Consider the following 56,642-nt stretch of genomic DNA (forward strand, 5'->3'; position numbering starts at 1 on the left):
CACCCGTGGCTTCGGCCCGCCGCCCAGGCAGTGAGCATAGAGCGGCTTGAGGTTGGCGCCCTTGGCCATGACCATGTGCAAGGGGCGTGTTTGCATGGCGGGTTGACCCAAGCCCAAGGCATGCAGCAAATCCTCGGTGCCAGCACCTGCGCTCAGCACAACGCGCTGGGCGCGAATTTCGCGCTCGTCGACGCGCAGACCAACCAGTTCGTCGCCTTCGCGCAGCGGCTCGATGCGCTGGCCGGCCAGCAGGCTGTCACCTGCCAGTTCGGCCAGGTTGGCCAGCAGGCTGGGCACGTCGATGACCAGTTCGGCCAGGCGATATACCTTGCCCTTGAAGGCTCGATCCTGCAGCGCAGGCGGCAGTTGCTCCCCTTTGACTTGTTCGACCCGGGTACGCACGGCCTTGCTGGCGAAGAAACTGGTGATATTGCCGGCCAGTGTGCCCGGCGACCACAGGTAGTGGGCGTCGGAAAGCAGACGGGTGTGGCCAAGGTCCAGCTCGCCGCTGCCGCCAATGGCTTCGCGCCAGCGGCGCGGCATGTCGGCGATGGCCTCTGAGGCGCCGGTCAGGGCGCCGTGCAAGGCGTACTTGGTACCACCATGGATGATGCCCTGGGACTTGATGGTCTGCTCACCGCCGAGGCTGGCGCGTTCCACCAGCACGGTGGAGTAGCCCAGGCGACGCAGCCGGGCATTGAGCCAGAGGCCTGCGACCCCGGCGCCGACGATCAACACGTCAGTGGAAATGGCGGATGGCATGGCGGTACCTCGAAGACTGGGACAGCAGGCAAGTATACAGGCTATCTCTGCGACGGCCCTATCGCCGGCACAGCGCTGACCCCCTGTGGGAGCCGGCTTGCCGGCGATTGGACCTCCCAGGCAAACATCAATGCCCGGCAGTTTTCGAGAACAGCTGAATCACCACCACCCCACCCACGATCATCGCCATGCCCAGCATCGCCGGCACATCCAGTTTCTGCCCATAGATCACCAGGGCCGCCACGCTGATCAGCACAATCCCCAACCCCGACCAGATCGCATAGGCGATGCCCACCGGAATGCTGCGCACCACCAGGGTCAGCATCCAGAACGCGATCCCGTAGCCAACGACCATCAGCAGCAACGGCAGCGGCGTGCTTAGCCCCTTGACCGCTTTCATGGAAGCGGTGGCGATGACTTCGGCGCAGATGGCGATGGCGAGGTAGGTATAGGCGTTCATGGGTGATTCTCCGGTTACTGGTCGAGCATTCTAGACGTCCCTCGGATGGGGTAAAGTCATTACCTATCAGTATGGGAGATAGGTTGATGGCAGAGCGTTGGGATCTCGAACAACTGCGCCTGTTCGCGCGGGTTGCCGAATTGCGCTCGTTCTCGGCGGTTGCCCGTGAGCAGCGTCGGGCGCAATCGGCGATCAGTAACGCGATTGCCTTGCTGGAAGCTGACCTCGGCGTCACCCTGTTCGAACGCAGCAGCGGTCGGCAGCCCCGGCTGACCGAAAATGGCACGGCCTTGCTGGAGGATGCCCGCGAGCTGTTGCGTCAGTGCGAACGCCTGGATGGCCGCGCGTTGGCGCTGATGCGGGGTCAGGAAGCCATGTTGCGGGTTGCCCAGGACGAGGCCATGCCCTATCAGCCCGTCATCGACAGCCTCGACGAACTGGCTAGTCGCTACCCCTTTCTGGAGGTGCAACTGGCCAGTGGTGCCCAGGGCGATGTGGCGCGCAAGCTGGCGGAGCGGCGCGCTGACCTGGGGTTGTTCTTTCATCACGAAAGCATTCCCGCATCGCTGGAGCGGCGTGCCTTGGGCAGCGTGGAGATGGTCACGGTGTGCGCGGTCGATCACCCGCTGGCGCGTGAAGCGCGGGTCACCCGCCAGCAACTGGCGCTTCATCGCCAATTGCTCATCACCCCCCAGCAAAGTGGCTACCCCGGCGGCGAGGCGATCAGCCCGCAGGTCTGGCGTGCCGACAGCTTCTACGCCATGGCCGAGCTGCTGATGCGTGGCCTGGGCTGGGCCTGGTTGCCGCGACACGTGGTGCAGTACCCGACCTATCAGGCGCAAATGGTCGAGCTGGACAGCGAATGGCGGCCCCCGGCCTTGGTGGTGGAGCTCGCCTGGCGCCGGGATGAGCCGCTGGGGCCGGCCGCACAATGGTTGGCCGAGCGCTTTGCGGTGCACCTGCGCGCGATCGGTTAAACTTCGCCGCCATGAACAGAACCCTCTATACCCTGCTGTTTCACCTGGGCCTGCCGCTGGTCGCGCTGCGCCTGTACCTGCGTGCCCGCAAGGCGCCTGCCTATGGCCAGCGCATTGGCGAACGCTTTGCCCGCAACCTGCCGGCCATGCGTCAGGGCGGCATCTGGGTGCATGCGGTATCGGTCGGTGAAAGCATCGCCGCTGCGCCGATGGTGCGCGCGCTGCTCAAGGCTTACCCGCAGTTGCCGATCACCCTCACCTGCATGACCCCGACCGGCTCCGAGCGCATTCGTGCAATGTTCGCCGATGAACCGCGCATCCAGCATTGCTACCTGCCCTACGACTTGCCGTGGGCGGCGGGGCGCTTTCTCGATCATGTGCGCCCGTGCCTGGGCGTGATCATGGAAACCGAGCTGTGGCCCAACCACATCCACCAGTGTGCCAAGCGGGGTATTCCCGTGGCCCTGGCCAATGCACGGTTGTCCGAGCGCTCGGCGCGTGGTTATGCGCGGTTTGCCAAGCTGACCCGGCCAATGCTGGCCGAGATGAGCCTGATTGCGGTGCAGACCGAAACCGAGGCGCAGCGTTTTCGCGACCTGGGCGCGCGGCCCGCGTGTGTGCAGGTGACCGGTTCGATCAAGTTCGACCTAAGAGTCGACGAGCAATTGCTGCCCCGGGCCAAGGCACTGCGCGATCAGTGGGGGGCAAGCCAGCGCCCAGTGTGGATCGCTGCCAGTACCCATGAGGGCGAGGACGCGCTGATCCTGCAGGCCCATCAGAAGTTGCTGCAGGTGCACGGTGATGCGCTGCTCATCCTGGTGCCCCGTCACCCCGAGCGGTTCAATGCGGTGCATGCCTTATGTAGCGAGCAGTTCGTCACGGTGCGCCGCTCTGCCGGTGCGGCGGTCGACGGCCAGACTCGCGTGCTGCTCGGCGATACCATGGGCGAGTTGCTGTTCCTCTATGCGCTGGCCGACATCGCATTCGTCGGCGGCAGCCTGGTCGCAACCGGTGGCCACAACCCACTTGAACCGGCTGCGCTGGCGCTGCCGGTGATCATGGGGCCGCACGTGTTCAACTTCCTTGAAATCAGCGCAATGCTGCGCGAGGCAGGGGCCCTGCAGCAGGTGGATGATGCCGATGGGTTGGCAGAGGCGGTGCGGCGGCTGATCGAGCTGCCGCAAGATGCCCGGCGGATGGGCGCCGCCGGGCAGGAGGTGATGCAGCGTAATCAGGGGGCACTTCAACGATTGCTGGAAGGCCTGGGGCGCTTGATCACTGGCTGAGTGGGTGAATCGCAACAAAGCCCTGGAAGTCATTGCTCTCTTCCATCCGGACCCCACCACCGACTATCAGACGGGGTGGGTCCTCCGTCACCAGCATGCTGTTTGCCAGTGTGGCCTTTTTGCCTATTTCTACGCCCGTTGAGAACTCGTCCTTCACCAGGCCATGTTTATCGAAAGCGGCTGCGATATAACCTGTGTTGGAAAAGTCGAGGATTCCGCCAACAGCGTAGATACGCTCTTCCTGGTCTTGATTCAGCCGAGTTGCTATCTGCCAGAACGATGTCTCGTGGTCATTGAGCTCAAGGTAGAACGGAAGGCCCTTGTTGAAACCCGTGTCGACATTGCCATCAAACGCATTGAGGCGCGCCAGAAACGCCCTTCGCTTGCCCTCCACGCGTGTCATGCCAACGACGTTCACCGCGTTTTGATCGGGCGAGAGCGACAGGTTCAAGAGATGCACCCTGTCGTTATGTTCGATCGTTACCACGCCGGTCTCGCCGAACCCATTGATCGGCTTACCGTCCATATTGTAGGTGGCCAGAACACCCTTTAGGCCGGCATCCCCCAGTACCAGAATCACTTTATCGCTGCGCAGCGTCACATTGGTGAGTTCGAAATCTTCGGCGCCTTCGGGTACTGGCTTGAGCTTGCCACCATCGCCAAAAGTGGTGTCGAGTTCACCGTTGTCCTTGAGGCGAAACAAGTAACCGGTCTCAGCAGAAGCGACCAGGTAGCCACCACCGGGCAGGGTAATCTGGGTTGTGGAAGTGGGGGGGGCGGAGCTTGCCATCACCTGGGCAGCATCGGCTTTGGTTTGGGGCCCCTGATTCGATGCCAGGTCACGGAAAACCTTGGTGCCGGCATCGCCAAACGAAGTGTCCAGTGGCCCGGTCGCTTTCAACCTTGCAAATGCTGGATAGAGGTCGTCCCCCCACAGCGCGCCAGCGAGAAACAGTGTGTCGTACTGGCCTAGCTGCGCCGATAGCCCGAAGAACAGTTCACCGTCATCTTTGAAGGCGTGTCGGCCCAGCAGTGTTTCGTTTTTATCGCTATCCAGGCTGGACAAGGTGAAGGACGAATCGTCCGATGGCGAGTTGCCTGTCAGTAGAAGTGAGCGCTTGGATACAGGGGAGAGGCTGATGGTGCCGACTTCCCCGGTCTTGTCCAGATAGATGAATTCCGGGTTCTGTTTGTGTTGTGTACAGCTCATGTTGATTCCGTCCTCTTAACCGATGTGGGTCGACGCTTTCGGCGAATTTAAGAGGAAGTGGAAAGCTGCGTAACTCGTAGAAATGGCAGGTAGGTCCTGGAGATACTCTCTCCAGGACGGGCTCAAAAACTACGGCCTGCGTTCGAAGTTCTTCGCTGCAGCAGCGGCCAAGTCCGGCGGCAGGAAGTCCTTGTCCGGGTTGTAGTCCGCCTTCAGGTAGCGTTTCAGGTCGATCAGGTCCTGCGGGCTCAAGGTGCCGGCCGCCTGCTTCAGGCTCAGGTTGTCGAGAATGTAGTCGTAGCGGCTGTTGTTGTAGTCACGCACCGACGTATACAGCTGGCGCTGTGCATCGAGCACGTCGACGATATTGCGGGTACCGACCTGGTAGCCGATCTCGGTGGCTTCCAGCGCGCTCTGGTTGGAAATGATCGACTGTTTGCGCGCCTGAACTTGTTCCACATCGGTGTTCACCGCGCGGTGAAGGTTGCGGGTGTTTTCCACCACCTGGCGGCGCAGGCTCTCGCGCTGCTGCTCGCTCTGGCTCAGGCGTTGGTACGCCTCGCGCACCTGCGAGCTGGTCAGCCCGCCGCTGTAGATCGGTATGTTCAGCTGCAGCCCTATGGTGGTCTGTTCCACATCACCGCTGTAGCGCTGGCCGGGGAAGGGCGAGGGGTTGGAGAAACCGAGGTTGTCGTTGTCGCCCTTGTCGTAGCGCGCCACAGCGTCCAGGGTCGGGGCATGGCCGGCCTTGCGCTGGCGCAAGGTTTCTTCTGCGGCGTCGACCGCGTGGTTGGTGGCCAGCAGGTTGAGGTTCTGGCGTCCGGCGGTTTCTACCCAAGCCTTTGCATCGTTGGGCGTCGGCACCTGGATGGGCAAGGTGTGGACCACACCCTGGATCGCGCTGTACTCGCGGTTGGTCAGAGTAACCAATGCCTCGAAGGCGTCCTGCACCTGGCGCTCGGCAATGATCCGGTTGGCCCGGGCGGTGTCGTAGCTGGCCTGGGACTGCAGCACGTCGGTCTTGTCGGAGAGGCCGACGTCGAAACGTTCATTGGACTGGTCCAGCTGGCGCTTGAACGCCGCTTCCTCGGCCTTGGTCGCGGCCAGGTTGTCCTGCGCGCGCAGCACGGCGAAGTAATTCTGCGCGGTCTCCAGGATCAGGTTCTGCTCGGTGGCCGACAGTTCTAGCGCGGCCTGTTCGTTGACGGCCTCGGCTGCCTGCAGCTGGAACCAGCGGTCGGCGCGGAAGATCGGCTGCGAGAGGGTTGCATTCCACGAATTGCCACTGCGGTTGGTGGTGGCCGATGGCTCATCGAACTTGGTGCGGGTGCTTTGCATCTCGCCACCGGCCGACAGGTTCGGCAGCAGGCCGGCGCGGGCCTGGGGCACGATTTCGCGACGCGCGCCGTAATCGGCACGTGCGGCCGCGAGATCGGCGTTGTTGTCTACAGCTTCCTGGTAAACGCTGACCAGATCGGTCTTCACCGTCGTGGGCACCTGCGCTGCCCCGGCCACTGCGTTGAACGCACAAGACACGGCTATCGCCAGTGAGAGTTTGCGCAGCATAGAGGCAATCCTTGTACGAAATTGTAATTTCTGAACCATTGAGTATCGAATGACGGAGCAGTTTAGTGCCGAGTGCCTTTGGCAACAATCGTCGAGTTCGCCTTTCATCATCGCCTTGTTTGATCCGCTTGGCTTTAGCGACCACTCCAGTCTAGACTGCGCATGTTCTTGTCGGGGTGCCTTGAATCAAAGGCTGAGATCGGATAGTTCCGGATCCCGTTGAACCTGATCAGGTTAGCGCCTGCGTAGGGAACAAGATTGCTCGCCTTCCCGGGGAGCCTCTTGTGCCAGGTCCGGGAATGTCGCAGCTGCATGCAGCTCAAGGCACCCCTCCATCCGGCACTGCACACCCGTCAAGGGGTGCGTTCGCGTCTTTCAGGTTCACCCCGACATTCCGTCCGCAAGGAAGACGTCTGGAGAGCCTGTGATGAGCAAACAAGAAAAAACGATCAACCTCAGCGAATCGGCACAAGTCGACCAGCAGTCCGTGCAACCTTTCCCGCGCTCGCGCAAGGTGTATGTCGAAGGCTCGCGCCCGGACATCCGCGTGCCCATGCGCGAAATCAGCCTGCACGACACCCCCACCGACTTCGGTGGCGAAAGCAACGCGCCGGTGCTGGTCTACGACACCTCCGGCCCGTACACCGATCCTGAGGTCATCATCGACGTGCGCAAAGGCCTGGCCGATGTGCGTTCGACCTGGATCGACGCCCGCGGCGACACCGAGCGCCTGGCCGGCCTGAGCTCCAACTTCGGCCAGCAACGCCTGAACGACACGGAACTTGCCAAGCTGCGTTTCGCCCACGTGAACAACCCGCGCCGGGCCAAAGCCGGGGCCAACGTCACGCAGATGCACTACGCCCGCCAGGGCATCATCACCGCCGAGATGGAATACGTCGCCATCCGCGAAAACATGAAGCTGCAGGAGGCCCGCGCCGCCGGCCTGCTCAGCCAGCAGCACGCCGGCCACAGCTTTGGCGCGAGCATCCCGAAAGAGATCACCGCCGAGTTCGTGCGCGAGGAAATCGCCCGTGGCCGCGCGATCATTCCGGCCAACATCAACCACCCGGAACTGGAGCCGATGATCATCGGCCGCAACTTCCTGGTGAAGATCAACGGCAACATCGGCAACAGCGCCCTGGGCTCCTCGATCGAGGAAGAAGTGGCCAAGCTGACCTGGGGTATCCGCTGGGGTTCGGACACGGTCATGGACCTGTCCACCGGCAAGCACATCCACGAAACCCGCGAGTGGATCATCCGCAACTCGCCGGTGCCGATCGGCACCGTGCCGATCTACCAGGCCTTGGAAAAGGTCGGTGGCGTCGCCGAAGACCTGACCTGGGAGCTGTTCCGCGACACCCTGATCGAACAGGCCGAGCAGGGCGTGGACTACTTCACCATCCACGCTGGCGTGCTGCTGCGCTACGTGCCGATGACCGCCAAGCGGGTCACCGGCATCGTCAGCCGTGGCGGTTCGATCATGGCCAAGTGGTGCCTGGCGCATCACCAGGAGAACTTCCTGTACACGCATTTCGACGAGATCTGCGAAATCATGAAGGCCTACGATGTCAGCTTCTCGCTGGGTGACGGCCTGCGCCCGGGCTCGATTGCCGACGCCAACGACGCGGCCCAGTTCGGTGAACTGGAAACCCTCGGCGAGCTGACCAAGATCGCCTGGAAGCACGACGTGCAGTGCATGATCGAAGGCCCCGGCCATGTGCCGATGCAGCTGATCAAAGAGAACATGGACAAGCAGCTGGCGTGCTGTGACGAGGCGCCGTTCTACACCCTCGGCCCGCTGACCACCGACATCGCACCGGGCTATGACCACATCACCTCGGGTATCGGTGCGGCGATGATCGGCTGGTTCGGTTGCGCGATGCTGTGCTACGTCACGCCGAAAGAGCACCTGGGACTGCCGAACAAGGACGACGTCAAGACCGGTATCATCACCTACAAGATCGCCGCGCACGCTGCCGACCTTGCGAAAGGCCACCCGGGCGCGCAGATTCGTGACAACGCGCTGTCCAAGGCACGTTTCGAATTCCGCTGGGAAGACCAGTTCAACCTGGGCCTGGACCCGGACACCGCGCGGGCCTACCACGACGAGACGCTGCCGAAGGAATCGGCCAAGGTCGCGCACTTCTGCTCGATGTGCGGGCCGAAGTTCTGCTCGATGAAGATCACCCAGGAAGTACGTGAATACGCCGCCAACCAACGCATCGATGCGGTGGATGTCGCGGTCGAGGATGGCATGCGCGAGCAGGCCGAGCGGTTCCGCCAGGAAGGCAGCCAGCTGTACAAGAAAGTGTAACAACGCCACTCCCCTTGTGGGAGCGGGCTTGCCCCGCGAAAGCGTCAGCTGGGCCAGCGCGGTTGGCAGGCCTGGCTCTTTCGCGGGGCAAGCCCGCTCCCACAAAGGTGGCAGTAGCCCATCAATTCTTCCGGCGAACATAACAATGACCACCCCCAGCCATTTCTCCCCCGACCACCCGGTCCCCTCCAGCCAGCGCCCGTTTGGCGGCCGTGACCTGTTCTCGCTGTGGTTCTCCCTCGGCATCGGCCTGATGGTCCTGCAGGTGGGCGCCATGCTCGCCCCCGGCCTGGGCCTGGCAGGCGCCGTTCTGGCCATCGCCCTTGGCACCGGCGTGGGCGTGCTGCTGCTGGGCGCAGCCGGCGTCATCGGCAGCGACACCGGCCTGTCGGCCATGGCCACCCTGCGCCTGAGCCTGGGCCGCCACGGCGCACGCTTGCCGGCGCTGCTCAACCTCCTGCAACTGGTGGGCTGGGGCGCGTTCGAGATCATCGTCATGCGTGATGCGGCCAGCTTGCTCGGCGCACGTACCTTCGGCGAAGACAGCCTGTGGAACAGCCCGATGCTCTGGACCCTCTGCTTCGGCGGTCTGGCCACCCTGCTAGCGGTCAGCGGGCCGTTGGCCTTCGTGCGCAAGATCTTGCGCAAATGGGGTATCTGGGTACTGATGGGGGCTTGCCTGTGGCTGACCTGGAACCTGTTCGCCAAGGCCGACCTGGTCGAGCTGTGGAAGCGCAGTGGTGACGGTTCGATGTCGCTGGCCGTGGGCTTTGACATCGTCATTGCCATGCCGCTGTCGTGGCTGCCGCTGATCGCCGACTACTCGCGTTTCGCCAGCAACGGCAAGCGTGTCTTCGGCGGGACTGTGCTGGGCTACTTCATTGGCAACACCTGGCTGATGAGCCTGGGTGTGGCCTACACCTTGGCATTCGCCCCGAGCGGCGAGGCCAATGCCCTGCTGCTGGCCCTGGCGGGTGCTGGCATGGGCCTTCCGTTGCTGTTGATTCTGCTGGATGAGTCGGAAAAAGCCTTTGCCGACATCCACTCGGCTGCGGTTTCCAGTGGCTTGCTGGTGCCTGTGAAAGTCGAACACCTGGCCTTGGCCATCGGCGTGCTGTGCACCCTGATCGCCCTGCTGGCGCCGTTGGCCCAGTACGAAAACTTCCTGCTGCTGATCGGTTCGGTGTTCGCACCGCTGTTCGGCGTGGTGCTGATGGACCACTACGTGATCCGCCGCCGCCGCGCGCCAGCACAGGTCGACGGGTTGCACTGGCAGGCGCTGCTGGCCTGGGTTGTGGGTGTCGCGGCCTACCATTTGATCGCCGCGCAAGCGCCAGCGCTGGGGGCGACCCTGCCAGCACTGATGCTGGCAGGTGGGCTGCATGCGCTACTGAGCCTCAGCCGCGGCCGGGAAACAGTTCAGGCTTGATGACGCCATTCAGGCGCGGGTAGGGGAGCTTGAGTTCCACGTGGCCCATGGAATAGGGCGCGATGGTATAGACCTCATACTTGACCACTACCGCGCCGTAGGTCAGGGCGATGTGCGGGGACTTCTGGAACGGCCAGGTCTTCACGAACTGGGCGTCCTTGTCCATGCCCACGCTGATCAGCCAGGCGCGGTGCGATTCCTCGACGGTCTTCCAGAAGGTGTCTTCCTGGCCCGGCACCAGCATGTCCTGGAGGGTCAATTCCTTGTCCAGCTTGCGCGAATAGTTGATGAAGCCACGCCCGGGCATGCCGTGGGCACCGCCGCTGTCGAGGTAGCTGGACAGCTCGATGATCACCAGTCCGTCATGCTGTTCACGTACCTTGGCCTGCAGGTAGCTGCTGTTGCGCTTGTCGGCGCTGGCCAGGTATTGCTGTTCATAGGCCTGCAAGGTGCTTGGCGCAGTGCCGCGCTGGTTGTCCTCGGTCAGCTGCAGCAGGCGTTTCTCGACGATGGCGTCGAGTTTCGGCAGGTCCGGGAAGTGGATGGTGTCGATGTTGACCAGCGGGCAGTCACTGGCGCTGCAGCCGGGTTTGACGTGCTCCCAGGCATCGCGCTTGACCTCTAGCGGGGCCCGGTAATTGGGCGTGAACAGGCTCTGGCAGGCACCCAGGGCCAAGGCCAGCACAGCCACGGAAGTCAGTTTGACAAGTGTCATGATGATCCTTGCAGAACGGAGAAAAGTCGGCCTTTGACCGTCTGCGCGGCCTTCAGTTCGCCACTAAGCTAACAGAGAGAAGACGCGCTGTCCCGACTGCACGAACGGTTGCCGGAAAGGGATGAAACCGGCAAGCGTGCAGAGTAGGATGGCGCGATGCGGTATTCGAGGTAATGAGGATTTCCATGTCAGACGCGTTGAATTCAGTGCCCAAAGGCTTCCAGATCATCGAGCGGGCCAATTGCTTCCAGGGCTTTTACAAGCTCGACAAGCTGCGCCTGCGCCATGAACTGTTCGCGGGGGGCATGGGCCGTGAAATCAGCCGTGAGCTGTTCGTGCGGCACGATGCCGTATGCGTGTTGCCCTACGATCCACAGCGCGATGAAGTGGTGCTGATCGAGCAGTTTCGGGTCGGCGCGTTGGACAAGGTTGCCAACCCTTGGCTGATCGAGATGGTCGCCGGGCTGATCGACAAGGACGAACAGCCGGAAGAGGTGGCCCACCGCGAAGCCGAAGAGGAAGCCGGCCTGACCTTCAGCGCCCTGTGGCCGATGACCCGCTATTTCCCGTCGCCGGGTGGCAGCGATGAATTCGTCCACTTGTTCCTCGGCCGCTGCAGCAGCGAAGGCGCCGGTGGCCTGCATGGCCTGGAAGAAGAAGGCGAAGATATCCGGGTACGCGTCTGGTCGTTCGAGGATGCCTTGCAGGCCGTGCGCGACGGGCGCATCTGCAACGCGGCGACCATCATCGGCCTGCAATGGCTGGCACTGAACCGTGACGAAGTTCGAGGTATGTGGAAGTGAACCTGCTGCGTGAGCGTTATCGGGTCGACCTGGCCGGGCTGCAAGCAGCCTGCGAGGCCAACTATGCCCGGCTCATGCGCCTTCTACCCGACATGCGCACCAGCCAGAGTTCGCGGCGCATCGGCATGACCCAGGGCGATCAGATGCTCGGCGTGCTGGTGCTGGACGTGGTGCTGGCCTGCCCATACACCACCACCTTGCGCGTACGTCAGGAGCACAGCCTGCCCTGGCTGCCGGTGCCGCACCTGGAGGTGCAGGTGTACCACGATGCGCGCATGGCCGAAGTGATCAGCGCCGAACATACCCGGCGCCTGCGCAGTATCTACCCGTACCCCAATGAAGCGATGCATCAGCCGGACGAGAAAGCCCAGCTCAATCTTTTCCTCGGCGAATGGCTGAGCCACTGTCTGGCGTGTGGCCATGAACTGGCAACTGTGCGCTGAAATGTGACGCCGGTCGATTTCGCCTGTTTGCTCGCCACGGCTGCAGCGCGATAATCCCAGCTGAATCCGCTGGAGGAGACGGCCGTTGCCGCACCCAGATCTTTCCCCGGCACCCGTGCATGTGGTGCAACTGACCGATGCCCATCTGTTCGCCGACCCGGCGGGCACCCTGCTGGGCCTGAACACCCGTGACAGCCTGCGCCATGTGGTCGAGCAGGTGCGGCGCGAGCAACCGCGTATCGATCTGCTGCTGTGTACAGGTGATTTGTCACAGGACGCCAGTGTCGCTTCCTATGAAGCGTTCCGTGCCTTGACCGCTGGGCTGGGTGCTCCCGCGCGCTGGTTGCCGGGCAATCATGACGAAGCGCGGGTGATGGCCGAAGTGGCGCCGGAGCTGGTGCAGGCGGTCACTGACGTGGGTGCCTGGCGGGTGCTGATGCTCAATACGGCGGTGGCAGGGGCTACCCATGGGCTGCTTGAGCAGGACCAGTTGTCACTGCTCGACGAGGCGCTGGCATCGGCAGGCGAGCGCCATTGCCTGGTGTGCTGCCACCATCAGCCGGTAGACATTGGCTGTGCGTGGATTGCGCCCATCGGCTTGCGCAATGCCAATGAGCTGTTGCAGCGTTTGGCGGGTTATCCACAGGTAAAAGGGTTGCTTTGGGGGCATATCCATCAGCCATGGGATGAAGTGCGCGATGGCGTGCGCCTGCTGGCCACACCGTCCACCTGTATCCAGTTCGCCGCCGCCAGCGAGGACTTCAAGGTGAGCGAGGAGCAGCCCGGTTATCGCTGGCTGCGCCTGCATGCCGACGGGCGGTTGGAAACCGGTGTGGAGCGGGCCACGGACTTCGAGGTCAGGCTCGACTTCGACAGCCCAGGGTACTGACGTTGGTGGGGCGGCTTCGCAGCCCAATCGCCGGCAAGCCGGCTCCCACAGAAGATCCCCTGTGGGAGCCGGCTTGCCGGCGATCAGGTCACTGAAATTGTTGCGAAAAACCAGCCGTGGCACCAAAACCCGGCGAACACGCTACACTGCGCATCCCTGCGCCCGCACCCTCGGGCGCGAAGCCTAGATTTCCGGGGGCAGCATGTCGGGTTCCATCCTCTATATCCATGGCTTCAACAGCTCTCCGCTGTCCACCAAGGCGCGTCAGCTCGAAGCGGTGATGCAGCAACTGGGGCTGTCCGGCCTACTGCGTGCACCGGCCTTGCACCATCACCCGCGCCAGGCCATCGTGCAGCTCGAAGCCGCCATCGCCGAGCTGGGCGCGCCGCTGCTGGTCGGCAGCTCGCTCGGCGGCTACTATGCCACCCATCTGGCCGAGCGCCATGGTCTGAAGGCATTGCTGGTCAACCCGGCGGTAACCCCGCACAAGCGGTTCGACGGCTACCTGGGCAGCCAGCGCAATCATTACACGGGGGAAACCTGGGAGCTGACCCACGACCACGTGCAGGCGCTGGCCGAGCTGGAAGTGCCGGCACCCGAGGACCCTAGCCGCTATCAAGTGTGGTTGCAGACCGCCGATGAAACCCTGGACTATCGCCACGCCGAACGCTATTACCGGGCCTGCGCCCTGCGTATCCAGGCCGGTGGCGACCACAGCTACCAGGGCTTCGCCGCCCAGCTGCCGGCCCTGCTGGCGTTCGCCGGGATTGCCCGGCAACAATACGCGGCGCTCGATTTTTCTGTATTTTGATTTTTTCGCATTCACCAGACTGACGACGAGAACCCATGGCCAATCCCAGCGCTAGCGCCTATAACGCAGACGCCATCGAAGTCCTCTCGGGCCTTGACCCGGTCCGCAAGCGACCGGGCATGTACACCGATACCAGCCGGCCGAACCACCTGGCCCAGGAAGTCATCGACAACAGCGTCGACGAAGCCCTGGCAGGCCACGCCCGTTCGGTCCAGGTCATCCTGCATGCCGACCATTCGCTGGAAGTCAGCGACGATGGCCGCGGCATGCCCGTGGATATTCACCCTGAAGAGGGCGTGTCGGGGGTCGAGCTGATTCTTACCAAACTGCACGCTGGCGGCAAGTTCTCCAACAAGAACTACCAGTTCTCCGGCGGCTTGCACGGTGTTGGCATCTCGGTGGTCAACGCCCTGTCGACCCAGGTGCGCGTACGCGTCAAGCGAGACGGCAACGAGTACCAGATGAGCTTCGCCAATGGCTTCAAGGCCAGCGAGCTGGAAGTGGTCGGTACGGTCGGCAAACGCAACACCGGTACCAGCGTGTACTTCAGCCCTGACCCGAAGTATTTCGACTCGCCGAAATTCTCCATCAGCCGCCTCAAGCACGTGCTCAAGGCCAAGGCCGTTCTGTGCCCAGGCCTGCTGGTGAGCTTCGAGGACAAGGCCAGCGGCGAGAAGGTCGAGTGGCATTATGAAGACGGCCTGCGTTCCTACCTGGTCGACTCGGTCAGCGAGTTCCTGCGCCTGCCCGACGAGCCGTTCTGCGGCAGCCTGGCCGGCAACAAGGAGGCCGTGGACTGGGCGCTGCTGTGGCTGCCTGAAGGCGGCGACAGTGTTCAGGAAAGCTACGTCAACCTGATTCCCACCGCCCAGGGCGGCACCCACGTCAACGGCCTGCGACAGGGTCTGCTGGATGCCATGCGCGAGTTCTGTGAATTCCGCAACCTGCTGCCGCGTGGAGTCAAGCTGGCGCCCGAGGACGTCTGGGAGCGCATCACCTTCGTGCTCTCGATGAAGATGCAGGAGCCGCAGTTCTCCGGACAGACCAAGGAACGCCTGTCGTCCCGCGAGGCCGCGGCTTTCGTTTCTGGTGTGGTCAAGGATGCCTTCAGCCTGTGGCTCAATGCCCACCCCGAGCTGGGCATGCAGCTGGCGGAGTTGGCCATCAGCAACGCCGGGCGGCGCCTCAAGGCGAGCAAGAAGGTCGAACGCAAGCGCATCACCCAGGGCCCGGCATTGCCAGGCAAGCTGGCCGACTGCGCCGGGCAGGATCCAATGCGAGCCGAGCTTTTCCTGGTCGAGGGCGATTCCGCCGGTGGTTCGGCCAAGCAGGCGCGGGACAAGGAATTCCAGGCAATCCTGCCGCTGCGCGGCAAGATCCTCAACACCTGGGAAGTCGACGGTGGCGAAGTCCTGGCCAGTCAGGAAGTGCATAACATCGCCGTGGCCATCGGGGTCGACCCCGGTGCCGCCGATCTGACGCAGCTGCGCTATGGCAAGATCTGCATCCTCGCCGACGCCGACTCCGACGGCCTGCACATCGCGACCCTGCTGTGTGCGCTGTTCGTGCAGCACTTCCGCCCGCTGGTCGAAGCCGGCCACGTCTACGTCGCCATGCCGCCGCTGTATCGCATCGACCTGGGCAAGGAAATCTACTACGCCCTCGACGAAGCCGAGCGTGACGGCATTCTCGACCGCCTGGTGGCCGAGAAGAAGCGCGGCAAGCCACAGGTCACCCGATTCAAGGGCCTGGGCGAGATGAACCCGCCGCAGCTGCGCGAAACCACCATGGACCCGAACACCCGGCGCCTGGTCCAGTTGACCCTGGACGACCTGGCGGGCACCACCGAGATCATGGACATGCTGCTGGCCAAGAAGCGCGCCGGTGATCGCAAGAACTGGCTGGAAACCAAAGGCAATCTGGCTGAGGTCCTGGTTTGATTCGTCTGTTGGTTGCAGTTCTGCTGAGCCTGATTGCCCTGCCTACTCTGGCAGGCAACTGGCCAGAACTGAAACTGGCATCCGAACACCCCATCGACGGCATGCGCGGCGGCAACCTTTCCGGGTTGGCCTTTTGCCGAGGCGCGTTGTGGGGCGTTTCAGACCGCGACGATGACCGAATTTACCAGTTCGATCAGCAGGACGCGGTGTGGCGCGCCCAGCCGCTGGCCTTCACCCCGCCGCTGGCGCCGGAGAGCGGCTTGCCCTGGGGCTTGAAAACACGCAACTGGGTCGCGTCGTACATACGCGGTGGCGAGCTGGATTACGAAGGCATCACCTGCGATCAGGCGGGCAACCTTTATGTGGTCAGCGAAGCCCATGCGGCCGTGCTGCAACTGCCGGTCCAAGGTGAGCCAGATTGGTTGAAAATCGACCCGGCGATGATTCGCCAGGCCCGGGCCAGCGGCATGCTGTTGCACTTCAACGCCTTGTTCGAAGGCCTGGCGATCAACCCAGCCGGCGACCGCCTGTGGCTGGCGGCCGAGCGCGAGCGCCGCGGCCTGGTGGCGATAGAGCGCCAGCACTCGGTGTGGACCTGCGGGCGCACATGCGTAGTGCTCAGCGAGGCCGGGGTCGAGATGCAGCCACCGCAAATGCCCAATGCCCGCGCGCTATCGCGTGATTTCGCTGACCTGGCCTGGTTCGAGGGCAAGCTGTTTACCCTCGAGCGCAATGCATACCGCCTCTGCCGGCGTGACGCCGACAGTGGCAATGTCGAACGCTGCTGGTCGTTCGCAGCCGATACCCTGAAGCCGGAACGCCTCTACGATCAGCCCTTCGGCCTCGCCGAAGCACTGGTGGTCGATGCCAAGGGCGCCTGGGTAGGTATCGACAACAACAACGGTGATCGTGCCGATGGCGAAAGCCGGCCGGTGGTCTGGCGTTTCGACGCCCCGCAGGGTGGCTGGAGCGCCCAGCCATGAGCCAGGCACCCGGCAAGCGCGCGGGCAGGGTACTGATGATCGTCGCCTGGGCGGCGGCGCTGTTCCTCGCCACGCGCTTCTTCGGGCAGTGGGAAGAGCGCGAGCGCAACCCCAATACCCAGGTACAGTCGGAGCATGGCGAAGGCTTCATCGAGGTGCGCCTGCTGAGTAACGGCCAGGGCCACTTCGTCGCCGATGGCGCGATCAATGGTCAGGTGGTGCACTTCATGCTCGACACCGGCGCCACCGACGTGGCGATCCCCGAGTCGTTGGCCCGTGGCCTGGACCTGCAGCGCGGCAGTCCGGTGACGCTCAGTACCGCCAATGGCCGCACCGAAGGCTACCGCACCCGCCTGGACAGCCTGCAGCTGGGTGATATCCGCCTGCACAACGTGCGCGCGCTGGTGGTGCCCGGGCTGGACGGGCAAACGGTGCTGCTCGGCATGAGCGCTTTGAAACAACTTGAATTTACCCAGCGCGGCGGCACCATGCTGTTGCGCCAGAACTTGAAATGACGAGGCCCGCATGAGCGACCCACTGGAACTCAGCCTCGACGGCGTCGAACGCCGTTCGCTGGCTGACTTCACCGAACAGGCCTACCTCAACTACTCCATGTACGTGATCATGGACCGGGCCCTGCCGCACATCGGCGACGGCCTGAAGCCTGTGCAACGACGCATCGTCTATGCCATGAGCGAGTTGGGGCTCGATGCCGACGCCAAGCACAAGAAGTCGGCGCGTACCGTCGGCGACGTGCTCGGCAAGTTCCACCCCCACGGCGATTCGGCCTGCTACGAGGCCATGGTGCTGATGGCGCAGCCGTTCAGCTACCGCTACACGCTGGTCGATGGCCAGGGTAACTGGGGTGCGCCGGACGATCCGAAGTCGTTCGCCGCCATGCGTTATACCGAGGCGCGCTTGTCGCGTTACTCCGAGGTGCTGCTCAGCGAACTGGGCCAGGGCACTGCGGACTGGGTGCCGAACTTCGACGGCACGCTGGAGGAACCGGCAGTGCTGCCGGCGCGCCTGCCGAACATCCTGCTCAATGGCACCACCGGCATCGCCGTGGGCATGGCCACCGACGTACCGCCGCACAACCTGCGCGAAGTGGCCAGCGCCTGCGTGCGCCTGCTCGACGAGCCCAAGGCCACCATCGAGCAGTTGTGCGAGCACATCCAGGGCCCCGACTACCCGACCGAAGCCGAAATCATCACGCCCCGTGCCGAGATCCTGAAGATCTACGAAAGTGGCCGTGGTTCGATTCGCATGCGCGCCGTGTACCGGGTCGAGGACGGTGACATCGTCGTCACCGCACTGCCGCATCAGGTTTCCGGGGCCAAGGTACTGGAGCAGATCGCCGCGCAGATGCAGGCCAAGAAGCTGCCGATGGTCGCCGACCTGCGTGACGAATCGGACCACGAGAACCCGTGCCGTATCGTCATTATCCCGCGCTCCAACCGGGTGGATGCCGCCGAGCTGATGCAGCACCTGTTCGCCACCACTGACCTGGAAAGCAGCTACCGGGTCAACGTCAACATCATCGGCCTCGACGGCCGACCGCAGTTGAAGAACCTGCGCGTCTTGCTGCTGGAGTGGCTGGAGTACCGTATCGGTACCGTTCGTCGCCGTCTGCAGCACCGCCTGGACAAGGTCGAGAGGCGCCTGCACCTGTTGGAAGGCTTGCTCACCGCGTTCCTCAACCTGGATGAAGTGATTCATATCATCCGCACCGAGGAACACCCCAAGCAGGCACTGATTGCCCGATTCGAGCTGTCCGAGATCCAGGCCGAGTACATCCTCGAGACTCGCCTGCGTCAGCTGGCGCGCCTGGAAGAGATGAAGATCCGTGGCGAGCAGGACGAACTGCTGAAGGAACAGGCCAAGCTTCAAACGCTGCTCGGCAGCGATGCCAAGCTGCGCAAGCTGGTGCGCAGCGAACTGATCAAGGACGCCGAGACCTATGGCGACGACCGCCGCTCGCCCATCGTCGAGCGCGCCGAAGCCAAGGCCCTGTCCGAAAACGAATTGATGCCAACCGAGCCGGTCACCGTGGTGCTGTCGGAGAAGGGCTGGGTGCGTTGCGCCAAGGGCCATGATATCGATGCCACCGGGCTTTCCTACAAGGCCGGCGACGGCTTCAAGGCTGCGGCCGCCGGCCGCTCCAATCAGTTTGCCGTGCTCATCGACTCCACGGGGCGCAGTTATTCGGTGGCAGCGCATACCTTGCCTTCGGCACGTGGCCAGGGCGAGCCGCTGACCGGCCGCCTGACGCCGCCACCGGGCGCCACTTTCGAATGCGTGCTGTTGCCGGAGGACGATGCCCTGTACGTGGTGGCCTCCGACGCCGGCTACGGCTTCGTGGTGAAGGGAGAAGACCTGCAGGCCAAGAACAAGGCCGGCAAAGGCCTGCTCAGCCTGCCCAACGGTGCCAAGGTGATCAGCCCGCGCCTGGTGGCCAACCGCGAACAGGACTGGCTGGCGGCAGTGACTACCGAAGGCCGCTTGCTGGTGTTCAAAGTGGCCGATTTGCCGCAGCTGGGCAAAGGCAAGGGCAACAAGATCATCGGTGTGCCTGGCGATCGGGTGGCCAGTCGGGAAGAATACGTCACCGACCTGGCGGTGATTGCCGAGGGCGCGACGCTTGTGTTGCAGGCGGGCAAACGTACACTGTCCCTGAAACCGGACGACCTTGAGCATTACAAGGGCGAGCGGGGGCGGCGCGGTAGCAAGCTGCCACGCGGGTTCCAGCGGGTTGATGGGTTGCAGGTGGAGGGGCCCGCCTGACCCGATGAATGGTCTGGGACGGCATTTTCAGCGCCGTTCCAGGCGGAAATGCTGGAGTCGGACCAACATTTCGCGGATGATAGTGCCCCTGCGGTGCCGGCGTGGCCGTGTGCCCAAATGAATGAATATCAGTATCACTGCGGTTTGCTTGGTGGCGACCGCCTGGATGGGATGAATGAAATTTCTGCGCCTTCCATTTGCGCTGTTGTTGACGGGCTTGCTGGGCCTGAGCGGATGCAGCATGCATCAGCCGGTTGCCCTGTATCAGCTCGACAGCGGTGATCCTGGCCAGCCCTCGCAAAGTGCGGGCATGGCCGTGGTGCTCGGCCCGGTGTCGATCGCCGATTACCTGCAGCGCGAAACCTTCTTGCAGCGCCAGGCCGATGGCAGCCTGAGTTCGGCGACCGACGGTCGCTGGGCCGGTAGCCTGTCGGCGGACATCGATCAACTGCTGGTACGACAGCTGGCTTGGCGTCTGGACAGCCAGCGCGTGGTGCTGGCCCCCGCCAGCACTGGCTTCTCGCCAGACGTGCAGGTGCTGCTGTCGATTACGCGCCTGGACTCGGGCAAGAACCAGCCGGCTGTTCTCGACGCCCAATGGCGTCTGCTGGACCGTCGTGGCCATGTGCGTGACAACCGCATCGTTCACCTCGAGCAGCAGCATGAGGGCACCGAGTCGTCCCAGGTGCAGGCTCAGGGGCAATTGCTGCAGAAGCTGGCCGAACAGTTGAGCACAGCAGTCAAGCCACTGGCCAACCAGCCGGCGATCGCCGAGGACACGCCGAAGAAGGCTGCGGCCCCGGTGCAGGTCAAGAAAGAGCCAGAGAAGTCGAAGATCCCGATGGCTTCGCCGATTCGTACCGATATGGAAGTCTATCGGTTCTGATGGTTTTGCCAGATACAAGAAAGCCCGCACATGTGCGGGCTTTTTTTGTCTCTGGCACACCGCTATCTCTTGTAGGCGCGGCCTTGTGTCGCGAAAGGGCCGCAACGCGGCCCCAGCAACCTATGCAGCACCGCGAATAACCTGGGGCCGCTGCGCGCCCCTTTCGCGACACGAGGCCGCTCCTACAAGAAGCGGCGCTTGATCTTACGCCCTGCGCTCGTGCATCCGCGCCAACTGCCGCTCCAGCATCGACGGGTAAGGTTCCATCAACCGTTCCACGCAGCAGGCACCCTCCGGGCTGGCAATGGGCCGAATCCGAGCGCGCTGGCGAACCAGTGCGTCGTCGCTGATCGGCCGCTCAACCAACAGCAGGTTGCGGCTGTGCTGGGACAGCGCCAAGGCGTCCTGGGCCTTTTCGGTCGTCAGCAGGTCCGCCTGCTCGAGCCCCTGCAGGTCATCGCCCTGGGTCAGGCCCAGCTGCAGTTGCAGGGTAATGCCGCTGTCGGCCACCTCGATTTGCAGGGCGTGGCCCAAAGCGCGCAGCAGCTCGCCGCAGCAAATGGCGTTGGTCAGGTAGTCCTCGCCACTGTCACGGCTGTGGAACAGCACCAGGGTGCTGCCGTCATTGAACGTGAAGGTTTCGCCGTCATACAGCGAAGCCGCCTGTTCCAGGCAGTCGCGGTAGCGCTCCAGCAGTTCGGTCAGGCGTGTGCGCGGCAGGCGGCGCAGTTGCTCCTGGGAGCCCAGTTGAACGGCCAGTACCGCCGTGTTCTGTGGTTCGTTGGATTTGACCACGGCCGCCACAGGGTGCGCGCTTTCTTCATCCATCAGCCCGGCGAAGGCCTCATCGTCGTCCTCTTCGACCTGGGACGTGATCTTGGCGCGTGGCGCGGCTTTCGGCGCGGGCGCGGCCTCGTGCACGTCGTCGAACTGGTCCTCTTCCTCTGCTTCGTCTTCTTCTGGCTCCGGCTCCGGCGGGGGTGGCGGGGCCAGCCGGGCGTGCAACTGGCGGGCGATATCGCCGATCTCATCCTGACGATCGGTCGCCGGGGTGTAGGGGTGCGGGTCGCGCAGCCATACCCGCAGTTGCAGCAGGGGCAGGGTGATATGGCGGCCTTGGCGCAGGCTCAGGCTCAGCGCCAGGGCCAGCAGGATCGCGGCCAGGATACCCATGCTCTGCAGGCTGATCAGCATCGGCTGCTGGAACTGGCTCATGTCCAGGCTGATGCGCAGCTGCCCGGCGGTGACGTCCTGGAAGGTGATCTTGGTCTGGTACAGGCCTTGCGCCTCACCCAGCAGGCTGTTGCGCGGGCGCTGACCGGCTTCGGCGAGGATGCGGTTGTCCACGCTGTAGATCGCCGCGTGGGCCACCAATGGGTTCTTCACCAGGTTGCCCAGCAACACATTGAGACTGAGGATGTCGTTGGACACCAGCAGCTCGGTCGCCGAGGTGGCGGTCTGGGTGGTCAGGCTCTGGCCAAGGGCGTCCGCCTGTTCGTGCATGGCCTGCTTGAACTGCAGGCCCATCACACAGGCATAGATCACCAGCGCCAGCGCCACCAGGAATATGTTGGTGCTGGCGATGCGCAGTGCCAGGGGAACGCGACGTTGGCGTAGGGCACGGAAGATCATGAGGAAGAAGTTGTCTGGTTTGACGGGCGTGGGCCGGTTCACAGAGCGCGGCTCTTAGTGGCGGAAAAGTGTTGCGCAGTATAGCGACCCGTGTTTTGTCGGCAAAGTATCGTTGGCGCCCGATGGTCATGGAAAATCGGTAGAATGCGCATTTTTCATCGAAGTCGGAGCCAGGTTGTGCGCGAAATCGTCCTGATCAACATCACCGGTGAGGACCGTCCCGGTCTCACCGCCGCTATCACCGGCGTCCTGCTCCAGGGCGGTGTGAACATCCTCGACATCGGCCTGGCGGTCATGCACGGCACCTTGTCGTTCGGCATTCTGGTCGACATCCCGGACAATGAAGTGGCCACAGGCCTGCTGCAGAGTGTGCAGTCCAAGGCCCACGAGCTGAACCTGCAGGCCCGTTACACGCCGATTTCCGAGGCGGATTACCAGCACTGGGCCGACGGCCACGGCGAAGCACGTCATATCGTCACCTTGCTCAGCCGCAAGATCACCCCCGAGCAGCTGCAGCGGGTTAGCGCGATCATCAGCCAGTACGGCCTGACCATCGAGCGTATCGAGCGCCTGTCCGCCCGGGTGGCCCTGGATACCCAGAGCGAAAACGGCAAGGCAGCCGTTGAAATCTCCGTGCGCGGCGTGCCGAGCGATGCCCAGGCGCTGCGCGCCGACTTCTTTGCCTTGTCCGAAGCGCTGAGCATCGACATTGCCTTCCAGAAGGACGACCTGTTCCGCCGCAACCGCCGCCTGGCGGTGTTCGACATGGACTCGACGCTGATCGAGGCGGAGGTCATCGACGAGCTGGCCAAGGCCGCGGGTGTCGGCGAGCAGGTCGCGGCCATCACCGAGCGGGCGATGCGCGGCGAGCTGGACTTCCGCGCCAGCTTCAAGGAGCGCATGGCGTTGCTCAAGGGGCTGGATGTCAGCGTGCTGGACCAGATTGGCGCCTCCCTGCGCCTGACCGAAGGCGCCGAAAACCTGTTCGCCGAGCTCAAGCGCCTGGGTTACAAGACGGCGATTCTCTCCGGTGGCTTCACCTACTTTGCCAAGCAGGTGCAGGCGCGCCTGGGCATCGACTATGTGTTTGCCAACGAGCTGGAAGTGGTCGATGGCAAGGTGACCGGCGTTGCCGTGGAGCCGATCGTCGATGCCCAGCGCAAGGCCGAGTTGCTGCAGCAGCTGGCCAGCGAGGAGGGCTTGCAGCTGGAGCAGACGATTGCCGTGGGGGATGGTGCCAACGACCTGCCGATGCTGTCGCTGGCTGGCCTGGGTGTCGCCTTCCGCGCCAAGCCGCTGGTGCGTCAGTCGGCCAAGCAGGCGATTTCGACGCTGGGTTTGGATGGGGTGCTGTATCTGCTGGGGTTGCGTGACCGCGACGCCCGCGTTTGATCTGAAAGCTTGGGGCCGCTTTTGCGGCCCTTTCGCGACACAAGGCCGCTCCTACAGGAATCACGCGACTTCTTGTAGGAGCGGCCTTGTGTCGCGAAAGGGCTGCAAAGCAGCCCCAAAATCCTAAAGGCGATCAAGCCTGCGCCGGCACCGCCAGCAACTCACCCATGCGCACCGCCGAACCGGCACCCAGGGTTTCTGCCCACTTCACCTGCTCCGGCCCGAACAGCACGATGGCCGTGGAGCCCAATTTGAAGCGACCCAGCTCCGCACCTTTTTCCAGGTGGATCGGTGCACGGCTGCCTTCGTCATAACGGAAGGTCTTCAGTTCACGCTTCGGCGGCGTGACCAGCCCTGCCCAGACCGTCTCGATCGAGGCGACGATCATCGCACCGACCAGTACCACGGCCATTGGCCCGCGCTCGGTGTCGAACAGGCACACCACTCGCTCGTTGCGGGCAAACAACTCAGGCACGTTCTCCGCTGTGGTCTGGTTTACCGAGAACAGCCGGCCCGGCACGTAGACCATCTCGCGCAGGGTACCGGCCAGCGGCATGTGCACGCGGTGGTAGTCTTTCGGCGACAAATAGATGGTGGCGAACTCACCGCCCATGAAAGGCGCGGCCAGAGCCGGGTCGCCACCCAGCAGCTCAAGGGCGCTGAAGCCATGACCCTTGGCCTGGAAGATGCGGCCATGCTCGATCGGGCCAAGCTGGCTCACGGCACCGTCGGCCGGGCAGAGGATTGCCCCTGGGGTTTCGTCCAGCGGGCGTGCGCCCGGCTTGAGCGCACGGGTGAAGAAGGCGTTGAAGTGCTCGTAGGCGCTCAGGTCTTCGACCAGTGCCTCGCTCATGTTCACCTGGTAGCGCTTGGCGAACCAGGCGGTGAAGGCGTTCTTGAACCAGCGAGCGCGGCACTCGGCGACGCAGCCGGCCAACCGTGACAGCAGGTGGTGCGGCAGCAGGTACTGGCTAATGATGAACAAACGGGATTTCATGCAGGTTCCTTAAACTTCTACAGGCGTGTCCGGGTGGTTGCCCCATTCGCCCCACGAACCGGCGTAGGCCTTGATGCGGGGGTAGCCCAGGGATTTGGCCACCAGGTAGGTAAAACCGGAGCGGCGGTGTGACTGGCAGTGGGTGATCACTTCCTTGTCGGGCGTGATGCCAAGCTGATTCAGGACTTCAGCGATGTCCTTGCGGATGCGCAGGTGGTCGTTGAGGTCCATGCCAGCGGTCCATTCAAAGTTGATGGCACCGGGGATATGTCCGCCCTTGGCCGCCAGGACCTTCTCGCCGCTGAACTCCTGGGGAGCACGGGCATCCCAGATGGCCAGGTCGTTGGCGCCGAGGCGGCTTTGCAAGTATTCGCGGGTGGCGGTCGGCTCGCCATGCAGCTGCAAGTGTACTGGCGTGTTGGCCGGCGCCGGTACTTCGGTCGCGAGCTTGTCTGCCGGCCAGGCCTGGATGCCACCGTTGAGGTAGTGATAGGCCTGGTGCCCAATCACATCGAGCATCCAGATGAAACGCCCGGCCCAGCCGCCGCCTTCATCGTCGTAGACCACGTAGACGGCATCATCACGATGGCCAAGCTCGCTGAACAGTTTCTCCAGGTCGCCGATGGCTGGCAGCAGGCCGGGCGCCGGAGGCAGGCCCAGCTGAGTGCGCTTGCCCTCGACGAAACGCGCGCCAGGGATGTGCCCGCTGACATAGCGGTTGGCGCTGCTCAGGTCGACCAGGATCAGCTGTGGTGAATCCAGGCGCGGCAACAGGTCATCGGCCTCGATTACCAGGGGCAATCCGGAAAAGTCTGTCATCCACGGTCTCCAGTGTGGAAAGAGGGAGCGATTGTAGCGCAAGGGTCAGCCATTGCGGTTGGCAAACACCGCCAGGGCGCGTTCGATGCATTGAGCAGTTTTGCCGAAGGCCTGCACGCTGACGTCGGCCAGCGGCTTGCCGCCTTGGTCGGCCACCGCCAGCATCAGCACCTGTTCATTGACCGCCAGCGAACGTAGCAGTACGTGTTCGCTGCGAAAGAGTGCACGCAGCGCGGAGGGCAGCAGCGCGGAGAACTGGCTGTGGTTTTCCGGCGTAAGGCGTAGTTGCCCGGCTTTGCTGACCAGCTTCTGCAGCAGCTTGTTCTGTGCAATGGGCAGGGCAATGGCCGCAGCCTCTTTGGGCAGGCCGGCCGTTTGCTGCACACGCAGCAGGTCGTTGGCCTTGTCCAGGCTGAGCAGCAGCACGCGCTGCATGCCGCATTCCTGCAGGGCCTGGCGCGCCTGGGTGGCCAGGTGCACGACATTGGTGAACGGGCTGGGCTGTGCCAGCAGATCCTGGCACAGCGTACGCCAGCGACTGAGTTGCTCGCTCGAAGGCGGCGGTGGCGCCAGCATGTCGGGGTGCGGGCGGCGCTGGTGCCAAGGCCAGATCAGCGCTTCGGCCGGGTGGAACAGGGCGTGCCTGGCGTGGCGTCGGGCACTGGCGGCAGCCTGCTGGTGGACCTGTTGTTGCACGTCTTCCAGCGACGTTTGCAGGTACAGCGCGGTCAGCAACTGCCAGCGCAGCAGATGCGGGTTGTCCCAGCCAACCTGGGCTGCCAGCGCCAGGTTGTTGGCCAGCAGCACGGTATTGGCGGGCTGGTTGAACCAGCGGCGCAGACCAGGCGCATCGTCGAGGCGGTGCTGCTGGCTGAGCAGGTCTTCGTCGCGGGCGATGCTCAGTACCTGGGCCAGTTGCTCACGCTCTTCCAGCAGCAAGCGGTAGCCTTGGGTCACCCATTGCGGCAGGCGCCATTGCTCGGCCACGGCTTGGCACAGGGCCATGATGCGCACGCCGAAGAGCTCTTGCTCAACCTCAGCGGCCTCTTCGCCCTTGTGGATAACCCGCAGTTCCCAGGTGTCCAGCAGCTTGGGGTAGGTCAGCGCCATGGGCCACAGCGGCGAAAGGAACAGCAGGCTGCCCCAATGGATTTCCTGCCACAGCCGTGCCAGACGGCTGGCGAACAAGCCGCTGGCCTGTTGCGCGGCATGCTGGCTGATCAGCAGGAACTGGCGCAGTACGGGGGGGATGTCGGCGTCCGGCAGTGCCGGTAGGCGATTGAGCAATTCCTTGCTGCGCGCAAGGCCCAGGCGATTGAGCGCAATTTCCAGGCTTTCGGCAGGCTCTGCCTGGCTGGCGTTGGCCGGGTGGTTGGCTTCACGCATCACTGACAGCACCAGGGCCGGGCTGTCCTGCATCAGTTCGGCGATGTCGCGCAAGGAGCGGCGGTTATCGTTGATGGCGCTCATGACCCGGTCGTAACTCTGCTTCGGCACCGGTACACGAACACCGTCGAGCAGCTTTATCCAGGCTTCTAGCGTACGCGGATTCTGAGTGGGCACCTTGGATTCCATTGGCATTTTGACATCAGTCCGAACTGGCTTTTCGCATTTTGTGGCTATAGTCTGGCGCAGTTCTGCCGATAAGTAGAAGAAGAGTTTTAAAGCTCCCGTCCCTCACCCTGACCACGACAGCAAGTGCTTTGAACCTATGGCTAAAATTATCGGCATCATCGTCGTATTCGCGAGTGTGCTCGGCGGATATGTGCTTTCCCACGGCAAGATCGCGGCACTGATCCAGCCGTTCGAAGTGCTGATCATCGGCGGTGCGGCCTTTGGCGCTTTCATGCAGGCCAACCCGGGTTACATGACCATGCATGTAATCAAGAAGTCGATGAAGATGTTCGGCACCCGCTTCACCCATACCTTTTACCTGGAAGTTCTGGGTCTTGTGTACGAGATCCTCAACAAGAGCCGTCGTGAAGGCATGATGGCCATCGAGAGCGACATCGAGGATGCCGCGGCCAGCCCGATCTTCGCCAAGTATCCTGCCGTTCTGGGCGATGAGCGCATGACCGCGTTCATCTGCGACTACCTGCGCATCATGTCCACCGGCAACATGGCACCCCACGAGCTCGAAGGCCTGTTCGACATGGAGCTGCTGAGCATGAAGGAAGAGCTCGAGCACCCGTCGCACGCGGTCACCGGCATTGCCGACGGCATGCCTGGTTTCGGTATCGTCGCGGCGGTATTGGGTATCGTCGTGACCATGGCATCGCTCGGCGAGGGCGACCAGGCTTCGATCGGCCTGCACGTCGGCGCGGCACTGGTCGGTACCTTCTTCGGTATCCTGGCGGCCTATGGCTTCTTCGGGCCGTTGGCCAAGTGCCTGGAGCACGATGCCAAGGAAGAGATCAACCTTTATGAGTCGATCAAGGCATCGCTGGTCGCTTCGGCCTCGGGCATGCCGCCTTCGCTGGCTGTGGAGTTCGGGCGCAAGGTGCTGTACCCAAGGCATCGTCCGAGTTTTGCCGAGCTGGAACAAGCAGTTCGCGGTCGCTGAGTCATGGAAAACAATCAGCCGATAATCATCAAGCGCGTCAAGCGCTATGGCGGCGGGCACCATGGGGGTGCCTGGAAGATCGCTTTCGCCGACTTCGCCACGGCGATGATGGCCTTCTTCCTGGTGCTGTGGTTGCTGTCCACCGCCACGCCCGAGCAGAAGATCGCCATCGCCGGCTATTTCAAAGACCCGATCGGCTTCTCCGAAAGCGGTACGCCCTACGTCATCGACCTGGGCGGTTCGCCGCAAATGGCGCCGGAAAAGACCATCAACCCGGAGCAAAAGGCCGAGCCTACCCCTGATACCAGCATCCAGATGAACAAGGAGCAGGTCGAGACCATGGCCGAGCAGGTCGAGCGCGAGCGCCTCGAGCTGTTGCTGCAGGAGTTGCAGAACAAGGTCGAAGAGAACCCGCAGTTGCAGAAGTTCAAGGACCAGATCCTGTTCGAGATTACCCAGGACGGTCTACGCATCCAGATCATGGATGCCGAGAACCGGCCGATGTTCGACATTGGCAGCGCGCGCTTGCAGCCGTACTTCGAGGACATCCTGCTGGCCATGGCCGACACCATCAAGGCGGTGCCGAACAAGATCAGCATCAGCGGCCATACCGATGCCAAGCCCTATTCGGGCAGCGGTGAGTTCGGCAACTGGGAGCTGTCGGCCAACCGCGCCAATGCCGCACGCCGGGCGCTGGTGGCGGGGGGGTACCCGGATGAACAGGTGGCGCGGGTGGTGGGGTATGCCTCGTCTTCGCTGTTCGACCGCAAGGATCCGTTCAACCCGGTCAACCGCCGTATCGACATCATCGTCTTGACCAAGAAGGCCCAGCGCAACATCGAGGGTGAGCAGGGCACGCCAGAGACACCGCCGGCCCAGGCGCCAGCGCCCGCTGCGCCTGGCGCTTCGGCGGCACCTGGCGCAGGTGATGCGCCGATGCAGCCACGGGAGCTGCGGCAGAAGCTGAACATCTTCGAGGACGGTACCTTGAAGATGGACGAGGCCAAGGACCAATAAGCCTTACGGGGCTTGTGGGAGCGGGCTTGTCCCGCGAACCAGGGCGCAGCCCTGGCCATGCCCCTCCATTGCCCGGGCTGTCCCTTTCGCGGGACAAGCCCGCTCCCACAGCGGCCCCCAGCTTTCAAAAACCCCGCCGTATCTTGGCCTTGAGATCGGCATGAAAGAAATCCGCATTGTCCCTGTCGGCCCAACTGCCGCCCAGCGCCGGTAAGGTCAAGGCCCGGGCGAATGTGCATTCGTCGTGATAGGCCCTGACAAACAGGTCGATATGCGATCGCTCGCGCATTACCGGCCATTTGCCAAGGTGAGACGGCAAGGCGTCGCCATCCGGCTGGTAAAAACTCACCCTTCGGCTGGCCATGACCGCAGCCCCTAGCAGCCATGCCGTCCACCAGTCATCGGTGAAACGCTCAGGCAACAGGCCAATCCAGTGGGTTGCATCACACACGTGCTGGCAGAAGCTGCCATACAGGTCTTCGCTGGTTTGCCCGTCGCAGTCGAACAGGACCAGATGTGCGGGGATGCCTTCGAGCAGCAGGCGCTCGTTGAGAATGAAGGCGTCAAGCCGCTCTTCGTGGCGGTAACTGATGAACACCGGCATCGCGATTGCCCTCCCTGATAGAAGACATGACCATCAGGGAAAGCTGCGAGCGGAGCAATAGACGACCGCAAAACCGGAGCGGTCCTACGCGTTGCGGTAAAAAATCCTACAGATCAGTAGCTATCTTCCGGCAGGCTGGCAATGATCGAGCGGTAGCTGTTCATCCGCTGCGGCTTGATCCGACCTTCTTCCAGTGCCTTGAGCAGGGCGCAACCCGGCTCGCGGTCATGCTTGCAGTCGCGGAATCGGCAGGTGCCGAACAGGTCGCGGAATTCGATGAAGCCGTCCTCCACGTCATCACGGCTGACATGGCCGAGGCCGAATTCGCGAATGCCAGGTGAGTCGATCAGGTCGCCACCCTTGGGGAAGTGGTACAGGCGCGCGGTGGTGGTGGTGTGCGTGCCCTGGCCGGACCACTCGGAAAGATCGCCCACGCGGGTGTCGGCTTCCGGCAGCAGGCTGTTGACCAGCGATGACTTGCCCACGCCCGACTGGCCGACGAACACGCTGATGTGGCCGTCGAGCATCTGTTGCAGGCGTTGCATGCCGTCACCATGGTGCGCCGAGACTTCCAGCAGTGGGTAACCCAGCTCACGGTAGACTTCGAGCAGGGCGTGCAGGCCCGGGCCGTTCTCTTCGTTGATCAGGTCGGCTTTGTTCAGCAGCAGCAGTGGGCGGATACCGGCATGCTCGGCCGCCACCAGGTAGCGGTCGATCAGGTTCGGATGCGGTTCGGGTGCCGGCGCGAACACGATCACGATCAGGTCGACGTTGGCTGCCACCGGCTTGAGTTGGCCGTGGTTGTTCGGCCGGCACAGCTCGGTGCTGCGGGGCATCTGCGCGACGATCACGCCAATGCCCTGGTTGCCTGCGCGCCATACGACCCGGTCGCCGGTGACCAGCGCGGGCAGGTTGGCTCGCAGGTGGCAACGGAATACCTGGCCGGCGGCCTCGCCGTCCTGCGCCTCGACCTCGACCTGCACACCGAAGTGGGCGATCACCAGCCCCAGCTGCTCCGGCCCCAGGTCGCCACCTTCCAGCTCCTGCAGCGCATGCTGCTCGCGTTTGGCGGCGCGTGCGGCGCGTTCGTTCTGGATTTTTTCGATACGCCAGTTCTGGCGGCGATTGAGCTGGCGTTTGGCCATGAAGGTTCCGTGGTGGGACGAATGAAAACGGCACGCAGTTTAGCACGCCAGGCGCCGGACCATTGCGCTTAGCGTTGCGCCATGAATGCGCGGGCCGCGCCCGCTAGGCTAATATGACCGCCTATACGAGGAGCCCTGCATGCAGAACCCACAGAACCTGATCTGGATCGACCTGGAAATGACCGGTCTGGACCCGGATAGCGATGTCATCATCGAGATGGCCACCATCGTCACCGACAGCGAACTGAACACCCTGGCCGAAGGGCCGGTGATCGCCATCCACCACAGCGATGAAGTGCTGGCGCGCATGGACGAGTGGAATACCCGTACCCACGGTGGCTCGGGCCTGACCCAGCGCGTGCGCGAAAGCAAGGTCAGCATGGCCGAAGCCGAGGCGCAGACCATCGCCTTCCTTGAGCAGTGGGTGCCGAAGGGCAAGTCGCCGATCTGCGGCAACAGCATCTGCCAGGACCGCCGCTTCCTCTATCGCCACATGCGTGATCTGGAAAACTACTTCCACTACCGTAACCTCGATGTCTCCACCTTGAAGGAGCTGGCCGCGCGCTGGGCACCGGATGTGCGAGACAGCTTCAAGAAGGGCGGCACCCACCTGGCGCTGGACGATATCCGCGAGTCGATCGCCGAACTGCGCCACTACCGCGAGCACTTCATCAAGGTGTGAGCCGTATGGGCGCAGATATTGTATCGGCGCCCTCTTTTGGTGCCTTGGGCAACTGGTTAGACTGCGCGCCTTTCCCGCACGGACCCGCCCCATGTTGCTGATGCTCTACCTTATCGCCATCACCGCCGAAGCCATGACTGGCGCCTTGTCCGCTGGCCGCCGAGGCATGGACTGGTTTGGCGTGGTGCTGATCGCCTGCGTCACCGCCCTGGGCGGCGGTTCGGTGCGCGACGTCTTGCTCGGGCACTACCCGTTGACCTGGGTGAAGCACCCGGAATACCTGGTGCTGACCAGCCTTGCCGCGCTGCTGACGATCTTCATCGCACCGATGATGCGCCGCCTGCGCTCGCTGTTCCTGGTGCTGGATGCCCTGGGGCTGGTGGCCTTTACCCTGATTGGCTGCATGACTGCGCTGGAAATGGGGCAGGGCATGCTGGTGGCGTCGATCAGTGGGGTGATCACCGGGGTGTTTGGCGGGATCCTGCGGGATATTTTCTGCAACGACATTCCGCTGGTGTTCCGCCGTGAGCTGTATGCCAGTGTGTCGTTCGCGGCAGCGTGGTTCTACCTGGGGTGCGTGTACTTCAAGGTGCCGGGGGAGCAGGCCATGTTGCTGACCCTGTTCGGCGGGTTCCTGGTGCGCTTGCTGGCCATCCGCTTCCATTGGGAAATGCCCAAGTTTCACTATAACGACCAGCAGTGAGGCTGGGGTGCGAAGCGCCCCCTAGCGGCGACCATGCTGCGCCAGCGCCCACTCCACATGCTCACGCACCAGCTCCGAAGGGTCTTCCCGGCGCGCCTTCAAGGCTTCCAGCACCGGAATCGTCGAGGGCGCATTGCCCAACCCCACCGCCAGGTTGCGCAAGAAGCGTTCATACCCCGCCCGCCGCAACGGCCCGCCTTCGGTCTTGCGCAGGAAGGTCTTCTCATCCCACAGGAACATTTCGGCCAGCTCGGCATTCTCCAGGCCGTGCCGGGGCTGGAAGTCATTTTCCTGGGTAGGCTGTGCGAAACGGTTCCAAGGGCAGACGATCTGGCAGTCGTCGCAGCCGAACACACGGTTGCCCATCTTCGCCCGCAGCTCGACGGGAATGGCGCCCTTGAGCTCGATCGTCAGGTAGGAAATACAACGCCGCGCATCCAGCACATAGGGGCCGACGAAGGCTTGAGTGGGGCAGATGTCCAGGCACGCCTGGCAGCGCCCGCAATGCTCGCTGGCATGGGCCTCGTCCACTGGCAGTGGCAGGTCGACGAACAGTTCGGCGAGGAAGAAGTAGCTGCCGGCCTTGCGGTTGAGTAGCAGGGTGTTCTTGCCGATCCAGCCCAGTCCAGCCTGCTCGGCCAGCGCCTTCTCCAGCACCGGCGCGCTGTCGACGAAGGCCCGGTAGCCAAACGGCCCGATGTCTTGCTGGATACGGTCGGCCAGATGCTGCACGCGTTTGCGCACCAGCTTGTGATAGTCCCGCCCCAGGGCATAGCGCGACACATAGGCCTTGTCCGGTTGCGCCAGGCGCTGCGCCATCTGCGTGTCGCCAGGCAGGTAGTCCATGCGCAGCGATACCACGCGCACGGTACCGGGGATCAGTTGCTCGGGGTGGGCGCGCTTGCTGCCGTGCGCGCCGAGGTATTCCATCTCGCCCTGGTAGCCGGCGTCGAGCCAGCGCTGCAGGTGATGTTCGTGCTCGCCAAGGTCTACACCGGCGATGCCGACGTGGGCAAAACCGAGTTCTCGGCCCCAATCCTTGATCGATTGGGCCAGTGCGGCGAGGTCAGGTGTGCAAGCGGACATGGATGGGCAAGGCAATACGGGCTCAGGTGCGTATAATTCTGCCAGACATTGGAGCCTTTGACCCCATGCCCCAGACCAAACACACCGGCCACCCCCCGCAACTGCTCGGCAGCAGGACGGTCGCGCGCCTGCCAGCAAGGCCTGCGCATGCCCAGAAAGGTGACTTCGGCCACGTGCTGGTGGTCGGAGGCGACCTCGGTACCGGTGGGGCGGTATTGCTGAGTGCCGAGGCGGCACTGCGCTGTGGTGCCGGCCTGGTCAGCGTGGCGACCCGTCCCGAACACGTTGCCGCATGCCTTGCTCGTATGCCGGAAACCATGTGCCTTGGCGTGAGCTCGGCCAACCAGCTGATGGGTGTGCTGGAGCGGGCCTCGGTTCTGGTGGTTGGTCCGGGCCTTGGCCAGGCCGCCTGGGGGCGTAGCCTGTTGTCAGCGGTGGCCAATGCCGAACGGCCACAGGTGTGGGACGCTGATGCGCTGAACCTGTTGGCGCATGCTCCGCTGGCCCTGCCCAGCGGCAGTATTCTGACCCCTCATCCTGGGGAGGCGGCGCGATTGCTAGGCATTTCCACCGAGGCGGTACAGACTGACCGCGCCGGCGCTGCGCGAAAGCTGGCGCGGCGCTATGCCAGCATCTGTGTGCTCAAGGGCGCCGGCACGCTCGTCGCCGACCCTGCGGGGCAGTTGGCGCTGTGCGAGCGCGGTCATCCGGCGATGGCTGGGGCGGGGCTGGGCGATGTGCTGACCGGCGTCCTGGGGGCTTTTTTGGCCCAGGGGCTGGATGCCTGGAGCGCTGCCTGCCTGGGCGTATGGCTGCACGCCTGCGCCGGCGAGCGCCTGGGGAGCAAAGGTAGAGGCCTGGCGGCCAGCGATCTGGCGCCGGTCATTCGTGAGTTGTTGGAGGAACATTCTGCGTGTCTGGCATAACCCTGTTTCTGGCCGATGAAGCGGCCACGGTGGCATTCGGCGCCAAACTGGCCGAGGTGACCGGCGGTCACGGCGTGATCTTTCTCGAAGGTGACCTGGGGGCTGGCAAGACCACCCTGTCGCGTGGCCTGATCCGTGGCCTGGGCCATACTGGTGCAGTGAAAAGCCCCACGTTTACCGTGGTCGAGCCTTATGAGATCGGTACGGTGCGTGCCTTCCACTTCGACCTGTATCGCCTGGTCGATCCGGAGGAGCTGGAGTACATGGGCATTCGCGACTACTTCGAGGGCGACCCGCTGTGCCTGTTCGAGTGGCCACAAAAGGGTGCGGGCGTTTTGCCAAAGCCTGACCTGACCATTACCATAAGCCCCCAAGCGAGCGGACGCTCGCTCAACCTTTCGCCGCAGGGGGCTCGCGGCGAGGCCTGGTGCGCTGCACTGGCCGAACACAATAAACAGTAAGTGGGGTAGGTATGCGCATACGCGCACTGGTCGCTGCCGTTGGGCTGCTGCTGACAGCAGTGACCGTTGACGCTCTGGCCGTCACACAAGTCAAGAGCATGCGCCTGTGGCGCGCGCCGGACAACACACGGCTTGTATTCGACCTGTCGGGTCCGGTGCAGCATAGCGTCTTCACCCTGAGCGCGCCCAATCGCCTCGTCATCGATATCAATGGCGCGACCCTGGCTGCGCCTTTGAGTGTCTCTACGTCGAACACGCCAATCACCAGCGTGCGCTCCGCCCAGCGCACACCGACTGACCTGCGCGTGGTGGTCGACCTGAAGAAGTCGGTCACGCCCAAGAGCTTCACCCTGGCGCCCAATGCCCAGTATGGCAATCGCCTGGTGGTCGACCTGTACGACCAGGAATCCGACGCCATCGCAGCCACGGCGCCTTCGGCACCCCCTACGCCGGCACCTACCCCGGCCACCACGCCTGCGGTGCCGGTTACCCCGGCGCAGCCCGCGATCAAGCTGCCGCCTGTACCTGCCGGCAAGCGCGACATCGTGGTCGCCATCGACGCCGGCCACGGCGGCGAGGACCCGGGTGCCTCCGGTTCGCGCGGCCAGCACGAGAAAGACATCGTGCTGCAGATCGCCAAGGAGCTGCAGCGCCAGATCAACACCGAGAAGGGCTACCGCGCCGAGCTGACCCGTACCGGTGACTACTTCATCCCGCTGCGCAAGCGCACCGAGATCGCCCGTAAGAAGGGCGCCGATCTGTTCATCTCGATCCATGCCGACGCCGCGCCGTCGCGGGCCGCGTTCGGGGCATCGGTGTTCGCCTTGTCCGATCGAGGCGCCACCTCCGAAACGGCGCGTTGGTTGGCCGATACGGAAAACCGCTCCGACCTGATCGGCGGTGCCGGCAACGTCAGCCTCGACGACAAGGACCGCATGCTGGCGGGCGTGCTGCTCGACCTGTCGATGACCGCGACGCTCAGCTCCAGCCTCAATGTCGGGCAGAAGGTGCTCGGCAACATGGGCCGGGTCACTTCGTTGCACAAGCAACGGGTGGAACAGGCAGGCTTCATGGTGCTGAAGTCGCCGGACATTCCGTCGATCCTCGTCGAAACCGGGTTCATTTCCAACAACAATGAAGCCGCCAAGCTGGCCACCTCCAGTCACCAGCAGGCCTTGGCCCGCTCGATTCATACCGGTGTGCGCCAGTACTTCCAGCAAAACCCGCCGCCTGGCACTTACGTGGCCTGGCTGCGTGACAGCGGCAAGATTGCCCAGGGCCCGCGCGACCATACCGTGCGCCCTGGTGAAACCTTGGCGATGATCGCCGTGCGCTACCAGGTCAGTGTTCCCAGCCTGCGCAGCAGCAACAGCCTCAAGACCGATGAGCTGAAGGTTGGCCAGCACCTGACTATCCCCGCCACCACCTTGGCCTCCCAGCAATGAGTGGCGGTTCGCGCATCCAGCTGCTCAGCCCGCGGCTGGCTAACCAGATTGCCGCAGGTGAGGTGGTCGAACGCCCGGCCTCGGTGGCCAAGGAACTTCTTGAAAACAGCCTCGACTCCGGTGCCCGGCGCATCGACGTCGAAGTCGAGCAGGGGGGCGTCAAGCTGCTGCGGGTGCGTGACGACGGCAGTGGTATTTCCGCCGATGACTTGCCATTGGCCCTGGCTCGCCACGCCACCAGCAAGATTCGCGAACTGGAAGACCTGGAAGGGGTGTTGAGCCTCGGTTTTCGTGGCGAGGCCCTGGCTTCGATCAGTTCGGTGGCGCGCCTGACCCTGACCTCGCGTACCGCCAGCGCCGGCGAAGCCTGGCAGGTCGAGACCGAAGGGCGTGACATGACGCCACGGGTGCAACCGGCCGCGCACCCGGTCGGCACCTCGGTGGAAGTGCGCGACCTGTTCTTCAATACCCCGGCCCGGCGCAAGTTCCTCAAGGCCGAGAAGACCGAGTTCGATCACCTGCAGGAGGTCATCCGCCGTCTGGCCCTGGCGCGCTTCGATGTCGGCTTCCACCTGCGGCATAACGGCAAGAGCATTCTCAGCCTGCACGAAGCACACGACGAAACCGCCCGTGCGCGGAGGGTCGGCGCCATCTGTGGCCCTGGTTTCATGGAGCAGGCGCTGCCCATCGACGTCGAACGCAACGGCCTGCGCCTGTGGGGCTGGGTCGGCCTGCCGACGTTCTCGCGCAGCCAGGCTGACCTGCAGTACTTCTTCGTCAATGGCCGCGCGGTGCGCGACAAGCTGGTCGCCCATGCCGTGCGCCAGGCCTATCGCGATGTGCTGTTCAATGGCCGCCACCCGACCTTCGTGCTGTTCCTCGAGCTCGAGCCCAATGGTGTCGACGTCAACGTGCACCCGACCAAGCACGAAGTGCGTTTCCGTGAAGGGCGCTCGGTGCACGACTTCCTCTATGGCACCTTGCACCGTGCCTTGGCCGATGTTCGCCCGGAAGACCAGTTGGCAGCGCCCGCTGCGGCCGCTGAGATGGTCCGCCCGACAGGTCAGCAGGTCGGTGAGTTCGGCCCGCAAGGTGAGATGCGCCTGGCCTCGCCGGTGCTCGAGCAGCCCCAGGCACCCCAGTTTGCGATTTCCAATGGTGGCAGTGGCGCAGGCTACCAATACCAGTACACCCCTCGTCCGTCCCAGCCGCTGCCGGCGGCCGAGTCTCAAGCGGTCTATCGCGAGTTCTACAAGCCACTGGCCGACGGGGCGACGGCGCCTTCGGCGCTGCCCGAGAGCCAGGGCGACATTCCGCCGCTGGGCTATGCCCTGGCCCAGCTCAAGGGCATCTATATCCTCGCCGAGAATGCCGTAGGCCTGGTGCTGGTGGACATGCACGCCGCCCACGAGCGGATCATGTACGAGCGACTCAAGGTCGCCATGGCCAGCGAAGGCCTGAGTGGCCAGCCGCTGTTAGTGCCCGAAACGCTGGCACTGAGTCAGCGCGAAGCCGATTGCGCCGAAGAGCATGGGCAATGGTTCCAGCGCCTGGGCTTCGAATTGCAGCGCCTAGGCCCGGAAACCTTGGCGATCCGCCAGATCCCGGCCTTGCTCAAGCAAGCCGAGGCCAATCGCCTGGTTCAGGACGTACTCGCCGACCTGATGGAGTACGGCACCAGCGACCGAATCCAGGCGCACCTCAACGAGCTGCTCGGCACCATGGCCTGCCACGGTGCCGTGCGCGCCAACCGGCGCCTGGCGATTCCCGAGATGAACGCCTTGCTGCGCGACATGGAAAACACCGAGCGCAGCGGCCAATGCAACCACGGCCGACCGACCTGGACCCAGATGGGCCTGGACGACCTGGACAAACTTTTCCTGCGCGGTCGATGAAATGAGCGGCAAGCCCCCTGCAATATTCCTCATGGGCCCGACAGCGGCCGGCAAGACCGACCTTGCCATCGAACTGACCAAAGTCTTGCCCTGCGAGCTGATCAGTGTCGACTCGGCGCTGGTCTATCGCGGCATGGACATTGGTTCGGCCAAGCCTTCCAAAGAGATCCTGGCCGCCCATCCGCACCGTTTGATCGACATTCGTGACCCGGCCGAAAGCTATTCGGCCGCGCAGTTCCGCGCCGATGCGCTGGAAGCGATGGCCGAGATCACTGCGCGTGGCAAGATCCCGCTGCTGGTTGGCGGCACCATGCTCTACTACAAGGCGCTGATCGATGGCCTGGCGGACATGCCCGCGGCCGATGCTGCCGTGCGGGCGGAACTGGAGGCCCAGGCTGAGGCGCTGGGCCTGGCCGAACTGCATCGGCAGCTGGCTGAAGTGGACCCTGTGTCGGCGGCGCGCATTCATCCCAACGACCCGCAGCGCCTGATCCGCGCGCTGGAGGTATACCGGGTGAGCGGCGAGAGCATGACGGCACATCGCCAGCGTCAATTCGCGGAAAGTAGCGCCGCAGACGCAGGCGCTGGCACGCATTTGCCCTATACTGTCGCGAGTTTGGCGATCGCTCCTACAGATCGTCACATTTTGCATCAGCGAATTGCGCTACGATTCTCGCAAATGCTGGAACAGGGCTTCATAGACGAGGTCCGATCGCTGCGGGCCAGAAGTGACTTGCACGCCGGGCTGCCGTCTATACGGGCAGTGGGATATCGGCAAGTCTGGGACTACCTTGACGGCAAGCTGACTGAGGATGAGATGCGCGAACGCGGTATCATTGCCACTCGACAGCTGGCCAAGCGGCAGTTCACCTGGTTGCGTGGTTGGGCCGACGTACATTGGCTCGACAGCCTGGCCTGCGACAATCTGTCCCGCACCTTGAAATACCTTGGGGCCGTCTCCATATTGAGCTGAGTCCCTGCTGATTGCCGTCTATTCTTGCGAAGGGGCGGCACAACTTATCGATTTCTTTGAATTTCTATTATTTATCCTTACAGGAGTGCGGCATATGTCAAAAGGGCATTCGCTACAAGACCCTTACTTGAACACCTTGAGAAAAGAAAAGGTCCCGGTTTCGATCTATCTGGTCAACGGCATCAAACTGCAGGGCTCGATCGAATCCTTCGACCAGTTCGTGGTACTGCTGAAGAACACTGTCAGCCAGATGGTCTACAAGCACGCTATTTCGACCGTGGTTCCTGCCCGTCCGGTTCGCCTGCCTAGCCCGTCCGATTCCGAACACGGTGACAGCGAGCCAGGCAACGCCTGATAGGAGCCTGCATTGTTCTTTGAGCGCCACGGTGGTGGTGAGCGAGCACTGCTCGTTCACTTGGAAGGTCAGAACCCTGAGGCGCGCGAAGATCCGCAGGAGTTTCAGGAACTGGCATTGTCGGCCGGCGCCGACATCGTTTCGCTGGTCACGGTGGCCCGGCATCAGCCTACCGCCAAATACCTGATTGGCAGCGGCAAGGTCGAGGAATTGCGCGACCTGGTCAACGCCGAACAGGTAGACCTGGTGATTTTCAATCACACCCTCACGCCCAGTCAGGAGCGCAACCTCGAACGTGTCTTCGAGTGTCGTGTGCTCGACCGTACCGGGCTGATCCTCGATATCTTCGCCCAGCGGGCGCGTACCCATGAAGGCAAGCTGCAGGTCGAACTGGCCCAGCTCGAGCACATGAGCACGCGGCTGGTTCGCGGCTGGACGCACCTTGAGCGGCAGAAAGGTGGTATCGGCCTGCGCGGCCCGGGTGAAACCCAGCTGGAAACCGACCGCCGCCTGTTGCGGGTGCGCCTGCGGCAGATCAAGGGGCGTCTGGAAAAGGTCCGCAGTCAGCGTGAGCAGGCTCGCCGTGGCCGTCGCCGCGCGGATATTCCTTCGGTATCGCTGGTGGGCTACACCAACGCCGGCAAGTCAACGCTGTTCAATGCCTTGACCGAGTCCGAGGTGTACGCCGCCGACCAACTGTTCGCCACCCTTGACCCGACCCTGCGCCGTCTCGAACTCAACGACCTCGGGCCGATCGTGCTGGCCGACACCGTAGGCTTCATTCGTCACCTGCCGCACAAGCTGGTCGAGGCATTTCGGGCTACGCTCGAAGAGTCGAGCAACGCCGACCTGTTGCTGCATGTGATCGACGCCCATGAGCCAGAGCGCATGGAGCAGATCGAGCAGGTGCTGGCGGTACTTGGCGAGATCGGTGCCGAAGGCTTGCCGATCCTCGAGGTCTATAACAAACTCGACCTGCTAGAAGATGTCGAGCCGCAGATTCAGCGCGATGCCGATGGCAAGCCGGAGCGGGTCTGGGTATCGGCACGCGATGGGCGTGGCCTGGAGCTGGTTGGCCAGGCGATTGCCGAACTGCTGGGGGATGATCTGTTTGTCGGTACCCTGTGTCTGGAGCAGCGTTTTGCCCGTTTGCGCGCGCAATTCTTTGCCCTGGGTGCCGTGCAGAGTGAAACGCATGATGAAGAAGGGCGCTACCTGCTGAGCGTTCGGTTGCCCATGGTCGAATTGAATCGCCTGGTCAGCCGTGAAGGCATGGAGCCGCAAGTGTTTGTCGAGCAACACACTTTGCAATAAATGCCCGGCGAGGTCGCCGGGCGGCAGTGGCAGGCATTCTGTAGCATTGGACGGCGCGCCGTGGGCGCGTCTTTGCTTTATCAGATGGAGAGCGCTATGGCTTGGAACGAGCCGGGTGGCAACTCGAACAATCAGGATCCCTGGGGCGGCCGACGCGGTGGCGGCGGTGGCGATAAAAAAGGTCCGCCTGATCTGGACGAGGCCTTCCGCAAACTGCAGGACAGCCTCAATGGCATGTTCGGCAGTGGCAAGAAACGTGGCGGCGGTGACCGCAATGTCGGCAAGGGTGGCGGCTTCGGCCTGCTGGGCATCGGCCTGGCGGTGCTGGCTGCAATCTGGCTGTACAGCGCCGTGTACGTGGTCGACGAACAGGAGCAGGCCGTCGTGCTGCGCTTCGGCAAGTACTATGAGACGGTCGGTCCCGGCCTGAACATCTACTTCCCGCCCATCGATCGCAAGTACATGGAAAACGTCACGCGCGAGCGTGCCTACACCAAGCAGGGTCAGATGCTCACCGAAGACGAGAACATCGTCGAGGTACCACTGACCGTCCAGTACAAGATCAGCAACCTGCAGGACTTCGTGCTCAACGTCGACCAGCCTGAGGTGAGCCTGCAGCATGCCACCGACAGCGCCCTGCGCCACGTGGTGGGTTCCACTTCGATGGACCAGGTACTGACCGAAGGCCGTGAGCAGATGGCCGTGGATATCCGCGAACGCCTGCAGCGTTTCCTCGACAACTACCGTACCGGCATCACCGTTACCCAGGTCAACGTACAGAGCGCGGCAGCCCCGCGTGAAGTACAGGAAGCCTTCGATGACGTGATCCGTGCCCGCGAAGACGAGCAGCGTGCCCGCAACCAGGCCGAGTCCTACGCCAACGGCGTGGTGCCGGAAGCCCGTGGTCAGGCCCAGCGCATCATCGAGGACGCCAACGGTTACCGCGACGAAGTCATCGCCCGCGCCAAGGGTGAGGCCGACCGCTTCACCAAGCTGGTCGCCGAGTACCACAAGGCACCTGACGTGACCCGTCAGCGTCTGTACCTGGAGACCATGCAAGAGGTCTACAGCAATTCGAGCAAGGTCATGGTGGCGACCAAGGACGGGCAGAACAACCTGCTCTACCTGCCGCTGGACAAGATGGTCGAAGGCAGCCGCAACACCTCCGCACCTGTCACCGGCGTTACCCCGTCGGCCAACGATGCGGCAGCGCGTGCAGCGCAGGACCTTCAACAGCAACAGCAGCAGATGCGTACTAGGGAGAGCCGCTGATGAGCAATAGATCGCTGATCGCCCTGATCGCCGCTGTGGTCCTGGCCATCGTGGCCTGGAACAGCTTCTACATCGTGTCCCAGACCGAGCGTGCGGTACTGCTGCGCTTCGGTAAGGTGGTCCAGGCGGATGTCCAGCCGGGGCTGCATGTGAAGATCCCGTATGTGAACCAGGTCCGCAAGTTCGACGCCCGCCTGATGACCCTCGACGCCCCGACCCAGCGGTTCCTGACCCTGGAGAAGAAAGCGGTGATGGTCGACGCCTACGCCAAGTGGCGCGTCAAGGATGCCGAGCGCTTCTACACTGCCACTTCCGGCATGAAGCAGATCGCCGACGAGCGTCTCTCGCGCCGTCTGGAAAGCGGCCTGCGCGACCAATTCGGTAAGCGTACCCTGCACGAAGTGGTGTCCGGTGAACGTGACGCGCTGATGGCTGACATCACCGCCTCGCTGAACCGCATGGCCAGCAAGGAGCTGGGTATCGAGGTGGTCGACGTGCGCGTCAAGGCCATCGACCTGCCGAAGGAAGTCAACCGCAGCGTGTTCGACCGCATGAGCACCGAGCGTGAGCGCGAAGCCCGCGAGCATCGTGCCAAGGGTAACGAGCTGGCCGAGGGTATCCGCGCGGATGCTGATCGTCAGCGCCGTGTACTGCTGGCCGAAGCCTATCGCGAAGCAGAGGAAACCCGTGGTGACGGCGACGCCCAGGCGGCCGCCATCTATGCCAAGGCCTACAGCCAGGACGCTGATTTCTATGCGTTCCACCGTAGCCTGCAGGCATACCGCGAGAGCTTCTCGAGCAAGAGCGACGTGCTGGTCCTGGATCCGAAGAACGAGTTCTTCCGCTTCCTGGACAAGAGCAAGCCCTGATGCTCTGTTGAGGAAACACCCCGCCTGGCAGCTAAAACTCCAGGCAGGGTGCATCCTGAATGAAAAGGGGTGTATGATGCGGCAGCCGGGAAATTTCCCGGCTTTTTTGCGTCTGCAAGGTTGATTGGCAAACGGCCAGTTGACGGCTTGGTCAGGTCGCAAGGCAATTCGAGGGTATTGGGTACGGTGGTGGCGCTGGGATCAGTGCTGCCCGCTGCTGTGCGCCAATGCCTGCTTTACTGACGGCTCGCCTGCTGGCAAGCCGCCCGGACCAGAGGGGAAATGGCGTAATGGCAACGGTAGACCGCTGGCTGCTGCCAGATGGCATCGAGGAAGTACTGCCACCTGAGGCTGCGCGCATCGAGATCGCGCGCCGCCAGGTGTTGGACCTGTTCCAGAGTTGGGGCTACGAACTGGTCGTCACCCCGCATATCGAGTACCTGGAGTCGCTGCTCACCGGCGCCGGCCAGGACCTGGACCAGCGCACCTTCAAGGTGGTCGACCCACAGTCCGGCCGCCTGATGGGCTTCCGCGCCGACTTCACCCCGCAGGTAGCGCGCATCGACGCTCACACCCTGCGCCGCGAAGGTCCGAGCCGCCTGTGCTACGCCGGCAGCGTGCTGCACGCCCAGCCGCGTGCCCTGTCCACCTCGCGCAGCCCGATCCAGCTGGGTGCCGAGCTGTACGGCGACGCCAGCCCCACCAGCGATGTCGAGGTCATCAGCCTGATGCTCGCCACGCTGCAATTGACCGACGTCGCGGATGTGCACATGGACCTCGGTCATGTCGGCATCTACCGCGGTCTGGCGCGCGCCGCCGGGCTGTCGGGCGCAGTCGAGCAGCAGTTGTTCGACGCCCTGCAGCGCAAGTCGGTGGATGAAGTGCAGGCGCTGACCGCCGATTTGCCGAAGGACCTGGGCAACATGCTGCGCGCCCTGGTCGAGCTGTGCGGTGGTCGCGAAGTGCTGGCCGAAGCCCGCGTGCGCCTGGGGCGTGCCCCGGCCAGCGTGCTGGCAGCGCTGGACGACCTGCTGGCGATCGCCGACCGTCTGGCGTCGCGTTACCCCGAGCTGCCGCTGTACTTCGACCTCGGCGAGTTGCGCGGCTACAACTACCACACCGGTGTGGTGTTCGCGGTGTTCGTCCCGGGCGAAGGTCAATCGATCGCCCAGGGCGGCCGCTATGACGACATCGGTGCCGATTTCGGCCGGGCGCGCCCGGCCACCGGCTTTTCCACGGATTTGAAGACCCTGGTCACACTGGGGCGAGCGGAGGTCGTATTGCCTGCTGGCGGCATCTGGATGCCCGACAGTGGCGACGCGGCCCTCTGGCAGCAGGTCTGCCAGTTGCGCAACGAGGGCCAGCGTGTGGTCCAGGCCCTGCCTGGCCAACCGTTGAGTGCTGCTCTCGAGGCGGATTGTGATCGGCAATTGATTCAGCAAGACGGGCGCTGGCAAGTACTGCCGCTGACCCAATGAGTTTCTGCGCCGGCAATTGGCCGGCAACCAAGTTTGCGTGAATGAGGACAAGTGTTATGGGTAAGAATGTCGTCGTCCTGGGCACCCAGTGGGGTGATGAGGGCAAAGGCAAGATCGTTGATCTGCTGACCGAACATGCTGCCGCTGTAGTGCGCTACCAGGGTGGCCACAACGCGGGTCACACCCTGGTGATCAACGGTGAAAAAACCGTTCTGCACCTGATTCCGTCCGGCATCCTGCGTGAAGGCGTTCAGTGCCTGATCGGCAACGGCGTGGTCGTTGCTCCGGATGCCCTGATGCGTGAAATCACCAAGCTGGAAGAGAAGGGCGTACCGGTGCGCGAGCGCCTGCGCATCAGCCCTGCTGCGCCGCTGATCCTGTCGTACCACGTGGCCCTGGACCAGGCCCGCGAGAAAGCCCGTGGCGAAGCCAAGATTGGCACCACCGGCCGCGGTATCGGCCCAGCCTACGAAGACAAGGTCGCTCGCCGCGGCCTGCGCGTGGGCGACCTGTTCCACCGTGAGCGTTTCGCTGCCAAGCTGGGTGAGTTGCTGGATTACCACAACTTCCAGCTGGTGAACTACTACAAAGAGCCGGCCATCGACTTCCAGCAGACCCTGGACGAGTGCATGGCCTACGCCGAACAGCTCAAGCCGATGATGCTCGACGTCACCGCCGAGCTGCACAACCTGCGTCGCGCCGGCAAGGACATCATGTTCGAAGGCGCCCAGGGCTCGCTGCTGGACATCGACCACGGTACCTACCCGTACGTCACCAGCTCCAACACCACTGCTGGCGGTATCTCCACCGGTTCCGGCGTTGGCCCGATGTACCTGGACTACATCCTCGGCATCACCAAGGCCTACACCACCCGTGTAGGTTCCGGCCCGTTCCCGACCGAGCTGTTCGACGAGACCGGTGCCACTCTGGCCAAGCGTGGTCACGAGTTCGGTTCGACTACCGGCCGTGCCCGTCGTTGCGGCTGGTTCGACGCCGTTATCCTGCGTCGCGCCATCGACGTCAACAGCATCTCGGGCATCTGCCTGACCAAGCTGGACGTGCTGGACGGCCTGGAAACCATCAACATCTGCGTTGGCTACAAGAACGAGAACGGCGCCGTCATCGACGCACCGTCCGATGCTGACAGCTACATCGGCCTGGAGCCGGTGTACGAAGAGATGCCAGGCTGGAGCGAATCGACCCTGGGTGCCAAGACCCTGGAAGAGCTGCCAGAAGCTGCTCGCGCTTACATCAAGCGCATCGAGGAGCTGACCGGCGCGCCGATCGACATCATCTCCACCGGCCCGGATCGCAACGAGACCATCGTGCTGCGTCATCCGTTCGCCTGATCTGCCTTCCAGGCTGATCTGACGCCGTGGTCCTGAAAGGGGCTGCGGCGTTTTTGTTTCTGCGCATATCGCCGGCTTGCCGGCGATGGGCCAGTACTAATCGCTCACTGCTAGACCTTGGCGCATATCCCTGCTGCCCTCGGCACAACCCTTGCTGTAAGAAGTTTCTGCGAATGCCATCAAAATAATGGCGCCAGAAAGCACGAGGGTTTCAACGTGTCTGCCATCCTCTCACTGTTACGAAGCCGCCTGTTGCGGCCTGTGTTTGTTGCCTTGGGTATCGCCCTTTTGGTGCAGGTGCTGGTCGCCGTTGCGCTGACACGAAGCACTGTCACCGCCCTTGAAGCCGACCTGGGTGAACGCCTGGGCAACGACAGCCGCAAGCTTGCCAGCGAGCTGGAGCAAGCCGGGCAGGAGGTTCGTTCGGGCCTTGAAGGTCTCTCCAGCAGCACCCGCCAGCGCCTCAGCGCGGGCCTGTCCGAGCGTTTGCAACGCGAGCAACAGCAGTTGCGCGCCACGCTGGAAAAGAATCTCAAGGATTCCGCCAACGACATGGCCGAACTGCTGGCCTCTGTCGCCCCGCGGGCGATCTGGGACAACGACGTGCCGACGCTCTCCGACTTCGCCCGCCGCGCCCAGCGCAACCCCAACGTCTTGTTCGTGATCTACGACGACGCCCAGGGCCAGCACCTGACCCGTTACCTGAACCGGCAGAACCCGATCAACCAGGCCCTGATCGAGAAAGGCCAGGGCGAGCGGGCGCTGGACAAGGTGCTGGAGGCTGCCCGCCGCGACCCTTCGGTGTACTTCGTCGAGGCTTCGATCAACCCTAATGGCGCGGAGATCGGCAAGGTGCTGATGGGCGTCTCCACCGCCGGTGTAGACCAGGAACTCAAGGCCCTGGACCAGCGCTTCAGTGCCTTGATCGCCAGTGGCGGGCAACTGGTGGGTGACAGCCTCGGTGCCGCTGCGGCAGACAGCGGCAAGGCCCTGCGTGAGCGGCTGGAAACTGCACAGAGCAGTGCCACGGCGATGCAGGCCAATACCGCGCAAACCGTGCGCGATTCGGCTGCGCAGCTGCGTTGGCGGATCGGCCTGGGCCTGGTGCTGGTAGGCCTGGGTGTATTGATTGTGGTCGCCTTGGTGCTGGGCCGTCGTGTGCTGAGCAAGCTGCGCCTGCTGATCGCCGCGCTCAATGATCTGGCAGCCGGGGAGGGCGACCTGACCAAACGCGTCAACCTCGACAGCCGCGACGAAATCGGCGACATGGCCTCGGCGGTCAACCGCTTCGTCGACAAGCTTCAGCCGATCGTGCGCGAGGCGGGTGAAGTGGCGCAGCGTACCGGCGTCGAAATCGGTGCCATGGCCCAGCGCAACGCTGGCGCCGATGCTTCAGCGGCCTTGCAGCGCGATGAAGTGGCAGCCAGCCTGCGTGATCTGTCCAGCATGGCCGACGAAGCCCAGGCCGAAAGCCATGCGATGCAGGCGGCGCTGCGCCAGGTGGTGGATATTCGCCAGGCCACCGATGAGAACAGCCGCACCTCTACGCAACTGGCTGGCCTGATCGAGAACCTCGCCGGCCAGGTCGAAACCGGCTCGCAAGTCATCGAGCGGCTGGCCAAGCAGAGCGAGCAGATCGAAGTGGTGTTGACCGTGATTCACGGTATCGCTGAACAGACCAACCTGCTGGCGCTCAACGCCGCCATCGAAGCCGCGCGTGCCGGCGAGACCGGGCGTGGTTTCGCCGTGGTGGCCGACGAGGTGCGGGCGCTGGCGAGCAAGACGCAAAGCTCCACGGGGGATATCCAGGCGCATATCTCGGCGCTGCAGAAGGGCGCCAAGGAGGCGGTGGCCACCATCAGCCAGGCCGGTCTCAAGGCCAGCGAAGGCCTGCTGGTACTGCGCGACAACGAGCGCCGTCAGCAGTCGGTACAGGCGGCGGTGGAGCAGGTGCATGCGGCGATCGGTCTGGCTACCCGGGCTGCCGAACAGCAGGCGAATGGGGCTCAAGCCGTGCGCGGCCGCGTGGAGAACATCCATGCCCAGGCCGAGCGCTCGGCCGAAGTGGTGATGCAGACCACCGCCAGCAGCAAGGTCCTGGATGACCTGGCAGCGCAATTGCGCGCCAGCCTGGGCCAGTTCAGGGCCTGAGACCGCCTACTTCCCCATCGCCGGCAAGCCGGCGATGGGCCGCCCAGCGGCCCCAGTACAGAATGCCCCTTTGCTAAGCTGTCAGGCGACCCATGACAAAAGGATTTGTACATGCCCGCCCAATTGCTCGCCGCCCCGGCCGACCTGGACTTCCTTCACAGCGCTAGCGTACCGCTGACAACCCCGCTCACCGCCCTGCAAGCCTATTGCGCGATGACCTCTCACATCCCCGCCTGGCTGGCTGGCGCCTTTCGCCTGCGCGACTTCATCTCCCGCCGGTTCAACGTCGCCGATATCCACGGCTTTACTTCCCGCAGTCCCGAGCATGTGCCGCAGGTGGGCGAGCGCCTGGATTTCTTCACCGTGGAGGCAATCAGCGACCAGCAACTGGTCCTGACCTCACGTGATACCCACCTGGCGGTCATGGTTTGTATGGACTCGACCGCAGAGTGCGGGAGCAGGCAGCGCCTGAGCGTGACCACATCGGTGCAGTGCTTCAATGCCTTTGGCCGCTTGTACATGCTGCCGGTCGGCCTGGCGCATGGCCCGATCGTGCGGCGGATGTTGGCAAACATTCGTTAATCGATTCCCAGTACTGCATCTCGCCGTGAAACATTTATTTACCCGATCAAGTCGCTTTTTTCGCCAAATTTGTAGGCAATTTCCTAATTTGACCTTGAGCTCCCGTCTACGATTGCGGGTGCGGCAATAGAGGGCTAGGGTCAATCGGGCCTCTGGTGGCGCATCCTGCCCAGTGAGGAACAACCCTAAAGCGACGTTGTCCGAACCTCGTCGTCATCAGCCCAATCATTACCAAGGAGAGGTAAGCATGGCTTTCGATGCTTATATTCAAATCGCGGAAATCAATGGCGAAGCGCTGGATGAGCAATACGCCGACTGGATCGAAATCATCGGCTACAAGTTCGGTGCCAACTAAAGCACCTCTGCCACTGCGAGCTCTGCGGGCGGCGCATCTTCAGGCCGCACCACTCTCACCAATTTCACTTTCACCAAATACCTGGACAGCTCCCGCTGCAAGCTGCTTGAGGCCAGCTGTGCCGGCCAGCATCTGAAGGAAGTGAAGCTGGTGGTTTGCCGCGCTGGTACTGAAAAGCTCAAGTACTACGAAGTCGTTCTGGAAGAAGTGATCATCGCCGACTACGCCCAGAGCGCCAATAACGGGCTACCGATGGAAGTCGTGCAGCTTAACTACGGTCGCATCAAGACCACCTACACAAGGCAGAAGCGCCTCGATGGCAGCGCCGGCGGCAACGTGACTGGCGGCTGGGATCGCATCAACAACAAGAAGTATGCGTGAGGTACGACCATGTCCGAGGCACGCAGCTTCATTAATTCGCAAGCGCAGTCGTATGAGTCGCTGAAGGCCGGCACGCCGATGTCGGCCAATCAGCGGGCCAAGTTTGATGTATTGAATGCGCATATCGTCAATAGTGTGGTTGTCGGTGGGGAACTGGTTATTGTTGGAGACCCCGGTACTCCATCGTGCACAAGCCATGAAGCTTATTTGATGGCGCAGGCTGCAGGAATACACCATCAGCTCGAGGTCGATGGTGCAGGAGTTGATGACTTTCTACTGGATAACTATGAGATGTTGAAAAGCCTGCTTGCCCACGCTTCCTTGGGGGCAGGAGCGGCCGCTGATGGATGGGGTAGGCATCTTGAAGCTATCAAGAGAACTCTGGAGGATATCGAACAGCTACATCGTCAGTATTTGGGGAGTGGCACGATCCGGTCGCGTGATGAGTTTTATGCTAAGCGCATGGCGCTGTTCATGAGGCTGGATGAGCAACTGGGCATGATAGCTGCTTACGGTTCTGCCTTGCGCAATAAAGGGGCAGCAAAGCGAGCGCTTGAGATATCCACCAAAAGCTATCTGCATACCGGTGAAATAGCTGGGTATGCGCAAAAAATTGCCGGTGTTTCTAGAGCGGCGGCTTTAGTGAAGAAGGGAACCTACATCGGGGTTGGTCTTGATGTGGCATCCTCGGCGCTTGACATCCACAAGGCTTGCACGCTTGGGAGAGAAAATGAGTGTGCAAAAGCTAAGTACGTGCAGGGGAGCTCTTTAGTGATGGGGCTGGGTGGGGGAAGTATGGGGGGGGCTGTCGGAAGTTTCTTTGCCACTGCTGGCTGTACTTTCGTTTTGGGGGTTACCACTGGGCCTGGTGCACTTGTTTGCGCGGTGTTGGGAGGAGCGGTGGGAGGGGCCGTTGGCGGAAATATAGGAGCAGAGGGCGGTGAGGTCATTGGTGAGTATTTATATCGGAAGGTAGCGGAATGACGGTTGAGCCAGCGTTGATATGGATGTCCATTCTAGGGCCGGGCTGCCTTGCTGTGCTGGCATTATTTTATGTGGCTCATCGCCATCTTGATGCAATCGAAGCGCTTTTGGCTAACTCCAAGTACATAGGGGATCTAAGAACGACTTTTTCCGGGGCGGGTTTGATCGGGAAGGTTTTGCGGACCTGTGTTATAGGGGGCGTGCTGATGGTTCCCGGCCCTTATGCCCGCAGAGGGCTTATCGACTTAAGTGAAGTTAAGCGTTTTCCCGCAGGGATGAAGCGGGTCATCGTGGGGATCTTGTTAGTACTTATCGTCTGTTTCTTTATGATGCTTGCTTTTCGTGCATGGACTTATGTGAGCCCAAAGTAAATGCAGCGCAGGGGACGGCTGAGGCGATAGGTGGGGTTACACAATGCTTTTTGACTTGCAATAAGAGTGGATGCCACTTAGATGGCAATCGGTAGGTAGTTGGGTGGCCGGCAGCCCAGGCTGTCTGCCAGCCTGGGTTCTCCCCTCAAGCCTTGTTCAAATACATCCGCGTGGTCAGCAGATATACCGGCAACCCCGATACCACAATCAACAACGCCGCATATGGCGCCGCCGCCGCGAACTCGACATTGGCGGTATGCGCCCAGACCTCAGTGGCCAAGGTGGTCATACCGGTCGGGCTGAGCAGCAGGGTGGCGGTCAGCTCCTTCATGGCGTCCAGAAACACCAGGGCAAAGGCGGCTGCTAGGGCAGGGAAGATGATCGGCAGGGTTACCCGGCAGAAGGCTGCGAAGCTGCTGGCGCCCAAAGTGCGGGCTGCCTCTTCGAGGGTTGGCGATGCCTTGTTCAGCGCGGTGCGCACAGGTGCCTGGGCAAGAGGCAGGAACAGCAGCGCATAAGCCAGCAGCAACAGCGCAGTGGTCTGGTACAGCACCGGCACATAGCGCAGGGCAAACACCACCAGCGTCAGCGCGATCACCAGGCCGGGCAGGGCATGCAGCAGGTATGGTAGGCGTTCGGCCCAGATCGCCAGGCGGCCCTTGTAGCGCACCACCAGGAAGCTGACCGGCAGCGCCAGCAGTACGCAGAAGCCTGCGCCGCCCAGCGACACCGACAGCGAGGTAAGCAGCGCCTTGCTGATCGCCGCCACCGGGAACGCTGCCGACGAACCAACACTCAGCCAGTAACCGAGCATGGCCAGCGGAATACCGCTGCCCAGTATCGCCAACCCCAGGCAGAACAGCTGCGCCAGTGGCATCCAGCCGCGCAGGTGTACCGGCTGCGCACGACGTGCAACGCCCTGGCCGATGCGCACATGGCGTGCCTTGCCGCGTACCTTCAGCTCCAACCACAGCATCATCAGGCAAAGTGCCAAAAGCACCGCCGACAACATGGCAGCATTGGCATTGCTGAACTCCAGCTCGAACTGCTGGTAGATCGCGGTGGTGAAGGTTTGCAGGCCGAGAATCGACAGCGCGCCAAACTCAACCAGCATGTGCAGGGCGATCAGTAGTGCGCCGCCGAGCATCGACGGCCACAGCAGCGGCAGGGTGACCTTGGTGAACACGCCCCAGCGGCTGCAGCCCAGGGTGCGCGCGGACTCTTCGAGCGAGGTGTCGAGGTTGCGCAGGGTCGCCGCCACCGGCAGGAACACCAGCGGGTACTTGGACAGCGCCATGACCATGATCGCCCCGCCCAGGCCTTCGAAGTCCGAGCTCAGCGACACCCAGGTGAAGCTGCTGACAAACGACGGTACGGCGAATGGCAGGCAAAGCACCACACCCCACAGCCGGCGGCCGGGCAGGTTGCTGCGTTCGAGCAGCCAGGCCAGGGCCAGGCCGACTACCATGCACGCCAGCGTCACGCCGACCATCAGCAGCAGGGTGTTGCGCATCAAGCCCCACACGAACGGTCGCCAGAGCAGGTGCAAGGCTTCTCGCCAGCCGGCTTCCCAGGCTTTCATGGCGACGTACAGCAATGGCAGCAAGCTCATCGCCACCAGGAACAGCACGGGCAGTACCACCCAGATGGATGGGCGCTTGCGGCGCGGTACGAAACGTACTGGCGCCGGCTGGGACAGGGCGGCGGTCATCAGAGTAGGCCGACCTCGCGTTCAAGCTCCAGCGCTTCCTCGGCATTGCCCAGGTCGGCTGGCGAAATCTTTGGCGGGCGCAGCTCTTCGAATGGCTTCAGGCCGCGGTCGGAGACCATGCCCTTGTGCAGCGGGTACTCGGCGGTGGTCTGGGTGATCACGCGCTGGCCTTCTTCACTGGCCATCCAGTTGAGCAGCGCTTGGGCTTCCTTCGGATGCTTGCTGGCCTTGACCGCGCCGGCGCCAGAAATGGTGACCAGGTTGCCGGCATCGCCATCGGCCAGGTAGTACAGCTTGGTATCGAGCTTGCCGCGCTCGCGCTCCAGGGCATACCAGTAGTAGTTGTTGACCAGCACGGCGGCGACTTCGCCTTTTTCCACGGCCTTGAGCGCGACCATGTTGTTGGTGTAGGTCTTGCCGAAGGCTTTCAGGCCGGTCAGCCATTCTTCGGTGGCTTCACGCCCGTGCATCTTCAGGATGGCCACGGCCTGTTCCTGGAAGGCACCGCTGGTCGGCACGTAGCCCACGCGGCCTTCCCATTCGGGGCCGGCGAAATCCATCACCGTGGTCGGCAGGTCTTTCTCGTCGATCTTCTTCGGGTTGAACACCACCACGCGGGTGCGCGCGGTAACGCCCATCCAGGTGCCGTTGGCGCCCACATATTCCTTGGGCAGCATGTTCAGCGTGGCGTCGTCGATTTTCGCCAACAGGCCCAGCTCACCCAGGTTGTTCAGGGGTGGGGATTCTTCGGTATAGATGATGTCGGCCGGCGAGCGGTCGCCTTCCTCGATGATCTGGCTGGCCAGCTGGTTGCTGCTGCCCTTGCGGATATTGATATGGATGCCGGTCTTGGCCTCGTAGGCCTTGGCGATGGCTTCGCCGATTTCCTTGTGCTGACCGTTGTACATGGTCAGGGTGACCGGATCGTCTGCCATGGCGGCCGGAGCGCCGATCACCAGGCTCAGAACTGCGGCGGCCAAGGTGCGCATCAGCGGTTGCGGGCGGATCGTCATGCGGGTACTTCCTCGCGTACGGCTACATATTTGGAAACAATGGTAAACGAAATCGTTTCTCAAGTGACCGGATGACGACAAATTCATGAGTCGACCATGGTGCAACGGTGGGGCAGGCGCTGCGCATGTTCGTGAGGGGGAGGGGGGTAAAAATCGCAGGCAAGAAAAAACCCACTAGCAAGCTAGTGGGTTTTTGTATGGTGCCCAGGAGAAGACTCGAACTTCCACGACCTTGCGGTCACTGATACCTGAAACCAGCGCGTCTACCAATTCCGCCACCTGGGCAAAGCTTTGCAACATCTGGTGAAGGCGACTATCGTTCGCTTCACACAGTAGTAACAGATCCTTGGTCATCTGTTACTTGAAAATACTTGGTGCCCAGGAGAAGACTCGAACTTCCACGACCTTGCGGTCACTGATACCTGAAACCAGCGCGTCTACCAATTCCGCCACCTGGGCACACATTCGAGATTACAAGATGCTTTACAGCGTCGTTCATCTCTACTACAACTTCGGGCTGTCCGTCGTTGTGGTGCGCACTATACGGACGCTCCCAAGGGCTGTAAAGCCCCTAATCGAAAAAAATTTCAAAAAATTCAACTTGTTGATTCCACAGGCCTATCGCCGCTCGCTGGACATACCGTTAGGGCTGTCCAAGGCTGACATTTCCGGTTTCAATACGCCTATGCCAGAATTCCTATCTATATACCCCAAGGTGAACCCCTTCTGATGGCCGATTGGCAATCCCTCGATCCCGAGGCCGCTCGTGAAGCGGAAAAATACGACAACCCCATTCCCAGCCGTGAGCTGATCTTGCAGCGCCTTGCCGACCGTGGCGAACCGGCCGCGCGCGAGGAACTGGCGGCCGAGTTCGGTCTTCACGAAGAAGACCAGATCGAAGCCCTGCGCCGCCGCCTGCGGGCCATGGAGCGCGACGGCCAGCTTATCTATACCCGGCGCGGCACCTATGCCCCGGTAGACAAGCTGGACCTGATCTGCGGTCGAGTCTCCGGCCACCGCGATGGCTTTGGCTTCCTTATTCCTGACGATGGCAGCGACGACCTGTTCCTCAGCCCGTCGCAAATGCGCCTGGTGTTCGATGGCGACCGCGGCCTGGCCCGAGTCTCCGGTGTCGACCGCCGTGGCCGCCGCGAAGGTGTGCTGGTCGAAGTCATCTCCCGTGCTCACGAGAGCGTGGTCGGTCGTTACTTCGAGGAAGGTGGTATCGGCTATGTGACCCCGGACAACCCGAAGATCCAGCAGGAAGTGCTGGTGACCGCCGGGCGTAACGGTGGCGCCAAGATCGGCCAGTTCGTCGAGATCAAGATCACCCATTGGCCGACCCCACGCTTCCAGCCGCAAGGCGATGTGGTCGAGGTCATCGGCAACTACATGGCGCCGGGCATGGAAATCGACGTTGCCCTGCGCAGCTACGATATCCCGCACGTCTGGCCGCAGGACGTGATCAAGGAAGCGCGCAAGTTCCGCTCCGAAGTCGAAGAGAAGGACAAGGAAAAGCGCATCGACCTGCGCCACCTGCCGTTCGTCACCATCGACGGCGAAGACGCCCGCGACTTCGACGATGCTGTCTATTGCGAACCGCTGGGCAAGCTGCGCATGTTCTCCGGCGGCTGGCGCTTGTACGTGGCCATCGCCGACGTCTCCAGCTACGTGCGCCTGGGCTCGGCCCTGGACGTCGAAGCCCAGCAGCGTGGCAACTCGGTGTACTTCCCCGAGCGCGTGGTGCCGATGCTCCCCGAGGAGCTGTCCAACGGCCTGTGCTCGCTGAACCCGCACGTCGATCGCCTGGCCATGGTCTGCGAAATGACCATCAACAAAACCGGGCAGATGGTCGACTACCAGTTCTACGAAGGGGTGATCCACTCCCATGCGCGCCTGACCTACAACAAGGTCAGCAGCATGCTCGAGCATTCCCGTACCCGTGAGGGCAAGGCGCTGCGCGAGGAGTACAAGGAAGTCCTGCCGGACCTGAAGAGCCTGTACAACCTGTACAAGGTGCTGGTGGATGCCCGTCACACCCGTGGCGCCATCGACTTCGAGACCCAGGAAACCCGCATCATCTTCGGCGCCGAGCGCAAGATCGCGGAAATCCGTCCGACCGTGCGCAACGATGCCCACAAGCTGATCGAGGAATGCATGCTGGCGGCCAACGTCGCCACCGCCGAATTCCTGCAGAAGCACGGTGTGCCGGCGCTGTACCGCGTGCACGACGGCCCGCCGCCGGAGCGCCTGGAAAAACTGCGTGCCTTCCTCGGCGAGCTGGGCCTGAGCCTGCACAAGGGCAAGGATCCGTCGCCCAAGGATTACCAGGCCCTGCTGGCGAGCATCGCCGGGCGCCCAGATTTCCACCTGATCCAGACCGTGATGCTGCGCTCGTTGAGCCAGGCGGTGTACAGCACCGACAACAACGGTCACTTTGGCCTGAACTACGAGGCCTACACCCACTTCACCTCGCCGATCCGTCGTTACCCGGACCTGCTGGTGCACCGTGCCATCCGCAGCATCATCCGTTCCAAGGTCGATACCCCACACGTCAAGCGTGCTGGCGCCATGAGCATCCCCAAGGCGCGTATCTACCCCTACGACGAGAACACCCTCGAGCAGCTGGGCGAGCAGTGCTCGATGACCGAGCGCCGCGCCGACGAAGCCACCCGTGACGTGGTCAACTGGCTCAAGTGCGAGTACATGAAGGATCGGGTGGGCGAGACCTTCCCGGGTGTGATCACTGCGGTGACCGGTTTCGGCCTGTTTGTCGAACTGACCGATATCTATGTGGAAGGCCTGGTGCACGTCAGTGCGCTGCCGGGTGACTACTACCACTTCGATCCGGTGCATCACCGTCTGTCCGGCGAGCGCACCGGGCGCAGCTTCCGCCTGGGCGACACGATCGAGGTCAAGGTCATGCGCGTCGACCTCGACGAGCGCAAGATCGACTTCGAAGTGTCCGAGCAGCAGCTCAGTGCCCCGATTGGCCGCAAGGGCCGTGGCGCAGCGCCAGCCGGCGAAAAGCCCGAGCAACAGCAGCCGGTGGTGGAAGCCAAGGCCACGCCGAAGCCGCGCAGCCGCAAGAGCGAAACCGCTGAAGCCTACTTCCCCAAGGACGCTGTGCAGCGCAATGCCGAAGTGCGCAAGAGCCGTGAAATGAAGAAGGCGCTGATGAGCGACGCGCGCACCGGCGGCCATGCCAGCAGCAAGTCGGACAAGGGCGGCAAACCTGCCGGCAAGCCGACCAAGCACCGTAAAGGCCCGCCGAAGTCCGGCGCGCCACGCAAGAGCAAGAGCAAGTCATGAGTCAGCTGGAAAAGATCTACGGCGTGCACGCCGTGCAGGCGTTGTTGCAGCACCATCCGAAGCGGGTCAAGCAGATCTGGCTGTCGGAGGGGCGCAGCGAGCCACGCATCCAGGCGTTGCTGGCACTGGCCGCGGAAAACCGTGTGGCGGTCGGCCAGGCCGAGCGCCGTGAACTGGACGCCTGGGTCGAAGGTGTGCACCAGGGCGTGGTTGCCGAGGTGAGCCCGAGCCAGGTGTGGGGCGAGTTGATGCTCGAGGAATTGCTCGAACGCACCGAAACGCCGCCGCTGATCCTGGTGCTGGACGGTGTCACCGACCCGCACAACCTCGGTGCCTGCCTGCGTACCGCCGATGCGGCCGGTGCCACGGCGGTGGTGGTGCCCAAGGACAAGTCGGCGACCCTGACGCCAGTCGTGCGCAAGGTGGCCTGTGGCGCTGCGGAAGTGATTCCGCTGGTGGCCGTGACCAACCTGGCGCGCACGCTGGAGAAGCTGCAGCAGCGTGGCCTGTGGGTGGTCGGCACCGCTGGCGAGGCGGAGCAGGAGAT

General features: G+C 63.0%; 49 protein-coding genes, 2 tRNA genes, 2 pseudogenes and 1 riboswitch (2 of these 54 cut by a window edge). Of the genes and pseudogenes, 37 read left to right on the forward strand and 16 right to left on the reverse strand.

Annotated elements, in window-relative coordinates; translation table 11 throughout:
- Both ACIPZG_RS16850 and ACIPZG_RS16855 read right to left on the reverse strand, forming a co-directional pair.
- Window positions 1-762, reverse strand: the 5' portion of a protein-coding gene (locus tag ACIPZG_RS16850) for an NAD(P)/FAD-dependent oxidoreductase (RefSeq protein ID WP_400715532.1). 414 nt of this gene lie to the left of the window's left edge; only the first 762 of its 1,176 coding nucleotides appear in the window; its start codon is at window positions 760-762; its stop codon lies beyond the left edge, outside the window.
- A 127-nt stretch (window positions 763-889) separates the two neighbouring features.
- On the reverse strand, window positions 890-1,222 hold the full coding sequence (locus tag ACIPZG_RS16855) for a multidrug efflux SMR transporter (RefSeq protein ID WP_008095055.1): 333 nt from the start codon (window positions 1,220-1,222) through the stop codon (window positions 890-892).
- 86 nt (window positions 1,223-1,308) lie between these two features.
- On the opposite strand from ACIPZG_RS16855, the gene ACIPZG_RS16860 reads away from it, so the two are divergent.
- Window positions 1,309-2,199: a LysR family transcriptional regulator gene (locus ACIPZG_RS16860; RefSeq protein WP_400640305.1), complete on the forward strand. Its 891-nt coding sequence runs from the start codon at window positions 1,309-1,311 to the stop codon at window positions 2,197-2,199.
- A gap of 11 nt (window positions 2,200-2,210) precedes the next feature.
- Window positions 2,211-3,485, forward strand: coding sequence for a lipid IV(A) 3-deoxy-D-manno-octulosonic acid transferase (gene waaA / locus ACIPZG_RS16865; protein ID WP_400715534.1), 1,275 nt, complete (start codon window positions 2,211-2,213; stop codon window positions 3,483-3,485).
- On the opposite strand, the gene ACIPZG_RS16870 is transcribed toward waaA, so the two are convergent.
- Window positions 3,475-4,695, reverse strand: a complete 1,221-nt coding sequence (locus ACIPZG_RS16870; protein ID WP_400715536.1) for a hypothetical protein — start codon at window positions 4,693-4,695, stop codon at window positions 3,475-3,477. The two genes, waaA and ACIPZG_RS16870, sit on opposite strands and share 11 nt — an antisense overlap.
- Window positions 4,696-4,824: 129 nt before the next feature.
- Window positions 4,825-6,261: a TolC family outer membrane protein gene (locus tag ACIPZG_RS16875; RefSeq protein WP_400715538.1), complete on the reverse strand. Its 1,437-nt coding sequence runs from the start codon at window positions 6,259-6,261 to the stop codon at window positions 4,825-4,827.
- 162 nt (window positions 6,262-6,423) lie between these two features.
- Window positions 6,424-6,530, forward strand: a riboswitch (TPP riboswitch).
- 158 nt (window positions 6,531-6,688) lie between these two features.
- On the opposite strand from ACIPZG_RS16875, the gene thiC reads away from it, so the two are divergent.
- Together thiC and cytX are read left to right on the forward strand one after the other, a co-directional pair.
- Window positions 6,689-8,575, forward strand: coding sequence for a phosphomethylpyrimidine synthase ThiC (gene thiC / locus ACIPZG_RS16880; RefSeq protein WP_400715540.1), 1,887 nt, complete (start codon window positions 6,689-6,691; stop codon window positions 8,573-8,575).
- A 145-nt stretch (window positions 8,576-8,720) separates the two neighbouring features.
- The gene (cytX, locus tag ACIPZG_RS16885; protein ID WP_400715542.1) at window positions 8,721-10,004 is read left to right on the forward strand and encodes a putative hydroxymethylpyrimidine transporter CytX; all 1,284 of its coding nucleotides are present in this window, start codon (window positions 8,721-8,723) and stop codon (window positions 10,002-10,004) included.
- Here cytX and ACIPZG_RS16890 read toward each other — a convergent pair.
- Complete coding sequence (locus tag ACIPZG_RS16890; protein WP_008095044.1) at window positions 9,973-10,719, reverse strand: RsiV family protein; 747 nt, start codon at window positions 10,717-10,719, stop codon at window positions 9,973-9,975. The genes cytX and ACIPZG_RS16890 overlap by 32 nt on opposite strands.
- Window positions 10,720-10,904: 185 nt before the next feature.
- Here ACIPZG_RS16890 and ACIPZG_RS16895 point away from each other — a divergent pair, with 185 nt between their 5' ends.
- The 9 genes from ACIPZG_RS16895 (at window position 10,905) to ACIPZG_RS16935 (ending at window position 20,258) form a co-directional block, all read left to right on the forward strand.
- Window positions 10,905-11,522: an NUDIX domain-containing protein gene (locus ACIPZG_RS16895; protein ID WP_400715544.1), complete on the forward strand. Its 618-nt coding sequence runs from the start codon at window positions 10,905-10,907 to the stop codon at window positions 11,520-11,522.
- Entirely contained in the window at window positions 11,513-11,965 is a 453-nt protein-coding gene (locus tag ACIPZG_RS16900; protein ID WP_400715546.1) for a DUF1249 domain-containing protein, read from the forward strand. Before ACIPZG_RS16895 ends, ACIPZG_RS16900 begins: the two co-directional genes overlap by 10 nt.
- A gap of 85 nt (window positions 11,966-12,050) precedes the next feature.
- Window positions 12,051-12,854, forward strand: coding sequence for a 3',5'-cyclic-AMP phosphodiesterase (cpdA, locus tag ACIPZG_RS16905; RefSeq protein WP_400715547.1), 804 nt, complete (start codon window positions 12,051-12,053; stop codon window positions 12,852-12,854).
- A 202-nt stretch (window positions 12,855-13,056) separates the two neighbouring features.
- Window positions 13,057-13,665: a YqiA/YcfP family alpha/beta fold hydrolase gene (locus tag ACIPZG_RS16910; RefSeq protein WP_400715549.1), complete on the forward strand. Its 609-nt coding sequence runs from the start codon at window positions 13,057-13,059 to the stop codon at window positions 13,663-13,665.
- Window positions 13,666-13,700: 35 nt separating this feature from the next.
- Window positions 13,701-15,605 carry a DNA topoisomerase IV subunit B gene (parE, locus tag ACIPZG_RS16915; protein ID WP_400715551.1) on the forward strand — a complete coding sequence of 635 codons (1,905 nt, stop codon included), beginning with the start codon at window positions 13,701-13,703 and terminating at the stop codon, window positions 15,603-15,605.
- Window positions 15,602-16,588, forward strand: coding sequence for an esterase-like activity of phytase family protein (locus ACIPZG_RS16920; protein ID WP_400715553.1), 987 nt, complete (start codon window positions 15,602-15,604; stop codon window positions 16,586-16,588). Before parE ends, ACIPZG_RS16920 begins: the two co-directional genes overlap by 4 nt.
- Complete coding sequence (locus ACIPZG_RS16925) at window positions 16,585-17,103, forward strand: TIGR02281 family clan AA aspartic protease (RefSeq protein WP_008095033.1); 519 nt, start codon at window positions 16,585-16,587, stop codon at window positions 17,101-17,103. Before ACIPZG_RS16920 ends, ACIPZG_RS16925 begins: the two co-directional genes overlap by 4 nt.
- Window positions 17,104-17,113: 10 nt before the next feature.
- Complete coding sequence (gene parC / locus ACIPZG_RS16930; protein ID WP_008095032.1) at window positions 17,114-19,372, forward strand: DNA topoisomerase IV subunit A; 2,259 nt, start codon at window positions 17,114-17,116, stop codon at window positions 19,370-19,372.
- 175 nt (window positions 19,373-19,547) lie between these two features.
- Entirely contained in the window at window positions 19,548-20,258 is a 711-nt protein-coding gene (locus ACIPZG_RS16935; protein ID WP_400715555.1) for a membrane integrity-associated transporter subunit PqiC, read from the forward strand.
- 204 nt (window positions 20,259-20,462) lie between these two features.
- Here ACIPZG_RS16935 and ACIPZG_RS16940 read toward each other — a convergent pair whose 3' ends face one another.
- Window positions 20,463-21,932: a histidine kinase gene (locus ACIPZG_RS16940; RefSeq protein WP_400715557.1), complete on the reverse strand. Its 1,470-nt coding sequence runs from the start codon at window positions 21,930-21,932 to the stop codon at window positions 20,463-20,465.
- A 135-nt stretch (window positions 21,933-22,067) separates the two neighbouring features.
- Here ACIPZG_RS16940 and serB point away from each other — a divergent pair, with 135 nt between their 5' ends.
- On the forward strand, window positions 22,068-23,282 hold the full coding sequence (gene serB, locus ACIPZG_RS16945) for a phosphoserine phosphatase SerB (protein ID WP_008095384.1): 1,215 nt from the start codon (window positions 22,068-22,070) through the stop codon (window positions 23,280-23,282).
- Window positions 23,283-23,415: 133 nt separating this feature from the next.
- Here the strand turns inward: serB and asd are convergent, their stop codons facing one another.
- From asd to ACIPZG_RS16960, 3 genes are read right to left on the reverse strand one after another with little or no spacing between them, the layout of a single operon-like run.
- Window positions 23,416-24,279: an archaetidylserine decarboxylase gene (asd, locus tag ACIPZG_RS16950; RefSeq protein WP_008095386.1), complete on the reverse strand. Its 864-nt coding sequence runs from the start codon at window positions 24,277-24,279 to the stop codon at window positions 23,416-23,418.
- Between the two features lie 9 nt (window positions 24,280-24,288).
- On the reverse strand, window positions 24,289-25,098 hold the full coding sequence (locus ACIPZG_RS16955; protein ID WP_400715559.1) for a rhodanese-like domain-containing protein: 810 nt from the start codon (window positions 25,096-25,098) through the stop codon (window positions 24,289-24,291).
- Window positions 25,099-25,143: 45 nt separating this feature from the next.
- A complete protein-coding gene (locus ACIPZG_RS16960; protein WP_400715561.1) occupies window positions 25,144-26,679 on the reverse strand; it encodes an HDOD domain-containing protein in 1,536 nt (511 codons plus the stop codon).
- A 130-nt stretch (window positions 26,680-26,809) separates the two neighbouring features.
- On the opposite strand from ACIPZG_RS16960, the gene motA reads away from it, so the two are divergent.
- Both motA and motB read left to right on the forward strand, forming a co-directional pair.
- Window positions 26,810-27,661 carry a flagellar motor stator protein MotA gene (gene motA, locus ACIPZG_RS16965; RefSeq protein ID WP_008095392.1) on the forward strand — a complete coding sequence of 284 codons (852 nt, stop codon included), beginning with the start codon at window positions 26,810-26,812 and terminating at the stop codon, window positions 27,659-27,661.
- 3 nt (window positions 27,662-27,664) lie between these two features.
- Window positions 27,665-28,678, forward strand: a complete 1,014-nt coding sequence (motB, locus tag ACIPZG_RS16970) for a flagellar motor protein MotB (protein ID WP_400715563.1) — start codon at window positions 27,665-27,667, stop codon at window positions 28,676-28,678.
- Window positions 28,679-28,802: 124 nt separating this feature from the next.
- Here the strand turns inward: motB and ACIPZG_RS16975 are convergent, their stop codons facing one another.
- Together ACIPZG_RS16975 and rsgA are read right to left on the reverse strand one after the other, a co-directional pair.
- The gene (locus ACIPZG_RS16975) at window positions 28,803-29,282 is read right to left on the reverse strand and encodes a molecular chaperone Tir (protein WP_400715565.1); all 480 of its coding nucleotides are present in this window, start codon (window positions 29,280-29,282) and stop codon (window positions 28,803-28,805) included.
- Window positions 29,283-29,395: 113 nt separating this feature from the next.
- Window positions 29,396-30,427 carry a small ribosomal subunit biogenesis GTPase RsgA gene (rsgA, locus tag ACIPZG_RS16980; RefSeq protein ID WP_400715567.1) on the reverse strand — a complete coding sequence of 344 codons (1,032 nt, stop codon included), beginning with the start codon at window positions 30,425-30,427 and terminating at the stop codon, window positions 29,396-29,398.
- Between the two features lie 139 nt (window positions 30,428-30,566).
- Here rsgA and orn point away from each other — a divergent pair, with 139 nt between their 5' ends.
- Together orn and ACIPZG_RS16990 are read left to right on the forward strand one after the other, a co-directional pair.
- Window positions 30,567-31,109 (forward strand): oligoribonuclease, encoded by a 543-nt coding sequence (gene orn, locus ACIPZG_RS16985; RefSeq protein ID WP_008095399.1) that lies wholly within the window; start codon window positions 30,567-30,569, stop codon window positions 31,107-31,109.
- Window positions 31,110-31,200: 91 nt separating this feature from the next.
- Window positions 31,201-31,812 (forward strand): trimeric intracellular cation channel family protein, encoded by a 612-nt coding sequence (locus ACIPZG_RS16990; RefSeq protein ID WP_400640324.1) that lies wholly within the window; start codon window positions 31,201-31,203, stop codon window positions 31,810-31,812.
- A gap of 21 nt (window positions 31,813-31,833) precedes the next feature.
- On the opposite strand, the gene queG is transcribed toward ACIPZG_RS16990, so the two are convergent.
- Window positions 31,834-32,898, reverse strand: a complete 1,065-nt coding sequence (gene queG / locus ACIPZG_RS16995) for a tRNA epoxyqueuosine(34) reductase QueG (RefSeq protein WP_400715569.1) — start codon at window positions 32,896-32,898, stop codon at window positions 31,834-31,836.
- Between the two features lie 65 nt (window positions 32,899-32,963).
- Between queG and ACIPZG_RS17000 the strand changes: the two genes are divergently transcribed.
- From ACIPZG_RS17000 to ACIPZG_RS17080, 17 genes and pseudogenes are all read left to right on the forward strand, one after another.
- On the forward strand, window positions 32,964-33,824 hold the full coding sequence (locus ACIPZG_RS17000; protein WP_400715571.1) for an NAD(P)H-hydrate dehydratase: 861 nt from the start codon (window positions 32,964-32,966) through the stop codon (window positions 33,822-33,824).
- Entirely contained in the window at window positions 33,812-34,285 is a 474-nt protein-coding gene (gene tsaE, locus ACIPZG_RS17005; RefSeq protein ID WP_400640327.1) for a tRNA (adenosine(37)-N6)-threonylcarbamoyltransferase complex ATPase subunit type 1 TsaE, read from the forward strand. Before ACIPZG_RS17000 ends, tsaE begins: the two co-directional genes overlap by 13 nt.
- Window positions 34,286-34,296: 11 nt before the next feature.
- Window positions 34,297-35,730: an N-acetylmuramoyl-L-alanine amidase gene (locus ACIPZG_RS17010; RefSeq protein WP_400715572.1), complete on the forward strand. Its 1,434-nt coding sequence runs from the start codon at window positions 34,297-34,299 to the stop codon at window positions 35,728-35,730.
- The gene (gene mutL, locus ACIPZG_RS17015) at window positions 35,727-37,625 is read left to right on the forward strand and encodes a DNA mismatch repair endonuclease MutL (protein ID WP_400715574.1); all 1,899 of its coding nucleotides are present in this window, start codon (window positions 35,727-35,729) and stop codon (window positions 37,623-37,625) included. Before ACIPZG_RS17010 ends, mutL begins: the two co-directional genes overlap by 4 nt.
- Before the next feature lies 1 nt (window position 37,626).
- Entirely contained in the window at window positions 37,627-38,598 is a 972-nt protein-coding gene (miaA, locus tag ACIPZG_RS17020; protein WP_008095409.1) for a tRNA (adenosine(37)-N6)-dimethylallyltransferase MiaA, read from the forward strand.
- Window positions 38,599-38,692: 94 nt separating this feature from the next.
- Complete coding sequence (gene hfq / locus ACIPZG_RS17025; protein WP_003258160.1) at window positions 38,693-38,953, forward strand: RNA chaperone Hfq; 261 nt, start codon at window positions 38,693-38,695, stop codon at window positions 38,951-38,953.
- A gap of 12 nt (window positions 38,954-38,965) precedes the next feature.
- Entirely contained in the window at window positions 38,966-40,267 is a 1,302-nt protein-coding gene (hflX, locus tag ACIPZG_RS17030; RefSeq protein ID WP_008095415.1) for a ribosome rescue GTPase HflX, read from the forward strand.
- A gap of 96 nt (window positions 40,268-40,363) precedes the next feature.
- Entirely contained in the window at window positions 40,364-41,539 is a 1,176-nt protein-coding gene (hflK, locus tag ACIPZG_RS17035) for an FtsH protease activity modulator HflK (RefSeq protein ID WP_008095417.1), read from the forward strand.
- The gene (hflC, locus tag ACIPZG_RS17040; RefSeq protein WP_016395242.1) at window positions 41,539-42,408 is read left to right on the forward strand and encodes a protease modulator HflC; all 870 of its coding nucleotides are present in this window, start codon (window positions 41,539-41,541) and stop codon (window positions 42,406-42,408) included. Before hflK ends, hflC begins: the two co-directional genes overlap by 1 nt.
- Before the next feature lie 290 nt (window positions 42,409-42,698).
- Window positions 42,699-43,886 carry an ATP phosphoribosyltransferase regulatory subunit gene (locus ACIPZG_RS17045; RefSeq protein ID WP_008095421.1) on the forward strand — a complete coding sequence of 396 codons (1,188 nt, stop codon included), beginning with the start codon at window positions 42,699-42,701 and terminating at the stop codon, window positions 43,884-43,886.
- Between the two features lie 56 nt (window positions 43,887-43,942).
- The gene (locus ACIPZG_RS17050; protein WP_008095424.1) at window positions 43,943-45,235 is read left to right on the forward strand and encodes an adenylosuccinate synthase; all 1,293 of its coding nucleotides are present in this window, start codon (window positions 43,943-43,945) and stop codon (window positions 45,233-45,235) included.
- Window positions 45,236-46,267: 1,032 nt separating this feature from the next.
- Window positions 46,268-46,480, forward strand: a pseudogene (locus tag ACIPZG_RS17055) (methyl-accepting chemotaxis protein); the annotation flags it as partial.
- A gap of 201 nt (window positions 46,481-46,681) precedes the next feature.
- Entirely contained in the window at window positions 46,682-47,386 is a 705-nt protein-coding gene (locus ACIPZG_RS17060; protein WP_400715730.1) for a methyl-accepting chemotaxis protein, read from the forward strand.
- A gap of 111 nt (window positions 47,387-47,497) precedes the next feature.
- A complete protein-coding gene (locus tag ACIPZG_RS17065) occupies window positions 47,498-47,968 on the forward strand; it encodes a DUF2867 domain-containing protein (protein WP_400715577.1) in 471 nt (156 codons plus the stop codon).
- A gap of 247 nt (window positions 47,969-48,215) precedes the next feature.
- A pseudogene (locus ACIPZG_RS17070) lies at window positions 48,216-48,704 on the forward strand (Hcp family type VI secretion system effector).
- A 9-nt stretch (window positions 48,705-48,713) separates the two neighbouring features.
- Window positions 48,714-49,688, forward strand: a complete 975-nt coding sequence (locus ACIPZG_RS17075; protein ID WP_400715579.1) for a hypothetical protein — start codon at window positions 48,714-48,716, stop codon at window positions 49,686-49,688.
- Window positions 49,685-50,059: a hypothetical protein gene (locus tag ACIPZG_RS17080; RefSeq protein WP_400715581.1), complete on the forward strand. Its 375-nt coding sequence runs from the start codon at window positions 49,685-49,687 to the stop codon at window positions 50,057-50,059. Before ACIPZG_RS17075 ends, ACIPZG_RS17080 begins: the two co-directional genes overlap by 4 nt.
- 145 nt (window positions 50,060-50,204) lie before the next feature.
- Here ACIPZG_RS17080 and ACIPZG_RS17085 read toward each other — a convergent pair whose 3' ends face one another.
- The 4 genes from ACIPZG_RS17085 to ACIPZG_RS17100 form a co-directional block, all read right to left on the reverse strand.
- Complete coding sequence (locus ACIPZG_RS17085) at window positions 50,205-51,770, reverse strand: ABC transporter permease (protein WP_400715583.1); 1,566 nt, start codon at window positions 51,768-51,770, stop codon at window positions 50,205-50,207.
- Window positions 51,770-52,783, reverse strand: coding sequence for an extracellular solute-binding protein (locus ACIPZG_RS17090; protein ID WP_400715585.1), 1,014 nt, complete (start codon window positions 52,781-52,783; stop codon window positions 51,770-51,772). The genes ACIPZG_RS17085 and ACIPZG_RS17090 overlap by 1 nt, the downstream gene beginning before the upstream one ends.
- 198 nt (window positions 52,784-52,981) lie before the next feature.
- Window positions 52,982-53,068, reverse strand: a tRNA-Leu gene (locus ACIPZG_RS17095).
- An 87-nt stretch (window positions 53,069-53,155) separates the two neighbouring features.
- Window positions 53,156-53,242, reverse strand: a tRNA-Leu gene (locus tag ACIPZG_RS17100).
- Window positions 53,243-53,512: 270 nt separating this feature from the next.
- Between ACIPZG_RS17100 and rnr the strand changes: the two genes are divergently transcribed.
- Entirely contained in the window at window positions 53,513-56,095 is a 2,583-nt protein-coding gene (gene rnr, locus ACIPZG_RS17105) for a ribonuclease R (protein WP_400715587.1), read from the forward strand.
- Window positions 56,092-56,642, forward strand: the 5' portion of a protein-coding gene (rlmB, locus tag ACIPZG_RS17110; RefSeq protein WP_008089831.1) for a 23S rRNA (guanosine(2251)-2'-O)-methyltransferase RlmB. Its footprint extends 196 nt past the window's final position; only the first 551 of its 747 coding nucleotides appear in the window; the start codon lies at window positions 56,092-56,094; its stop codon lies beyond the right edge, outside the window. The genes rnr and rlmB overlap by 4 nt, the downstream gene beginning before the upstream one ends.

This window comes from Pseudomonas sp. NPDC089395 (assembly GCF_044749525.1).
GTDB lineage: Bacteria > Pseudomonadota > Gammaproteobacteria > Pseudomonadales > Pseudomonadaceae > Aquipseudomonas.

What these genes read in the sequence shown, in the direction of transcription:
- ACIPZG_RS16870 (WP_400715536.1), bottom strand. Translation starts at nt 4,695, where the DNA reads ATGAGCTGTACACAACACAAACAGAACCCGGAATTCATCTATCTGGAC.
- ACIPZG_RS16925 (WP_008095033.1), top strand. Translation starts at nt 16,585, where the DNA reads ATGAGCCAGGCACCCGGCAAGCGCGCGGGCAGGGTACTGATGATCGTC.
- mutL (WP_400715574.1), top strand. Translation starts at nt 35,727, where the DNA reads ATGAGTGGCGGTTCGCGCATCCAGCTGCTCAGCCCGCGGCTGGCTAAC.
- hflK (WP_008095417.1), top strand. Translation starts at nt 40,364, where the DNA reads ATGGCTTGGAACGAGCCGGGTGGCAACTCGAACAATCAGGATCCCTGG.
- ACIPZG_RS17045 (WP_008095421.1), top strand. Translation starts at nt 42,699, where the DNA reads ATGGCAACGGTAGACCGCTGGCTGCTGCCAGATGGCATCGAGGAAGTA.
- parE (WP_400715551.1), top strand. Translation starts at nt 13,701, where the DNA reads ATGGCCAATCCCAGCGCTAGCGCCTATAACGCAGACGCCATCGAAGTC.
- ACIPZG_RS16990 (WP_400640324.1), top strand. Translation starts at nt 31,201, where the DNA reads ATGTTGCTGATGCTCTACCTTATCGCCATCACCGCCGAAGCCATGACT.
- hflC (WP_016395242.1), top strand. Translation starts at nt 41,539, where the DNA reads ATGAGCAATAGATCGCTGATCGCCCTGATCGCCGCTGTGGTCCTGGCC.
- ACIPZG_RS17090 (WP_400715585.1), bottom strand. Translation starts at nt 52,783, where the DNA reads ATGACGATCCGCCCGCAACCGCTGATGCGCACCTTGGCCGCCGCAGTT.
- ACIPZG_RS16855 (WP_008095055.1), bottom strand. Translation starts at nt 1,222, where the DNA reads ATGAACGCCTATACCTACCTCGCCATCGCCATCTGCGCCGAAGTCATC.
- hfq (WP_003258160.1), top strand. Translation starts at nt 38,693, where the DNA reads ATGTCAAAAGGGCATTCGCTACAAGACCCTTACTTGAACACCTTGAGA.
- orn (WP_008095399.1), top strand. Translation starts at nt 30,567, where the DNA reads ATGCAGAACCCACAGAACCTGATCTGGATCGACCTGGAAATGACCGGT.
- ACIPZG_RS17060 (WP_400715730.1), top strand. Translation starts at nt 46,682, where the DNA reads ATGGCCGACGAAGCCCAGGCCGAAAGCCATGCGATGCAGGCGGCGCTG.
- ACIPZG_RS16890 (WP_008095044.1), bottom strand. Translation starts at nt 10,719, where the DNA reads ATGACACTTGTCAAACTGACTTCCGTGGCTGTGCTGGCCTTGGCCCTG.
- ACIPZG_RS17050 (WP_008095424.1), top strand. Translation starts at nt 43,943, where the DNA reads ATGGGTAAGAATGTCGTCGTCCTGGGCACCCAGTGGGGTGATGAGGGC.
- ACIPZG_RS16910 (WP_400715549.1), top strand. Translation starts at nt 13,057, where the DNA reads ATGTCGGGTTCCATCCTCTATATCCATGGCTTCAACAGCTCTCCGCTG.
- motA (WP_008095392.1), top strand. Translation starts at nt 26,810, where the DNA reads ATGGCTAAAATTATCGGCATCATCGTCGTATTCGCGAGTGTGCTCGGC.
- ACIPZG_RS16860 (WP_400640305.1), top strand. Translation starts at nt 1,309, where the DNA reads ATGGCAGAGCGTTGGGATCTCGAACAACTGCGCCTGTTCGCGCGGGTT.
- motB (WP_400715563.1), top strand. Translation starts at nt 27,665, where the DNA reads ATGGAAAACAATCAGCCGATAATCATCAAGCGCGTCAAGCGCTATGGC.
- ACIPZG_RS16960 (WP_400715561.1), bottom strand. Translation starts at nt 26,679, where the DNA reads ATGCCAATGGAATCCAAGGTGCCCACTCAGAATCCGCGTACGCTAGAA.
- cytX (WP_400715542.1), top strand. Translation starts at nt 8,721, where the DNA reads ATGACCACCCCCAGCCATTTCTCCCCCGACCACCCGGTCCCCTCCAGC.
- ACIPZG_RS17085 (WP_400715583.1), bottom strand. Translation starts at nt 51,770, where the DNA reads ATGACCGCCGCCCTGTCCCAGCCGGCGCCAGTACGTTTCGTACCGCGC.
- thiC (WP_400715540.1), top strand. Translation starts at nt 6,689, where the DNA reads ATGAGCAAACAAGAAAAAACGATCAACCTCAGCGAATCGGCACAAGTC.
- ACIPZG_RS16935 (WP_400715555.1), top strand. Translation starts at nt 19,548, where the DNA reads ATGAAATTTCTGCGCCTTCCATTTGCGCTGTTGTTGACGGGCTTGCTG.
- ACIPZG_RS17065 (WP_400715577.1), top strand. Translation starts at nt 47,498, where the DNA reads ATGCCCGCCCAATTGCTCGCCGCCCCGGCCGACCTGGACTTCCTTCAC.
- asd (WP_008095386.1), bottom strand. Translation starts at nt 24,279, where the DNA reads ATGAAATCCCGTTTGTTCATCATTAGCCAGTACCTGCTGCCGCACCAC.
- ACIPZG_RS17010 (WP_400715572.1), top strand. Translation starts at nt 34,297, where the DNA reads ATGCGCATACGCGCACTGGTCGCTGCCGTTGGGCTGCTGCTGACAGCA.
- ACIPZG_RS17000 (WP_400715571.1), top strand. Translation starts at nt 32,964, where the DNA reads ATGCCCCAGACCAAACACACCGGCCACCCCCCGCAACTGCTCGGCAGC.
- parC (WP_008095032.1), top strand. Translation starts at nt 17,114, where the DNA reads ATGAGCGACCCACTGGAACTCAGCCTCGACGGCGTCGAACGCCGTTCG.
- rsgA (WP_400715567.1), bottom strand. Translation starts at nt 30,427, where the DNA reads ATGGCCAAACGCCAGCTCAATCGCCGCCAGAACTGGCGTATCGAAAAA.
- ACIPZG_RS16875 (WP_400715538.1), bottom strand. Translation starts at nt 6,261, where the DNA reads ATGCTGCGCAAACTCTCACTGGCGATAGCCGTGTCTTGTGCGTTCAAC.
- ACIPZG_RS16955 (WP_400715559.1), bottom strand. Translation starts at nt 25,098, where the DNA reads ATGACAGACTTTTCCGGATTGCCCCTGGTAATCGAGGCCGATGACCTG.
- queG (WP_400715569.1), bottom strand. Translation starts at nt 32,898, where the DNA reads ATGTCCGCTTGCACACCTGACCTCGCCGCACTGGCCCAATCGATCAAG.
- ACIPZG_RS16975 (WP_400715565.1), bottom strand. Translation starts at nt 29,282, where the DNA reads ATGCCGGTGTTCATCAGTTACCGCCACGAAGAGCGGCTTGACGCCTTC.
- ACIPZG_RS16895 (WP_400715544.1), top strand. Translation starts at nt 10,905, where the DNA reads ATGTCAGACGCGTTGAATTCAGTGCCCAAAGGCTTCCAGATCATCGAG.
- ACIPZG_RS17080 (WP_400715581.1), top strand. Translation starts at nt 49,685, where the DNA reads ATGACGGTTGAGCCAGCGTTGATATGGATGTCCATTCTAGGGCCGGGC.
- rnr (WP_400715587.1), top strand. Translation starts at nt 53,513, where the DNA reads ATGGCCGATTGGCAATCCCTCGATCCCGAGGCCGCTCGTGAAGCGGAA.
- miaA (WP_008095409.1), top strand. Translation starts at nt 37,627, where the DNA reads ATGAGCGGCAAGCCCCCTGCAATATTCCTCATGGGCCCGACAGCGGCC.
- ACIPZG_RS17075 (WP_400715579.1), top strand. Translation starts at nt 48,714, where the DNA reads ATGTCCGAGGCACGCAGCTTCATTAATTCGCAAGCGCAGTCGTATGAG.
- waaA (WP_400715534.1), top strand. Translation starts at nt 2,211, where the DNA reads ATGAACAGAACCCTCTATACCCTGCTGTTTCACCTGGGCCTGCCGCTG.